This is a genomic window from Streptomyces sp. NPDC049879 (assembly GCF_044461265.1).
In the GTDB taxonomy this organism is placed as follows: Bacteria; Actinomycetota; Actinomycetes; order Streptomycetales; family Streptomycetaceae; genus Streptomyces.
Genome location: NZ_JBITKT010000005.1, coordinates 279808 through 332038, shown reverse-complemented (window position 1 = coordinate 332038; position 52231 = coordinate 279808). Strand labels below are relative to the sequence as shown.

At 73.1% G+C, this 52231-nt stretch carries 63 protein-coding genes and 2 pseudogenes (1 of these 65 cut by a window edge); 29 read left to right on the top strand and 36 right to left on the bottom strand.

The genetic code is table 11. The features are described from left to right. The first annotated feature begins 4 nt into the window (after positions 1-4). Complete coding sequence (locus ACIBPC_RS19520; RefSeq protein ID WP_398846281.1) at positions 5-931, top strand: MerR family transcriptional regulator; 927 nt, start codon at positions 5-7, stop codon at positions 929-931. A gap of 11 nt (positions 932-942) precedes the next feature. Here the strand turns inward: ACIBPC_RS19520 and ACIBPC_RS19515 are convergent, their stop codons facing one another. The 3 genes from ACIBPC_RS19515 to ACIBPC_RS19505 all read right to left on the bottom strand — a co-directional run bounded on the left by ACIBPC_RS19515 (position 943) and on the right by ACIBPC_RS19505 (position 2773). Further along, positions 943-1581 (bottom strand): NAD-dependent epimerase/dehydratase family protein, encoded by a 639-nt coding sequence (locus ACIBPC_RS19515; RefSeq protein WP_398846278.1) that lies wholly within the window; start codon positions 1579-1581, stop codon positions 943-945. A gap of 67 nt (positions 1582-1648) precedes the next feature. Continuing rightward, positions 1649-2278 carry a TetR/AcrR family transcriptional regulator gene (locus ACIBPC_RS19510; RefSeq protein WP_362963644.1) on the bottom strand — a complete coding sequence of 210 codons (630 nt, stop codon included), beginning with the start codon at positions 2276-2278 and terminating at the stop codon, positions 1649-1651. Positions 2279-2335: 57 nt separating this feature from the next. After that, positions 2336-2773, bottom strand: coding sequence for a hypothetical protein (locus tag ACIBPC_RS19505; protein WP_398846275.1), 438 nt, complete (start codon positions 2771-2773; stop codon positions 2336-2338). A 292-nt stretch (positions 2774-3065) separates the two neighbouring features. On the opposite strand from ACIBPC_RS19505, the gene ACIBPC_RS19500 reads away from it, so the two are divergent. The 5 genes from ACIBPC_RS19500 (at position 3066) to ACIBPC_RS19480 (ending at position 7905) form a co-directional block, all read left to right on the top strand. Then, the gene (locus tag ACIBPC_RS19500; protein WP_362963648.1) at positions 3066-3830 is read left to right on the top strand and encodes a hypothetical protein; all 765 of its coding nucleotides are present in this window, start codon (positions 3066-3068) and stop codon (positions 3828-3830) included. Between the two features lie 83 nt (positions 3831-3913). Continuing rightward, positions 3914-4501, top strand: a complete 588-nt coding sequence (locus tag ACIBPC_RS19495) for a TetR/AcrR family transcriptional regulator (RefSeq protein WP_398846272.1) — start codon at positions 3914-3916, stop codon at positions 4499-4501. 48 nt (positions 4502-4549) lie between these two features. Further along, a complete protein-coding gene (locus ACIBPC_RS19490) occupies positions 4550-5164 on the top strand; it encodes a dihydrofolate reductase family protein (RefSeq protein ID WP_362963652.1) in 615 nt (204 codons plus the stop codon). A 23-nt stretch (positions 5165-5187) separates the two neighbouring features. Further along, positions 5188-7095 (top strand): hypothetical protein, encoded by a 1908-nt coding sequence (locus tag ACIBPC_RS19485; protein ID WP_398846269.1) that lies wholly within the window; start codon positions 5188-5190, stop codon positions 7093-7095. Between the two features lie 72 nt (positions 7096-7167). After that, positions 7168-7905: a TioE family transcriptional regulator gene (locus ACIBPC_RS19480; RefSeq protein WP_398846266.1), complete on the top strand. Its 738-nt coding sequence runs from the start codon at positions 7168-7170 to the stop codon at positions 7903-7905. Positions 7906-8231: 326 nt separating this feature from the next. On the opposite strand, the gene ACIBPC_RS19475 is transcribed toward ACIBPC_RS19480, so the two are convergent. Next, positions 8232-8729 carry a DUF4265 domain-containing protein gene (locus ACIBPC_RS19475; protein ID WP_398846263.1) on the bottom strand — a complete coding sequence of 166 codons (498 nt, stop codon included), beginning with the start codon at positions 8727-8729 and terminating at the stop codon, positions 8232-8234. A gap of 192 nt (positions 8730-8921) precedes the next feature. On the opposite strand from ACIBPC_RS19475, the gene ACIBPC_RS19470 reads away from it, so the two are divergent. Further along, the gene (locus ACIBPC_RS19470) at positions 8922-9392 is read left to right on the top strand and encodes a GNAT family N-acetyltransferase (RefSeq protein ID WP_398846260.1); all 471 of its coding nucleotides are present in this window, start codon (positions 8922-8924) and stop codon (positions 9390-9392) included. Between the two features lie 40 nt (positions 9393-9432). On the opposite strand, the gene ACIBPC_RS19465 is transcribed toward ACIBPC_RS19470, so the two are convergent. Both ACIBPC_RS19465 and ACIBPC_RS19460 read right to left on the bottom strand, forming a co-directional pair. Next, entirely contained in the window at positions 9433-9753 is a 321-nt protein-coding gene (locus ACIBPC_RS19465; protein ID WP_362963664.1) for a multidrug efflux SMR transporter, read from the bottom strand. A 33-nt stretch (positions 9754-9786) separates the two neighbouring features. After that, positions 9787-10134, bottom strand: coding sequence for a multidrug efflux SMR transporter (locus ACIBPC_RS19460; protein ID WP_362963666.1), 348 nt, complete (start codon positions 10132-10134; stop codon positions 9787-9789). Between the two features lie 127 nt (positions 10135-10261). Here ACIBPC_RS19460 and ACIBPC_RS19455 point away from each other — a divergent pair, with 127 nt between their 5' ends. Further along, on the top strand, positions 10262-10711 hold the full coding sequence (locus tag ACIBPC_RS19455) for a MarR family transcriptional regulator (RefSeq protein WP_362963668.1): 450 nt from the start codon (positions 10262-10264) through the stop codon (positions 10709-10711). A 28-nt stretch (positions 10712-10739) separates the two neighbouring features. Here ACIBPC_RS19455 and ACIBPC_RS19450 read toward each other — a convergent pair whose 3' ends face one another. After that, a complete protein-coding gene (locus ACIBPC_RS19450; protein WP_398846255.1) occupies positions 10740-11657 on the bottom strand; it encodes a phosphotransferase family protein in 918 nt (305 codons plus the stop codon). A gap of 294 nt (positions 11658-11951) precedes the next feature. Then, positions 11952-12356 carry a hypothetical protein gene (locus ACIBPC_RS19445; RefSeq protein ID WP_398846252.1) on the bottom strand — a complete coding sequence of 135 codons (405 nt, stop codon included), beginning with the start codon at positions 12354-12356 and terminating at the stop codon, positions 11952-11954. Between the two features lie 97 nt (positions 12357-12453). On the opposite strand from ACIBPC_RS19445, the gene ACIBPC_RS19440 reads away from it, so the two are divergent. Both ACIBPC_RS19440 and ACIBPC_RS19435 read left to right on the top strand, forming a co-directional pair. Next, on the top strand, positions 12454-13188 hold the full coding sequence (locus ACIBPC_RS19440) for a nuclease-related domain-containing protein (RefSeq protein WP_398846249.1): 735 nt from the start codon (positions 12454-12456) through the stop codon (positions 13186-13188). A gap of 707 nt (positions 13189-13895) precedes the next feature. Further along, positions 13896-14990, top strand: a complete 1095-nt coding sequence (locus ACIBPC_RS19435) for a hypothetical protein (RefSeq protein ID WP_398846246.1) — start codon at positions 13896-13898, stop codon at positions 14988-14990. A 94-nt stretch (positions 14991-15084) separates the two neighbouring features. Here ACIBPC_RS19435 and ACIBPC_RS19430 read toward each other — a convergent pair whose 3' ends face one another. Next, positions 15085-15606 (bottom strand): hypothetical protein, encoded by a 522-nt coding sequence (locus ACIBPC_RS19430; protein WP_398846244.1) that lies wholly within the window; start codon positions 15604-15606, stop codon positions 15085-15087. Positions 15607-15702: 96 nt separating this feature from the next. Here ACIBPC_RS19430 and ACIBPC_RS19425 point away from each other — a divergent pair, with 96 nt between their 5' ends. Next, positions 15703-16383, top strand: a complete 681-nt coding sequence (locus tag ACIBPC_RS19425) for a TetR/AcrR family transcriptional regulator C-terminal domain-containing protein (RefSeq protein WP_398846241.1) — start codon at positions 15703-15705, stop codon at positions 16381-16383. Between the two features lie 139 nt (positions 16384-16522). Here ACIBPC_RS19425 and ACIBPC_RS19420 read toward each other — a convergent pair whose 3' ends face one another. After that, positions 16523-16855 carry a hypothetical protein gene (locus tag ACIBPC_RS19420; protein WP_398846239.1) on the bottom strand — a complete coding sequence of 111 codons (333 nt, stop codon included), beginning with the start codon at positions 16853-16855 and terminating at the stop codon, positions 16523-16525. A gap of 442 nt (positions 16856-17297) precedes the next feature. On the opposite strand from ACIBPC_RS19420, the gene ACIBPC_RS19415 reads away from it, so the two are divergent. Both ACIBPC_RS19415 and ACIBPC_RS19410 read left to right on the top strand, forming a co-directional pair. Next, positions 17298-17849, top strand: coding sequence for a hypothetical protein (locus ACIBPC_RS19415; RefSeq protein ID WP_398846237.1), 552 nt, complete (start codon positions 17298-17300; stop codon positions 17847-17849). 202 nt (positions 17850-18051) lie between these two features. Then, positions 18052-18630 (top strand): AAA family ATPase, encoded by a 579-nt coding sequence (locus ACIBPC_RS19410; protein ID WP_398846234.1) that lies wholly within the window; start codon positions 18052-18054, stop codon positions 18628-18630. Here ACIBPC_RS19410 and ACIBPC_RS19405 read toward each other — a convergent pair. Continuing rightward, positions 18563-18985 carry a MarR family winged helix-turn-helix transcriptional regulator gene (locus tag ACIBPC_RS19405; RefSeq protein WP_398846232.1) on the bottom strand — a complete coding sequence of 141 codons (423 nt, stop codon included), beginning with the start codon at positions 18983-18985 and terminating at the stop codon, positions 18563-18565. The genes ACIBPC_RS19410 and ACIBPC_RS19405 overlap by 68 nt on opposite strands. A 160-nt stretch (positions 18986-19145) precedes the next feature. Here ACIBPC_RS19405 and eno point away from each other — a divergent pair, with 160 nt between their 5' ends. Together eno and ACIBPC_RS19395 are read left to right on the top strand one after the other, a co-directional pair. Continuing rightward, positions 19146-20456: a phosphopyruvate hydratase gene (eno, locus tag ACIBPC_RS19400; RefSeq protein ID WP_398846229.1), complete on the top strand. Its 1311-nt coding sequence runs from the start codon at positions 19146-19148 to the stop codon at positions 20454-20456. 93 nt (positions 20457-20549) lie between these two features. Beyond that, positions 20550-20927 (top strand): hypothetical protein, encoded by a 378-nt coding sequence (locus ACIBPC_RS19395; protein WP_398846226.1) that lies wholly within the window; start codon positions 20550-20552, stop codon positions 20925-20927. On the opposite strand, the gene ACIBPC_RS19390 is transcribed toward ACIBPC_RS19395, so the two are convergent. The 3 genes from ACIBPC_RS19390 to ACIBPC_RS19380 all read right to left on the bottom strand — a co-directional run bounded on the left by ACIBPC_RS19390 (position 20924) and on the right by ACIBPC_RS19380 (position 22953). Further along, positions 20924-21430: a hypothetical protein gene (locus ACIBPC_RS19390; RefSeq protein ID WP_398846224.1), complete on the bottom strand. Its 507-nt coding sequence runs from the start codon at positions 21428-21430 to the stop codon at positions 20924-20926. The two genes, ACIBPC_RS19395 and ACIBPC_RS19390, sit on opposite strands and share 4 nt — an antisense overlap. 252 nt (positions 21431-21682) lie before the next feature. Then, positions 21683-22555 (bottom strand): hypothetical protein, encoded by an 873-nt coding sequence (locus tag ACIBPC_RS19385; protein WP_398846223.1) that lies wholly within the window; start codon positions 22553-22555, stop codon positions 21683-21685. 29 nt (positions 22556-22584) lie between these two features. Then, positions 22585-22953: a peptidase inhibitor family I36 protein gene (locus ACIBPC_RS19380; RefSeq protein WP_398846220.1), complete on the bottom strand. Its 369-nt coding sequence runs from the start codon at positions 22951-22953 to the stop codon at positions 22585-22587. A gap of 633 nt (positions 22954-23586) precedes the next feature. Between ACIBPC_RS19380 and ACIBPC_RS19375 the strand changes: the two genes are divergently transcribed. Beyond that, entirely contained in the window at positions 23587-23847 is a 261-nt protein-coding gene (locus ACIBPC_RS19375) for a hypothetical protein (RefSeq protein WP_362963693.1), read from the top strand. A 160-nt stretch (positions 23848-24007) separates the two neighbouring features. After that, positions 24008-24931: an APH(6)-I family aminoglycoside O-phosphotransferase gene (locus tag ACIBPC_RS19370; protein ID WP_398846218.1), complete on the top strand. Its 924-nt coding sequence runs from the start codon at positions 24008-24010 to the stop codon at positions 24929-24931. Between the two features lie 15 nt (positions 24932-24946). Here ACIBPC_RS19370 and ACIBPC_RS19365 read toward each other — a convergent pair whose 3' ends face one another. Genes ACIBPC_RS19365 through ACIBPC_RS19350 form a run of 4 tightly spaced genes read right to left on the bottom strand, consistent with a single transcriptional unit; the run spans position 24947 to position 28840 of the window. Then, positions 24947-25936: an ABC transporter substrate-binding protein gene (locus tag ACIBPC_RS19365; protein ID WP_398846216.1), complete on the bottom strand. Its 990-nt coding sequence runs from the start codon at positions 25934-25936 to the stop codon at positions 24947-24949. Further along, the gene (locus tag ACIBPC_RS19360) at positions 25933-26763 is read right to left on the bottom strand and encodes an ABC transporter ATP-binding protein (RefSeq protein ID WP_398846214.1); all 831 of its coding nucleotides are present in this window, start codon (positions 26761-26763) and stop codon (positions 25933-25935) included. Before ACIBPC_RS19360 ends, ACIBPC_RS19365 begins: the two co-directional genes overlap by 4 nt. Next, positions 26760-27815: an iron ABC transporter permease gene (locus ACIBPC_RS19355; RefSeq protein ID WP_362963701.1), complete on the bottom strand. Its 1056-nt coding sequence runs from the start codon at positions 27813-27815 to the stop codon at positions 26760-26762. The genes ACIBPC_RS19360 and ACIBPC_RS19355 overlap by 4 nt, the downstream gene beginning before the upstream one ends. Continuing rightward, on the bottom strand, positions 27812-28840 hold the full coding sequence (locus tag ACIBPC_RS19350) for a FecCD family ABC transporter permease (protein ID WP_398846211.1): 1029 nt from the start codon (positions 28838-28840) through the stop codon (positions 27812-27814). Before ACIBPC_RS19350 ends, ACIBPC_RS19355 begins: the two co-directional genes overlap by 4 nt. Before the next feature lie 94 nt (positions 28841-28934). On the opposite strand from ACIBPC_RS19350, the pseudogene ACIBPC_RS19345 reads away from it, so the two are divergent. Then, positions 28935-29465, top strand: a pseudogene (locus tag ACIBPC_RS19345) (HAD family hydrolase); the annotation flags it as partial. Here the strand turns inward: ACIBPC_RS19345 and ACIBPC_RS19340 are convergent. Beyond that, complete coding sequence (locus ACIBPC_RS19340; RefSeq protein ID WP_398846208.1) at positions 29405-30751, bottom strand: MFS transporter; 1347 nt, start codon at positions 30749-30751, stop codon at positions 29405-29407. The pseudogene ACIBPC_RS19345 and the gene ACIBPC_RS19340 sit on opposite strands and share 61 nt — an antisense overlap. A gap of 100 nt (positions 30752-30851) precedes the next feature. Between ACIBPC_RS19340 and ACIBPC_RS19335 the strand changes: the two genes are divergently transcribed. The 3 genes from ACIBPC_RS19335 to ACIBPC_RS19325 all read left to right on the top strand — a co-directional run bounded on the left by ACIBPC_RS19335 (position 30852) and on the right by ACIBPC_RS19325 (position 33613). Then, the gene (locus ACIBPC_RS19335) at positions 30852-31934 is read left to right on the top strand and encodes a DUF5937 family protein (RefSeq protein ID WP_398846205.1); all 1083 of its coding nucleotides are present in this window, start codon (positions 30852-30854) and stop codon (positions 31932-31934) included. A 181-nt stretch (positions 31935-32115) separates the two neighbouring features. Beyond that, positions 32116-32715 (top strand): hypothetical protein, encoded by a 600-nt coding sequence (locus ACIBPC_RS19330; protein WP_398846202.1) that lies wholly within the window; start codon positions 32116-32118, stop codon positions 32713-32715. Positions 32716-32935: 220 nt separating this feature from the next. Further along, a complete protein-coding gene (locus ACIBPC_RS19325; RefSeq protein WP_398846199.1) occupies positions 32936-33613 on the top strand; it encodes a nucleotidyl transferase AbiEii/AbiGii toxin family protein in 678 nt (225 codons plus the stop codon). An 83-nt stretch (positions 33614-33696) separates the two neighbouring features. Here the strand turns inward: ACIBPC_RS19325 and ACIBPC_RS19320 are convergent, their stop codons facing one another. Next, a complete protein-coding gene (locus tag ACIBPC_RS19320; protein ID WP_398846196.1) occupies positions 33697-34650 on the bottom strand; it encodes a YhfZ family protein in 954 nt (317 codons plus the stop codon). Between the two features lie 146 nt (positions 34651-34796). Between ACIBPC_RS19320 and ACIBPC_RS19315 the strand changes: the two genes are divergently transcribed. Genes ACIBPC_RS19315 through ACIBPC_RS19300 form a run of 4 tightly spaced genes read left to right on the top strand, consistent with a single transcriptional unit; the run spans position 34797 to position 40332 of the window. Beyond that, positions 34797-36194, top strand: a complete 1398-nt coding sequence (locus ACIBPC_RS19315) for an FAD-binding oxidoreductase (RefSeq protein WP_398846193.1) — start codon at positions 34797-34799, stop codon at positions 36192-36194. Positions 36195-36230: 36 nt separating this feature from the next. Continuing rightward, on the top strand, positions 36231-37160 hold the full coding sequence (locus ACIBPC_RS19310) for a hypothetical protein (protein WP_398846190.1): 930 nt from the start codon (positions 36231-36233) through the stop codon (positions 37158-37160). 53 nt (positions 37161-37213) lie between these two features. Beyond that, on the top strand, positions 37214-38716 hold the full coding sequence (locus tag ACIBPC_RS19305; RefSeq protein ID WP_398846187.1) for an FGGY family carbohydrate kinase: 1503 nt from the start codon (positions 37214-37216) through the stop codon (positions 38714-38716). Continuing rightward, positions 38713-40332 (top strand): glycerol-3-phosphate dehydrogenase/oxidase, encoded by a 1620-nt coding sequence (locus ACIBPC_RS19300; RefSeq protein ID WP_398846185.1) that lies wholly within the window; start codon positions 38713-38715, stop codon positions 40330-40332. Before ACIBPC_RS19305 ends, ACIBPC_RS19300 begins: the two co-directional genes overlap by 4 nt. Positions 40333-40336: 4 nt before the next feature. On the opposite strand, the gene ACIBPC_RS19295 is transcribed toward ACIBPC_RS19300, so the two are convergent. Beyond that, entirely contained in the window at positions 40337-41278 is a 942-nt protein-coding gene (locus ACIBPC_RS19295) for a hypothetical protein (RefSeq protein WP_398846184.1), read from the bottom strand. Between the two features lie 152 nt (positions 41279-41430). Here ACIBPC_RS19295 and ACIBPC_RS19290 point away from each other — a divergent pair, with 152 nt between their 5' ends. Next, positions 41431-41871: a hypothetical protein gene (locus ACIBPC_RS19290; RefSeq protein ID WP_398846182.1), complete on the top strand. Its 441-nt coding sequence runs from the start codon at positions 41431-41433 to the stop codon at positions 41869-41871. Here ACIBPC_RS19290 and ACIBPC_RS19285 read toward each other — a convergent pair. The 11 genes and pseudogenes from ACIBPC_RS19285 to ACIBPC_RS19235 all read right to left on the bottom strand — a co-directional run bounded on the left by ACIBPC_RS19285 (position 41868) and on the right by ACIBPC_RS19235 (position 47349). Then, the gene (locus ACIBPC_RS19285; protein ID WP_398846180.1) at positions 41868-42131 is read right to left on the bottom strand and encodes a hypothetical protein; all 264 of its coding nucleotides are present in this window, start codon (positions 42129-42131) and stop codon (positions 41868-41870) included. The two genes, ACIBPC_RS19290 and ACIBPC_RS19285, sit on opposite strands and share 4 nt — an antisense overlap. Before the next feature lie 264 nt (positions 42132-42395). Further along, positions 42396-42863 carry a hypothetical protein gene (locus ACIBPC_RS19280; protein WP_398846178.1) on the bottom strand — a complete coding sequence of 156 codons (468 nt, stop codon included), beginning with the start codon at positions 42861-42863 and terminating at the stop codon, positions 42396-42398. Positions 42864-42930: 67 nt separating this feature from the next. Continuing rightward, on the bottom strand, positions 42931-43155 hold the full coding sequence (locus tag ACIBPC_RS19275; protein WP_362963728.1) for a DUF397 domain-containing protein: 225 nt from the start codon (positions 43153-43155) through the stop codon (positions 42931-42933). Positions 43156-43245: 90 nt separating this feature from the next. Beyond that, complete coding sequence (locus ACIBPC_RS19270) at positions 43246-44094, bottom strand: helix-turn-helix domain-containing protein (RefSeq protein ID WP_398846175.1); 849 nt, start codon at positions 44092-44094, stop codon at positions 43246-43248. Between the two features lie 17 nt (positions 44095-44111). Beyond that, positions 44112-44636 carry a DUF6879 family protein gene (locus tag ACIBPC_RS19265; RefSeq protein WP_398846174.1) on the bottom strand — a complete coding sequence of 175 codons (525 nt, stop codon included), beginning with the start codon at positions 44634-44636 and terminating at the stop codon, positions 44112-44114. Further along, on the bottom strand, positions 44617-44850 hold the full coding sequence (locus tag ACIBPC_RS19260; RefSeq protein ID WP_398846171.1) for a hypothetical protein: 234 nt from the start codon (positions 44848-44850) through the stop codon (positions 44617-44619). The genes ACIBPC_RS19265 and ACIBPC_RS19260 overlap by 20 nt, the downstream gene beginning before the upstream one ends. A 103-nt stretch (positions 44851-44953) precedes the next feature. Continuing rightward, on the bottom strand, positions 44954-45481 hold the full coding sequence (locus ACIBPC_RS19255) for a DUF6879 family protein (protein WP_398846169.1): 528 nt from the start codon (positions 45479-45481) through the stop codon (positions 44954-44956). Further along, positions 45468-45654, bottom strand: a pseudogene (locus ACIBPC_RS19250) (hypothetical protein); the annotation flags it as partial. The pseudogene ACIBPC_RS19250 and the gene ACIBPC_RS19255, both read right to left, overlap by 14 nt. 258 nt (positions 45655-45912) lie before the next feature. Then, positions 45913-46131, bottom strand: coding sequence for a DUF397 domain-containing protein (locus ACIBPC_RS19245; protein WP_398846166.1), 219 nt, complete (start codon positions 46129-46131; stop codon positions 45913-45915). A gap of 76 nt (positions 46132-46207) precedes the next feature. Continuing rightward, positions 46208-46426: a DUF397 domain-containing protein gene (locus tag ACIBPC_RS19240; protein ID WP_398846163.1), complete on the bottom strand. Its 219-nt coding sequence runs from the start codon at positions 46424-46426 to the stop codon at positions 46208-46210. A gap of 71 nt (positions 46427-46497) precedes the next feature. Continuing rightward, on the bottom strand, positions 46498-47349 hold the full coding sequence (locus ACIBPC_RS19235; RefSeq protein ID WP_398846160.1) for a helix-turn-helix transcriptional regulator: 852 nt from the start codon (positions 47347-47349) through the stop codon (positions 46498-46500). A 384-nt stretch (positions 47350-47733) separates the two neighbouring features. On the opposite strand from ACIBPC_RS19235, the gene ACIBPC_RS19230 reads away from it, so the two are divergent. The 3 genes from ACIBPC_RS19230 (at position 47734) to ACIBPC_RS19220 (ending at position 49054) form a co-directional block, all read left to right on the top strand. Continuing rightward, entirely contained in the window at positions 47734-48144 is a 411-nt protein-coding gene (locus ACIBPC_RS19230) for a hypothetical protein (RefSeq protein WP_362963748.1), read from the top strand. Positions 48145-48200: 56 nt separating this feature from the next. Then, positions 48201-48485, top strand: coding sequence for a hypothetical protein (locus tag ACIBPC_RS19225; protein ID WP_362963750.1), 285 nt, complete (start codon positions 48201-48203; stop codon positions 48483-48485). Positions 48486-48670: 185 nt separating this feature from the next. Beyond that, positions 48671-49054 carry a cold-shock protein gene (locus ACIBPC_RS19220; RefSeq protein WP_398846157.1) on the top strand — a complete coding sequence of 128 codons (384 nt, stop codon included), beginning with the start codon at positions 48671-48673 and terminating at the stop codon, positions 49052-49054. Here the strand turns inward: ACIBPC_RS19220 and ACIBPC_RS19215 are convergent. The 4 genes in view from ACIBPC_RS19215 to ACIBPC_RS19200 are tightly spaced (at most 28 nt apart) and all read right to left on the bottom strand, a layout consistent with a single transcriptional unit that may run on beyond the window. After that, positions 49051-49902 carry a 1,4-dihydroxy-6-naphthoate synthase gene (locus ACIBPC_RS19215; RefSeq protein ID WP_398846154.1) on the bottom strand — a complete coding sequence of 284 codons (852 nt, stop codon included), beginning with the start codon at positions 49900-49902 and terminating at the stop codon, positions 49051-49053. The genes ACIBPC_RS19220 and ACIBPC_RS19215 overlap by 4 nt on opposite strands. Beyond that, positions 49899-50645 carry a futalosine hydrolase gene (locus ACIBPC_RS19210; RefSeq protein ID WP_398846151.1) on the bottom strand — a complete coding sequence of 249 codons (747 nt, stop codon included), beginning with the start codon at positions 50643-50645 and terminating at the stop codon, positions 49899-49901. Before ACIBPC_RS19210 ends, ACIBPC_RS19215 begins: the two co-directional genes overlap by 4 nt. A 22-nt stretch (positions 50646-50667) precedes the next feature. Next, the gene (locus ACIBPC_RS19205) at positions 50668-51255 is read right to left on the bottom strand and encodes a hypothetical protein (protein WP_362963758.1); all 588 of its coding nucleotides are present in this window, start codon (positions 51253-51255) and stop codon (positions 50668-50670) included. 28 nt (positions 51256-51283) lie between these two features. Then, positions 51284-52231, bottom strand: partial view of an MFS transporter gene (locus ACIBPC_RS19200; protein WP_398846149.1) — the 3' portion only. It continues 501 nt past the right edge of the window; 948 of the gene's 1449 nt are visible here — the last part of the coding sequence; its start codon lies beyond the right edge, outside the window; it ends in the stop codon at positions 51284-51286.

The following is a 52231-nucleotide window of genomic DNA, read 5'->3' as shown; positions in this document are numbered from 1 at the left end:
CCGCATGAACGGCGACCCGCTCCTCACCATCGGCGAACTGGCCCGCCGCACCGGCCTGTCCGTGCGCACCGTCCGGTTCTGGTCCGACGAGGGACTCGTGCCGCCGACCGGCCGCAGCCCCGCCGGCTACCGGCTCTACGACGCCGCCCTCGCCCGCCTCGCCCTCGTCCGCACCCTGCGCGACCTCGGCGTGGACCTCGCGACGACCCGGCGCGTCCTCGCCCGCGAGCTGACCGTGCCCGAGGTCGCCGCCGCGCACGCCGACGCCCTCGGCCTCCAGATCCGCACCCTGCGCCTGCGCCGCGCCGCCCTGCGGGCGATCGCCGCCCGGGGCACCACACAGGAGGACACCGACTTCATGCACCGCCTCGCCCAGCTCTCCGACGACCAGCGCCGCCGCCTCGTGCACGACTTCATCGACGAGACGTTCGGCGGCCTGGACGCCAACCCGGAGTTCGTCGCGATGATGCGCTCCGCCATGCCCGACCTCCCCGACGACCCCACCCCCCAGCAGGCCGACGCCTGGGTCGAACTGGCCGGCCTCACCCAGGACCCCGGCTTCCGCGCCGCCGTCCGCCGCATGGCCGAGCACCAGGCGGCCCAGCGCGCCGAGGGCGACTCCACCGGCCTGCACCACGAGCTGACCGAGGCCGTCCGCGAGACGGTCGGCGCCGCGCTGGAGCGGGGGGTGGCCCCCGGCTCGCCGGAGGCCGCGCCCTACCTGGACGCGCTCACCGCCCGGTACGCGGAGACGTTCGGCCGCCCCGACGACACCGGGCTGCGCCACTGGCTCCTCGACCGCCTGGAGGTCGGCAACGACCCGCGCGCCGAGCGGTACTGGCAGCTCCTCGCGGTCATCAACGGATGGCCGGTGCCGCCGTCGCTGACGCCGGTCCTCGCCTGGTTCGCGGCGGCGCTGCGCGGCAGGTGACAGGGAGTCCGTCAGCGCGCGAGGCGGCGGATGTCCGCGTTCCGCAGCACCAGCGGCGGCGGTGGGACGTCGCCGCACGCCACGCGCACCAGGGCCGTCGCCAGGTCCCCGACGCCCACCCCGAACGGCGCGAGCAGCAGCCGCCCGGCGGCCCCGGCCCGTTCGGACAGCACCCCGCCGGGACGGAAGGCGTACGGCACGAAGCCCTCGTGCCCGCGCGCGAGGGCGGTCAGGTCCTGCTCCGTCCTGTCCCTGGGCGCCCGTGTCGCGCGCCGCGCCGCCGCGCCGGGGCCGGGGCGCCTGGCGCTGACGTGGCAGAAGGTGAACTCCCCGGTCAGCCGGGGCACCAGCGCCCGCGCGAAGGCGAGGGTGAACGTGTGGGTGACCCGCTCGTACTCCACCGGGTCCTTCGCGGCGGACGCGCTGCCGCCGACCGTCCAGACGCACGCCCGGTGGCCGGCCAGCCGGTCGAGGAGCGCGTCCTCGTAGTGCGCGAAGTCGTCCATCCGCACGACGGTGAGCTTGTCGGACCGTACGTCGAGCGGGCGGCGCGTCAGGCAGGTGACCCCGGTGACCCCCGCCTCGGCGAGCAGCCGCCGCAGGACGCGCGAGCCGACGAATCCGGTGGCACCGGTCAGGACGACCCGCATGCGCGCTCCTCGGCGTCGGTGGCGGAGACGGGCGCCCACCGTACCAAGGGCACGGCGCGGCGGGCGGTCACGCGGCGCCGGGTCCCCAGGCGCGCAGGAACGTGTCGGTGGCGGCGTCCGCGACCGCGCGCAGCTCGTCGTCGGCGACCGGCCGCGTGCCCATCCGCGAGCGCGCCTCCATCGGGCCGAGGAGGAGCGCGAGGAACTGCTCGGCCGCCGATGCCGGGTCGCCCGCCCGCAGCCGCCCGGCCAGGGCGAGGCGGGCGAAGCGGTCGGCGAGGGACTCGGTGAGACGGTGGGCGCCGCTCTCGTTCGCGATGTCCAGGACCTCGGGGAAGTGCGTGACCTCCGCGTACAGCAGGCGCCGCAGGGCGCAGGAGCGCGCGTCGGCGTGGAGGACGAGGAGGTGGTGGCCGACGCGGCGGAGCGTCCCGTCCAGGTCGTCGCCGGGTGCGGCGAGCGGGTCGAGGGCGGCGGTCCGCTCGCGCAGGCAGGCCTCGGCGGCGGCGCCGATGGCGTGCCGGAAGAGGGTGGCCTTGTCCTGGAGGTGGCTGTAGACGGTCGGCTTGGCGACGCCCGCCTCGTTCGCGATCTCCTGGACGCAGGCCTGCGCGTAGCCGCGGCGCGCGAACACGGCGAACGCCCCTTCGAGGATCGCCTTGCGCTTGTCGATGCGTCCCCGTGCCGCGACTGCCATACGGGCGAGTCTACGCGTGGGCCGGGCGCGCGCCCGGGGCCGCGTGTGCTCCGGCGCTCAGGGCACGACGAGCATGAAACCGGCGCGCGCGGGGCGCCCGTCCGCGTCGTGCGTCGCCACTTCGACCTCCCGCGCCCCGTCGCAGGCGCGTGCCGGGTGGACGAGGACGGCGAGCGCGGGCGGGGCGGCGCCGTCGCCGTCGCCGGAGCGCACCGCCGTGACGAGCGGCACGACCGCGTCCGGCGCGATCCCGTCGGCGAGCCGCACGCAGACGACGCCGGTGGCCGGCGCGCGGACGGACTCGACGTTCCGGCCGCGCACGAGGCGGGCCGAGCCGTCCACGACGGCGGCGGCCGTCGCGCTCCCGGCGCGCGCCGCGCCCCCGGGCACGCCGTCACCAGGCGCCGCCGCCGCGACGGCACCCAGCACGGCGCACGCGACGAGGGCGGCCGTTCCGGCGGCGAGGCGGGCGGGTCGCGGGAGCGGTCCTGACATCGGCGGTGGTCCTTCCGGCGGGGGACGGAACGGGCGTCACGCATGTGGTTGTCCGAAAGGATGCAGATCGACGCGGCGCGGCCGTGCCGGATCGTTTCGCCCTCACCCCTCGGGGGGACGGCGCGCGGACGGGCGTTTCCCCGCGCCCCCCCCGTGAAATCCGTTGCCCCGCCGCGCCCCCGCCCTCTACGGTCCCAGGCGTGAGATGAGCCTCCCCGGCGGCCGCCCCAGGCCGCCGCGCACGCGAGCACACAGCCACCCGACGCCTCCACCGCCTGCGGGAGATCTCACCATGCCTCTTTCCTCGCCTTCCCCTGCCCCCGGCGCCATGCCCCGCGACCTCGCCGCCGCCCTCGCCCTGGCCGACGCCGACCCCGCCGTCGCCGGTGTCGTCCTCAGCGGCTCCCGCGTCCACGCCGGGATGCCCACCGTCCACTCCGACGACGACGTGCACGTCATCACGCTGGACGGCCGCCCGTCCGCCTTCGACGGGAAGGACGGCCACCGCTCCGCCCTCCTCGACCTCGTCGTCATGCCCCTGGCCGAGTTCCGGCGGCGCGGCCTGCCGGGCGACCCCATGGCCTGGTCGCGCTACGGCTACGTGCACGCCGCCGTGCTGCGCGACCGGCTGGACGGCGGGATCGCCGCGGTCCTCGACCGCAAGCGCACGCTGGACGCGGCGGAGGCGCGGGAGGCGGCGGACGGTTTCCTCGACGCGTTCGCCAACTCCACGTACCGCGCGCTGAAGAGCCACCGGGACGGCCGCCCCGAGGCGGCGCTGCTGGACGCGGCGGAGGCCGTGCCGTTCGCGCTCGAAGCGCTGTTCGCGCTGCACCGGCGGGTGCGCCCGTACAACAAGTACCTGCGCTGGGAGCTGGAGCACGCCCCGCTCGGCGACCCGCTGTGGGCCGCCGACCGGCTGCTGCCCCGGCTGACGGGGCTGCGCGGGGCGGGCCGACTGCGCGCGCTCTTCCGCGACGTGGAACGGACCGCCCGCGCGGCGGGCCACGGCGCGGTCCTCGACGGCTGGGGCGACGACCTCGCCTTCCTCCGCTGAAGTACTCCACTTGACGCACTTCAAGCGAAGTGCTTTGCTTGGCGTGTCCAGCCGCCCCCTCACACCGCGAGGAACGAACGCCGATGCGCCGCAACCCCGCCCGCCGCGCCGCCCTGCTCGACGCCTCCATCGAGGTCCTCGCCCGCGAGGGGTCGCGCGGCCTGACGCAGCGGGCGGTGGACAAGGAGGCGGCCGTCCCGGTCGGCACCACGTCCAACTACTTCGGCAACCGCGACGACCTGCTCGTCCAGACCGGCGCCCGGATCTACGAACGGCTCCGGCCGAGCGAGGACCAACTGGCCGCCGCCTTCGCCGGAGCGCACGACCAGGAGGGCTACGCCGCGATGCTGGGCGAGACGCTCGCGCGCATCGCGGCGTTCGGCTCCGGCTCCCTCGCCCTGCTGGAGCTGCGCCTCGAAGCCACCAGGCGGCCGCGCCTGCGCGAACTGCTCACCGAACGGGTCCGCGCCGACGTCGCCGAGAACGTCACCCAGCACGAGCGGGCCGGCCTGCCGGGCGACGCGACGTTCGTCCGCCTCATGTTCCTGACCATGAACTGGCTGATCACCGAACAGCTCACGCTCCCCGACGTGTTCCCCGCCGAGGAACGCGACCACCTGGTCCGCGAGGCCGTGGCCCGCCTCATCGGCGCGCCCGCCACCGACCGCTGACACCCCCGCCCGTACACGCACCGACGCACCGACCACGCAAGGACCCGCATGCGCAAGCTCGTCCACCTCGTCGCCGCCACCCTCGACGGCTTCATCGCCGCCCCCGACGCCTCCGACCCGTCCGCCCCCGGCGGCCTCCTCGTCCCGACGCCCGAATACGTGGAGCACCTCGTCGCCACCTACCCCGAGACCCTGCCGGGACCGGCCCGCGCCGCCCTCGGCGTGGAGGCGGAGGGCACCCACTTCGACACCGTCGTGGAGGGGCGCGGCAGTTACGACATCGGCCTCGCCGCGGGCTTCACCGACGCGTACCCGCACCTGCGGCACGTCGTCTTCTCCCGCACCCTCGGCGAGAGCCCCGACCCCGGCGTCCGGGTCGTCGCCGGTGATCCGGTCGCCACGGTCCGGGAGTTGAAGCGCGAGGAAGGGGACAAGGACATCTGGCTCGTCGGCGGCGCCACGCTCGCCGGGGTCCTGTACGACGAGATCGACCGCCTCGTCCTCAAGCTCAACCCGGTGACCGCCGGGACCGGCATACCGCTCTTCGGCGCCGGCGCCGCCTTCCGCCCCGCGGCCTGGCGGCTGACCGACCACACCGTCCTGGCGGGCGGCACCGCGTTCCTCACCTACGACCGCGTCCCGGGCGGCGAGCCGTCCGCCTGACGCGCCCGCGCTACGTTGGCGGCATGGGCGGCGGGAGCGGGACGACGTATCTCGTGCGCGGTACCGCGGCGTACGGCGCGCGGCTGGCCGAACGGGCCGGTGCGGCGGGCGAGTTGGCGCGGCTCGCCGACGCGCGGGCGGGCGCGGACGCGGACGCGCTCGGCTTGGCCGGGCCGGACGCGCCGACCGTCCCCTGGGCCGCCGACTGGCGCGCCGAGGGTGCGGGTGACGGCGACGGCCTCGCCGAACTGGCACGCGCCGTCGCCGCGTTGCCCGGCCCCCGCCTGGCCGTCACGGGCGCGGCGGGCACGGGGAAGACGTCCCTGGCCGTCCTTCTCACGCGCGAACTCCTGCGCCTCCCGGGGCCCGTGCCCGTCCACCTGTCCGCCGCGTCCTGGGATCCCGCGCTCGAAACGCTCGACACCTGGCTCGCCCGGCGCCTCGCCCAGGAGTACGGCGGCCGCGGCGACGGCCTGCGGCGCCCGGCGACGCGGCGGCTCGTACGCGACCGCCTGGTGCTCCCCGTTCTCGACGGGATCGACGAACTGCCGTCTTCCGCACGGGACATGGCGCTCACCGGCCTCCGGCAGGCGCTGGACGGGGGCGCCCCGCTGATCGTCCTCCTCAGGCCCGGCACGCTGGCCGACCTGGCGGCCCCCTGCGCGGTCCTGCGCGCACAGCCTGGGGGCGCCCGCGCGCCGCGCCCGGCCGGGCCGCCCGGCCGGGAGGCCGACGCGGCGCGGCTCGCGCGGCTGCTGAGACGGCTGCGGACGGACGAGTTCGCGTGGTGGCGGGTCCACCGCGCGCGGCGCGCGACGGTGGCGCGCGGTGTGCTGCTCGCGTTGTCCGCCGCGCTCCCGCTGCTCGTGCCGGGCGCGGCGTACGGGGTGGCGGGCGGGCTGCTGGCGCACCTCGCGTTCCTGTCGCGGGACGGGCAGCCCCGGCGGCCGACCGCCCTGTTCGGCCCGCGCCGCCCCGAACCGGCCGCCGCCGTCCGGGCGGCGGTGCTGCTGGCGGTCCTGCCGCTGCTGTTCCTGGGCGGGGGCGCGCCGGTCGCCGTGAGCGCCGCGGCGTGCGCCGCCCTCGCGCTGGCGCTCGGCATACCGGCGGAGGCGGGCCTGGCCGCCGGGCCCGTACGCCTGCTGCGGGACGAACGGGCGAGCGCGCTGCTCACGGCCCTGTTCGCCGCGCCCGTCGCCGCCGGTCTGGCGGCCGGGCACGCCCCGCCCGCCGGGGGCGCCCTCGCCGGGGCGGCCACGGCGCTGCTGCTCAGCCCGTGGTGCCGGTGGCTGACGGCGCGGACCGTCCTGGCGGCGACGGGCGCGCTGCCGTGGGCCGTCCTGGCGTTCCTCGAAGAGGCGGCGCGCGCGGGGCTCTTGAGGCGGACGGGGGGCGCGTACGTCTTCCGGAGCGCCGGGCCCCGGCCGTCGGCGGACGACGCCACCGGCCACCTGCGGTTCACCGGCCACACCGGCGCCCGCGTCCGGCGCGGGCAGGCCGCGCTGTACGTGCCGCTGTGGACCGCCGCCGCGCTCGGCGCGGCCGCGGCGGAGGGCACGTGGGCCTGGGCCGCCGTCGCGCTGTGCCTCCTGCTGCCGCCCGCGCTCGACCTGCTCGTGGTGCCGCTGGTCAGACGCCCGGCGGAGCTGCACCTGAACGGGGACTGGATCGCCGTCGTCTCCCGCGACCGGCGGCTCGCCCTCGCCTGGGCCGACATCGCCGAGGTGGCCGTGCGCGGCTGGGAGGGGGCGCGCGGCGGATACGAGCCGATGCTCCACGTACGGCTCGCCCCCGGTGTCGTCCCGGGGCCGGGCATGCGGGTCGCGGACGGCGGGTGGGTGGCGCTGTGGCCGCTCGGCCGCGGCGGCGGGCCGGGGGAGGAACTGGCCGGGGCGCTGGCACGGTTCGCCGGGACCCGCTGGACGGGGTGAACACCGGCACGGCACACCGTTGAGACTTGCCCCGCTCAACTCCCCTCCCCGCTGCGGTAAAGTCTCAAAGCGGTGAGCAGACTCAGACCGACCGACCTCGCGCGCGAGCACGGCATCTCGACCCAGGCGGTCCGCAACTACGAGCGGGACGGCTTCCTCCCGCCCGCCGAGCGCACGCCCAGCGGCTACCGGATCTACACCCGCACGCACGCGGCGGCCCTCCGCGCGTACCTCGCCCTCGTCACCGCCCACGGGCACGGCGCCGCAGGTCGCATCATGAACGCCCTGCACCGCGGCGCGGTGGACGACGCGCTGGCCGCCGTCGACCGCGGTCACGGCCAGGCGCTCCGCGACCGCGAGACGCTCGACGCCGTACGGGAGGCCGTGGACCACCTCACGGCGGCGGAACCACGCGCCGCCCCCGGCCTACCGGCACGGCGCGGCCCGCGCACCATCGGCGAACTGGCCCACCGGCTCGGCGTCACCCCGGCGACCCTGCGCGGCTGGGAGGACGCCGGAATCCTCGCCCCCGCCCGCGACCCGGCCACCGGCTACCGCGTCTACCGCGCGAACGACGTCCGCGACGCCGAACTGGCCCACCTGCTGCGCCGCGGCGGCTACCCGCTGGAGCATGTGGCGACCGTCGTGCGGCAGATCCGGTCGGCCGGTGACATCGACGCCCTGTCCGCCTCCCTGGAGGAGTGGCGGCGCAGGCTCACCGCACGGGGCCTGGCGATGCTGGCGGCGGCCACCGCTTTCCACGCCTATCTCTGCCTCGTCCTGCCGGACGGGGACTCAGGCGGCCTCTAGACATCGGGTGGCCCGGGCCCGGTCGACAGCGCCGGAAGACGCCCGTCCCGGCCGCGTGCCCGGCGTATTCGGCGTGTTCGGCGGCGGGGGAGTGCCCGGCGCCCGTCCTGGCACGCGGCTTCCCCTGCCGTGTCGTCGTGGCGGTCGGTGCGGAGGACGGGCCGGGTCAGGTCGCCGGGCCGGAGCGGTGTCATGCCGGTGATCCTGGCACCCGCCACTGACACTTCGGGGGGCGCGCGGCCCGGCCGCAAGGCGCCCTCGGCGAGGCGCGCGCCACCGGAGTGCGCGGGCGGCCGGTGATCACCTCGGGCCCGTGGCTCCGGTGGTCAACGGCGGGTGCCGGACTCGTAGTCGCTCCATTCGAGCAGCGTGTAGGCGTGCAGGAGCTTTTCGAGTTCCCCGTACTGCGGTGAGTCCCACGGGCAGCTGATCGCCACGTGACCCAGCAGACCGGTCTCGCTCAGGAGACCCAACTCACCGACCGACCGGATGAGTTCCGTCTGCCTGTCCTGCGTCTCCCACACCTCGGCCCCCTCCCGGAAGTAGACGCGCAGCACGGCGTTGCCGGCGGATCTCACGACGGAGTCGACCACGAGGTCGAATCCGTGCGCCGGGCGTGCCGTGACGTGATCCCCCAGCGCGATGCCATCGGCGAAGAGCGGGATGGCGCAGACGACGAACTCGTCCGTGCCCGTCCGCTTCGCCCAGAGCTGCTCCCAGCGGCCGGGCAAGCCCGAGCCGCCGAGGTCGCACATCAGGAAGGTGTCACCCTCGGCTTTCCAGGCAGGTTCGGCGTGGCCGCATATGTCATCGATGTCTACCAACGGGGCACAACTCCTCGGGGATGGCCGGCGGGGTGGGCCTGCGCGCGATGTGCTGCCGCAGGGCACGGCGGTCAACCGCCTTGCCCTGCGATGCACTTGCGAACTCGCAGGCCGGCCGGGGCCACGCAGCCTACACAGGGCGACTGTCCTGCCCGGGCCGGACTGTCAGTGGCCGGTGGCAGACTTCGCCGCATGAGCGAAATGGTGGGAATGCGGGATGTCGGCTCGGGGGATCTGGAGGTGTTCCTCGCCTATGAGCATGATCCGGAGGCCGCGCGGCGGGCGCGGTTCCCGCCTCGGGAGCGGGAGGCCTTCATGACGCACTGGACGACGAGGATTCTGGCGGACCCCGCCGTCTTCGTGCAGGCCGTCACCGTCGAGGGCGCGGTCGCGGGCAATGTGGTGGCGTGGTGGCACGGGGACCGGCGGTTCATCGGGTACTGGTTCGGCCGCGAGTACTGGGGGCGGGGCATAGGCACGCGGGCCCTGCGGCTCTTTCTGGAGCGGGAGGAGACGCGCCCCTTGTACGCCGATCCGTACGCGGTGAACGCCGGCTCGGTGCGGCTGCTGGAGAAGGTCGGCTTCCAGCGGACGGACACCGTGGGGGAGGGGGAGGACGAGCAGGTCGTGCTGGTGCTGGGCGCACCGGCCGGGGACGCGTAGCCGCGTCCCGGGACGGGTTTCCCGTCCCGGGAGGGCGCGGTCAGGCTCCGGCGGCCAGGCGCAGCACCACGGCTCCCGCGACGATGGCGGCGAAGGAGACGAGCTTGGGCGGGGTGATCTTCTCCTTGTAGATCAGCGCGCCCAGGACGACGGTGCCGACCGAGCCGATGCCGGTCCAGATGGTGTAGCCGACACCGACGTCGAGCGTGCGCAGCGCCAGGCTGAGGGTGAAGATGCCGCCCGCTGCGGCGAGCAGGGTGAACACCGAGGGCCACAGGCGGGTGAAGCCCTTGGTCGCGTTGGTGCCCAGTGCGAAGGCGATCTCGAAGACGATGGCGATCAGCAAGTAGATCCAGTGCATGGCGGTTCTCCTGGGGACGGGGCGGGGCGGGGGTCAGGCGGTGCGGGGCGACGCGTCGGCGCCGCTTCGGTCGGAGAGCTTCAGGCCGAGCACGCCGCCGATGATCAGGACGAACGCGATCGCCTTCGCCGCGGTCATCTCCTCGTGGAACACGACCGATCCGAAGATCACCGTCCCCACCGAGCCGATGCCGGTCCACACCGTGTAACCGACGCCCACGTCCAGCGTCTTGAGCGCCAGGCTGAGGAAGAAGATCCCGACCGCCGCCGCGCCCGCCGTCAGGAGTGAGGCGTCCAGCACGGTGAATCCGTGGCTGGCGTTGGTCGCCAGGGCGAAGACGACTTCGAACACGGCCGCGACGAGCAGGTAGATCCAGGCCATGGGACCCTCACTTCTTGTATGTATGTGCAAGTTCTGCGAGAAGGAGCATGCATGCACAAGTAAGCTTGTGTCAAGGCGGCGGCCCGCCGCCGGGTCGCCCGCCCTGGCACGGACAAGGAGCGAAGTGATGGCAGCGCAGGTCAGAAGTGGTGAGGTCGCGGACGACGCACAGGTGTGGGACCGGCTGCTCGGGCTGCACACCCTTGTCGAGAGCCGGTTGGCGACCGCCCTCCAGCGCCGTCACGGTCTCGGGTTGTCCGAGTACCGCGCACTGGCCCTCCTCGACCAGGCGCCCGACAGCGAACTGCGCATGCAGGAACTCGCCGACAAGCTGCGCCTCAACCAGAGTTCGGTCACCCGCCTGGTCGGCCGCCTCAACGCGGCCGAGTACACGTACCGCGACCTGTGCCCCGACGACAAGCGCGGCGCGTACACCGTCCTCACCGACCCCGGCCGCACCCGCTGCCGCGAGGCCCGCAGCACCTACGACGCCACCCTCACCGCCGCGCTCGAAGAGGCCGTCGCCGAGGACCCCGCCGTCGCCGCGCTGCTCACCACGGCCCGCGAGGTGATGTAGGAGGCCGCCGATGTGCGCGTCACGGGGCTCAGCGCGCCGGGCGCCACCAGTGGCGGTCGAGGACGACTGCCTCCAGGTCGCGGAGCAGGTCGGTGGCGCCCTCGCCGAAGTGGAGGGCGGCGCGCAGGTCGGAGACGAGGTGCGCTGCCTCGCGGACCTCGCACGCGGCCCGCAGCTCCTCCGGGTCCGCCGCCGTGGCCCGGGCGATGACGTCGAGCACGGCCCGCTGGTGGGGGCCGGCGAAGCGCGCGAGGAACAGCCAGTCGTCGGCCGGTTCGCCGAGGCGGGCCCACTCGAAGTCGAGCAGGGCGGTCACGCGGCCTTCGTGCACCAGCCAGTTGTCCCAGTGGCAGTCGGCGTGCACGGGCACGGCGGTCCGCGCGCGGGGCGGTGCCTGCTCCGCCAGCGCCGTCAGGCCGTCGAGCAGGCGGCGGGACAGCGCCCGTTCCCGGTCGTCGGCCGCGAGCTTCCCCACCTCGGCGAGCAGCGCGTCCCGGCCGGTGAACCCGCCGTGTTCCAGGGGCTCTTCGAGCATGTCCCGCGCTTCCGGGCCGGGTGTCCAGCTGTGCAGGTCGCCGAGGCGCCTGACCGCTTCCTCCGCCAGCCGGCGCGCGGTCACGGCGTCCACGCCCGGCAGTCCCATGCCGGGCGCGCTGCCCGGCATGCGGGCGTAGCAGGCGTAACGGACCTCCCGCCCGCCGAGGCGGTGCAGGCCGTCGGCGAGCAGCGGCGCCGTGATCCCGGCGGGCAGGTGGGAGGCGAGCGCGACCTCCCGCCCGAGCCGCGTGTGCCCGGCGGCGTCGATGATCTTCACGACGACGTCGCGGCCGACGAAGACATGGTGCGAAGCGCTCTCCACGGCACCCAGGGGCCCGGGATCACGCCCGAGCGCGGCGGCGGCCGCCGCACGGGCGACTTCACGGTCCTGCTGACGCGTTCCGGCCATCACTTCCCCTCCCCGGCGCGGACGGCAGCCGCCACCACCGGACGTGCGGCCTCCGTCGCGATCACAGCCGTTCAGCGGGATCGACTGAAGGACGCGCGCACACTGCCGCGGTCCGCCGTGCCAGACACAGCGCCGGAACCCCGACTGTCGCAAAGATCCAACGAGCCGCACCGAGGGGAAGTGCCCGCTTGGCACCGACTCCGTCCAGTCACCAGGCCGTGGCAGCCACTCTCCGGGACGGCTGAGGATCGCGGGTCCCTGCCCCGGGTCCGATCCGGTGACAGCGCCACCCCGTTACTCGGCTGCCTCGCCGGCGAGGGCGCGTTTCGCGGTGTCCACGGTGTCGCTCGGGTCGGAGTTGAAGCAGATGGCCGCACGGGGGGCGTGGCGGTGGATGATGTTGATCACGCGCTCGAACAGCAGCAGGTTCGACGGGATCGCCCGGACTCCGGCGCCGATCATCACGTGGTCGAAGTCGCCGTCCGCCAAGGCCGCCTTCAGCGTCGTCCCCGCCGTTTCGCCGAGGTCGATGACGCATCGCCGTACCGTGAATCCGAGTGCCCTCAGCTCCGCGTCGATCTCCGCCCGGGAGGCGCGCAGCCGGTCGGCGTCCAGGCCCGGCATGGCCCGGAAGTCGACCAGGCCGGGATCGACACCGACGAGCAGGAGGGAGGGCCCGGGTGCGTCGTTCGTCGCCATGATCACGACTCTAGAGCGTCCCGTGGACCGGAGGTCAGTGGGAGACTCTGTGGTCCACCTCACGGACCGGTGGTGAAGCGAACAGGAGTGACGGGACGTGGACTTGGTCAGTTTCCTGCTGGACCATCCGGGGCTCACTCTGGCGTTGCTGCTGATTCTCGTCGTGGCCGGGACGCTGGGGGACAAGCAGTCCCATCGGAGAGGGCGGCGTACGCGCCGGCGCCCTGCCGGGCCACGCCGGTACCGGTCGCCCGTCCGCCGGTACGCCTCGCCCACGGCGTCGCGGATCCCCGACACGGCCGAGGAGTTGCTGGCCCAGCAGGCACGGTTGGCCGCGGGAGCGACAGGGGAGAAGCGGACCGCGCGGGTGCTCGACGGGATGGGGCCGGGGTGGTCCGCCGTTCACCGGCGCGCGCTGCCTCACGGGCGGGCCGACCTCGACCATGTCGTGGTGACGCCCAGCGGCACCGTCATACACGTGGACTCCAAGATGTGGTCCTCGAAGCACGGCAACGTGTACGCCCGTGGCGCCCGCCTGTTACACGGGGACAAGGACGTCACCAGCCGGGTGGAGGCGACGCGCTACGAATCGGGGCAGGCGGCCGACGCGCTCGGCGTACCGGTGGGCACCGTGGTGGCCATGCACGGGGCCCGTGTCACGGGCGGGCAGGTGAGGCTTCCGGGTGTGTTGATCGTCCCCGGGGCGCAACTGAGGGCCCTGCTGCGGGAGATCGAGGCTTCCTGGGGCCCGCCCGACCCGGAGCGTGCGCGGTACATGGCTGAGCAGGTCGCCCGGCTCCTTCCCCCGTACGCGGACCGCCACGGCTTCTGAAATGTGGGGGCAGGACGGGGGGCGGCGGGGACGCCGTCTTCTCGACATATTCTCCCGGCTGTCGGGGCGACAGAGACCGGTCCCGGCCGCCGTGACGGACTCCGCGTCGGCGTCGGGCCGCCCGTGCGTCTGGATGCCCACCCGGCCGGGGAACGTGTTCTCGGTGGCCCGGAGGAAGGGCGCGGCGTCGGTTCCCGGGCGAGCGGCGCGTCCGGGCCTCCGCCGGTCGGCGCGCTGCCCGGCACACGGGCGTAGCAGGCGTAACGGACCTCCCGCCCGCCGAGCCGCGCGTGCCCGGCGCGGTGCCGATGACCTTCACGACGACGTCGCGGCCGACGAAGACATGCCCTGACTGCTTTCCACGGCACCCAGCGGCCCGGGATCGGCAGCCACCACCACCGAACGTGCGGCCTTCGCCATGATCCCCAGCCGTCCCGAAGGGCGGCCGCCGCGCACAGCCGTTCAGCGGCATCGGCTGAACGAAGCACGCCGCTGCGGTCCGCAGGGTGCGACACCGCGCCGGTAACCCCGACCGCCGCGAAGATCCAACGGGCCGCAGCGAAGGAAAGTGCCCGGTCAGCGCCCCCCTCCTGTCCCGCGGTCGCGGGCCGCGCGGGGGAAGCGCCGTCGGCGGGGAGGCTCCGCCACCCGCCGGATAGAGTCCCGGTGGTCCGCTGTCGTGGGGGAGCCAAGGGAAGGAGGCGCGTGTGTTCCGTCTGCCGTTCGGGACCGGGCCACGCCGGAGTGACGCCGAACTCGCCGCTGTCGACGCCGAGATCACCGCCTTCGGCATCGCGCTCGACGAGCACCCCTTCTCGCCGGGACAGCCCGGCGCGACCGACGAGATGCGTGCCGACCTCGGGCACGCGCTCGACGCCTACGACGAGGCCAAACGTGCTTTCGACGCGGACCCCGACAGCGGGGACGCGCAGCGCGCGGTCGACGCCGGTCGTCATGCCCTCGCCTGCCTCGACGCGCGCCTCGCGGGCCGCCCCCTCCCAAGCCGCCGCCCCCCGTGCTTCTTCGACGCGCGGCACGGCCCCTCCACCACCGACACCACGTGGGCGCCCGCACACGGCACCCCCCGCGACATCGCCGTGTGCACCGCCTGCGCCGTACGCCTCGGCGACGAGGCCGCGCGCGGACCGGCCGCACCGCCGCCGCCCCAGGTGCGCGCCCCCGCACCCGTACGCCGAACGCCGCGCCCCCTGCCTCCCGCACGGCGCAGCGCGCCCAAGCCGGGGTCGGGGCCGCCCGGGGAACCCCGCACCGGCCGTGGGAACGTGCGCGGATTCGTCCACTACCCGGCGCCCGACCGGCCCGCCGTGCTGCGCGTCCGTACGGAGTCGGCGGCGGTCCTCACCGTCGTCGTCCAGACGCGCGGCGCACCGGAACGGCGCTACCGCGTCGGCGGCCCCGACGAGTCCGCCGACGCGCGCCTGCCGCTGCCCCGGGCGGGCGAGGCCGCCGGGGCACGCTTCGAGCTGATCTTCGCGGGGACGGACGAGGTGGCGTGGACCGTCGAGTCGTGCCCGCTCGACACCCTCCCCGCCCTCCCCGCCCACCACGCGGGGCACGCCTCCCAACTGCTGTGCCACGAGGGGCAGTCGGGCGCGGCCGAACTCCGCAACGCGGGCGGTGGCGACTTCTCCCTGCTCGCGTTGGACGCGGACCTCCTGGGCGGCACGCAGCTCGTACGGGGCAGAGGCCCGGAGGCGGTGGCCTTCACGTGGCCGGGGCCCGGCTGCTACCTGGTGCGGGCGCGGGGTCCGTGGTCGCTGCGCACGGAGGCGCCGGGCTGACGGCCGGGCGGCTCGGACGGCTCGGACGGCCGGTCCGGTAGCGCGATCCGGCCGACGAGGTCCGACCGGGCGACGGCCCGCGTCCGGGCCGGCGTCAGCCCGCCAGCGACGCGGCGGCCAGGGCGACGGCGGAGCCGAGGAAGACGAGCGTGTGGCGCACGTGCGTCTGGAGGCGCACCCAGCCGGGGAACGCGTCCTCGGCGGCCCGGAGGAATGGCGCCACCTCGACGCGGGCCAGCTCCGGGTCGCCCTTGCGGCGGAAGGCCTTCTCGACGGACGCGACGGCGGTGCGGTTGCTGTGGACTATCGCCACGTTCATCAGGATCACCAGGGACGAGAAGACCCAGGTCAGCGGCGTGGCCAGGCCGACCGCCGCCAGGTGCAGGGCGGCGACGGCCGTCATCACCGCGGCGACGGCCACCGGGGCCGCCGTCTCGTGCCCTCCGGCGTCGAACCGCAGCCCGTTCTCCGCCAGCACCGCGGGGCGGACGTCCTGGCGCCGCAGCTCGGCCTCGGCGGCGGCCTTCGCGGCGGGGCCGAAGCGGTGGCGGACCAGCGGGATGCTGACGAAGGCGGCGGCGACGAGCAACTGCGCGGCGGCGGCGAGGAGATGCATGGCGGACTCCCTGACTTGAACATTGTTCAATCGCTGACGGGAGCGACCGTACTGCGCGACTTGAACAATGTGCAAGTCCCTTCGTAGGGTGGGCCCATGGCACGCGACACGCTCACCCGCGACCGGATCGTCCACGCCGCCGTCGAACTCCTCGACACGGAAGGGCTCGAAGGACTGAACATGCGCGCCCTCGGCAAGCGGCTCGACTCCGCCGCCACGGCCGTGTACTGGCACGTCAAGAACAAGGACGACCTGGTCGTGCTCGCCACCGACCACGTGTGGGGCCGGCTCACGCTCCCCGACCCCGGCGCGTCCGGCTGGCGCGCGGCGGCCGCCGCCATGGCGGCCGACCTGTACGGGATGTTCACCCGGCACCCCTGGCTGGTGCAGGTCCTCGCCGCGCACGTCGTCTTCGGGCAGGGCAAGGCGCGGCACGACGAGCACAGCCTCGCCGTCTACGAGGCCGCCGGGTTCGCCGGTCCTGAGGCCGACCGGGCCGCCGCCGCCGTCTTCACATACGTCCTCGGCAACGCGGCCGGTGCCGCCGCCACCGCCTCCCTCACCCGGCGGCTCGGCGGCGGGGCGGACGCCGACGAGCGGTTCGGCCGGGCCATGGCCGAGGCCCGGGAGATCGCGGCACGCCACCCCCGGCTGCGCGCCCGCCTGGAGACGGCGGCGGCCAACGGCTACGCGGCCGCGCCCGACGACACCTTCGCGTTCGGCCTGCGCGCGCTCCTCGACGGCCTGGAACGCCAGGCCGCCCACCGGACGCGCTGACGCGGCGACAAGCCCGCCCGCCGCGAGCGGTCCGCCTCACCGGCTGCGGCGCGGCATCAAAGACGAGCGGAACGAGGCGAGTTGCAGGGACCGGTCCGCCTGCGCCGACACGGGTCACCGCACCACCCGCCGACGCCGTTCAGCGCGCCCAGTCGAGCTGCCGCTCCGGAACGCCCACCGCGCGCCCGTGCTCCTGGACGCGGCGCCGTCCCTCCTCCTGGCCGCGCGGGTAGCGGAAGACCTTGCCCGCGAAGACGACGAACGTCTCGTCGGCCGTGTGGAAGTCGGCGTACCAGCCGCCGGTGGGGGAGAGCGCGGCGGCCAGCCCGTCGGCCAGGCGAGCGGCGTCGCGTTCGTCCGCCGCGAAGTCGAGCAGCGTCCACCCCACGGGCTGCCCGGCCGCCGCGTCCCCCGCCTCGACCCGCCTGACGCGCGACACCCGCAGCGGTACGCCGTTCAACTCGGCTCCCACAGGCAGACTTTCTGCGACCAGCACACCTTCCAGCGCCATCCCGCCTCCACCCACCACTCCGCCTCAGACGACCAGGCGCCACCCGGCCCGCCCCGCACGCGCCCGACGACCCGAACCGCCAGACTCTCACCCCGGCGCGCCCCCCGTCCCCGGCCGGACCGAGAGCGCGGCGGGGTGGTCCCGCCGAGGGCGCGCGGACCTCGTATCCTCCGCGCAAGGCGCTGAAGTGGCGCACGGCCTCCCGCAGATGGCCCGGTTGGAGCTGCTCCTGCCAAACGTCGGCATACTTCCGGCATGCCGAGCGGAGGCGCCGATCTACCCGCTCCTGATGCGGTGTCGACGGAAACCGACTGGGCCTCTCCGGAACACGCCTATGGGACGGCCGAGGACACGCCCGAAACGCCGCCCGACCTGCTGGACGACGATCAACAGGCGCGTTCCCGTGGGTTGGACCACCTTGCACCACGCGGTGCACCACCAGAACAGGCTCTACTCGGCAACGGCGCCCGCGGCCCTCTGCGTGGCGGCGATCCTCGCCGACCCGCGTACTGCCGCGCCTGTCGACAAGAGGCCCCATGCCTTTCCGGGGCCACTGAGAACGGAGCTGCTTGGCTGGGTGGGGTCTGTAGCCCACGAAGCCGACGGCGAGGCAGAGTTGATGAGTCGTCAACAAGGCTTTGCGCCCTTGAGGACCACTTTCCGACTCTCTGCGGTGTCGGCGTGCGTCGATGACCAGGACCCGCATGTGCGTGCCGCGGCCGTCGCCGCGTGCATCCCGCTGCTCGATGATCCGCGACCGCGTCATCATCGGGCCGGTCTGGTGCCTCCGGTACGGGAGGTGCTTGACGCGCTCACCGCGTGGGGCGAGGACAGCTCCGGGCCGGAAGGGCGACCGGAGGCCTTCGCCGTCCGCGACGGGCGGTCCGCGGCCGCGCCGTGGTCGGCCGAATCAGCTTGCCCCGAGCTCGGCGACACGTCTGATCCCCCCTTCTGATCAACGCGCCCCGACGGTGCTGCGATGTCGTCCGGCCAGTCCGATCGCCTCTCGACGGGGCGGAGGAGCCGCCCGGTCGCTGACGGCCGCTGCTCAGGCCGGCCGCCCGCCGCCACGACGACGCCGGCGGCGCGTCCGGCCTCGGCGTCGAGACGGTCCGCGTGCCGGGCGCGGTGACCGGGCCGTGGGGCAGGATGGGGCCGTGCTCGTCATCATCTGCGGACTCCCGGCGGCGGGGAAGACGACGCTGGCGCGGGCCCTCGCCCGCCGGACCGGCGGCGTCCACCTGCGCGTGGACACCATCGAGCAGGCCATCGTCCGCTCCGGGCTGGCCGCCCAGCCCCTCGGCCCGGCCGGGTACGCCGTCGCGTACGCCTTGGCCGAGGAGCATCTGCGGCAGGGGCTGACGGTGATCGCCGAGTCCGTCAACCCCCTGGCCGTCACCCGCGACGCGTGGCAGGACGTCGCCGGGCGCGCGGGTGTACCCGTGCTGGAGGCCGAGATCGTCTGCTCCGACCCCGTCGAGCACCGCCGCCGGGCCGAGCACCGCACCGTGGACATCCCCGATCTCGCGCTGCCGACGTGGGAGGCCATCGTGGGCCGCGCGTACGAGCTGTGGGACCGCGAGCACCTGGTGGTGGACACGGCGGGCCGCGACGTGGCCGCCTGTGTCGCCGACCTCATACGCGGACTCCCCTCGGCCCCCGCCCGCGCTAACGCGTGGCGAGGCGTTCCAGCAGGGCCGCGCTCCGGGCCAGCAACGCGCGTTCCTCGTCGGTGAGTTCGGACTCGATGGCCTGGGCGAGCCAGCTGGCCCTGCGGCCGCGTTCCGCCTCCAGGGCTGTCCGGCCCGCGTCGGACAGCTCGACGAGGGACTTGCGGCGGTCCGTGGGGTGGGCGCGGCGGGTGATCAGCCCCTGCTCCATGAGCAGCCCCACCGCCCTGGCCATCGACTGAGGGCGTACGCGCTGGTCGGCGGCGAGGTCGCTGGTGGTCATGGCGCCGTCGCGGTCGAGCGCGCCGAGGACGGCGACCTGGCCGAGCGGGATGCGGTCCTCGTGCTTGACGCGGCGGGTGAGCTTGCCCATCGCGGTGCGCAGGTCTGCGGCGATGGCGGCGGCTTCCGGGGTGGGCATACGGCACTTTATCCGTGGCCGCCGCCGCGGCGCACCTGAGTTGCACAGCATTGCTGTACAGCGAAACTGTGCAGTCTTGCTGTACAGTCTGCGGTGCCGGGCCCAGCGTCAGCGCTGCCGCAGCCGGGGCCGCGGCACACGAGAACGGGAGGAACGCCCCATGTCCACGAAGCCAGCAGGCCCCCTCGGCGCCCTCATCGAGACCGTCACCGCCCGCCGGATCATCGACAGCCGGGGCAACCCCACGGTCGAGGTGGACGTCGTCCTCGCGGACGGCTCCCTCGGGCGCGCGGCCGTCCCCTCCGGCGCCTCCACCGGCACCCGCGAGGCCGTCGAACTGCGCGACGGCGACCCGGCGCGCTGGCACGGCAAGGGCGTCGACCGCGCGGTGGCCCACGTCAACGGGGAGATCGCGGCGGCCGTACGCGGCCGGGACGCGGCCGACCAGGCGGGACTCGACGCGGCGCTGATCGCCCTCGACGGCACGCCGGCGAAGTCCCGGCTCGGCGCGAACGCGGTCCTCGGCGTCTCCCTCGCCGCCGCCAAGGCCGCGGCGGCCGCCCGCCGCCTGCCCCTCTACCGCCACCTCGGCGGCGAGGACGCCCACCTGCTGCCGCTGCCGATGATGAACATCGTCAACGGCGGCGCCCACGCCGACAACCCGCTGGACTTCCAGGAGTTCATGATCGCGCCCGTCGGCGCCGACACGTTCGCCGAAGCCGTCCGCATGGGCAGCGAGGTCTTCCACACCCTGCGCCGCGACCTGCACGCCGCCGGGCACTCCACGGCCGTCGGCGACGAGGGCGGCTTCGCCCCCGCGCTGCGCACGGCCGAGGAGGCGCTCGACTTCGTGACGGCCGCCATCGAACGCACCGGCTACCGCCCCGGCACGGACATCGCCCTCGTCATGGACCCGGCGTCGTCGGAGTTCTTCCGCGACGGGGTGTACGACTACGCGGGCGAGGGCGTACGCCGCACCCCGTCCGAACACGCCGACCACCTGGCCCGCCTCATCGACGCGTACGCGATCGTCGCGATCGAGGACCCGATGGCGGAGGACGACCTCGACGGCTGGCGCGAACTCACCACCCGCGTCGGCGACCGCTGCCAGCTCACCGGCGACGACGTGTTCTGCACGAACGAGACCCTGCTGCGCGAGGGCATCCGCACGGGCGTCGGCAACTCGGTCCTGGTCAAGGTCAACCAGATCGGCACACTGACCGAGGCCCTGACCGCCGTGACGACGGCCCACGAGGCGGGCTGGTCGGTCGTCATGTCACACCGCTCGGGCGAGACGGAGGACACGACGATCGCCGACCTGGCGGTGGCAACCAACTGCGGCCAGATCAAAACCGGCTCCCTCTCCCGCTCGGACCGCACGGCGAAGTACAACCAGCTGATCAGGATCGAGGAGGAGCTGGGCAACACGGCACACTACGCAGGCCGCTCGACACTGCGCGGAGCACCGTAAACAGTGGACGCTGGCGGGGGGCATGCTCCGGCCAATGCAGTTGCCTTAGCGTCCCGGCCTCATAGGGCGCGTGCAGCTCGAGAGAATGACGGCATGACCATCTTCCGCTGTGCCAACTGTCAGCAGCCCGTGACCAGCGAAGTGGTGTCGGGGGAACCAGTGAGGGGTCCCGAGCGGCCGCCGGGCTACGAAGTCGCTCCGCCGCGGATGGCTCTGGGGACCTTCAAGATCAACTTCGACGGCAGCCTTCTGATCTTCCACCCGGACGACGTTCCTGGGACGGTGCTTCACCCCGACCCGCAGCGTGTCAGTGGTTGCTGCGGGCTCGCGGGCCTAGACGGGCCCAACCTCGTCTGCGGCGGATGCGGCGTTGAGGTAGCGACGAAAGAGTCCGATTGCTGGACCGACAACCTTGTGGCACTGATTGCCGCCGCAGTGACTGATGGGCGTACGACAGAAGCTGACATCTAGGGCGATGTCCGGGCTCGCGTTCCCTTGAGCACCGGCCTCCCGGCCCGACGGTTGCTCTTCGGCTTCGAGAGGAGGCGCGCGCGTGCCTCCCGCCCGGCCTCGGTGAAGGAACGGGTGAGCTTGGTGAGGGTCGCTCCGAGCAGGGACGGGATGCTGCGGCGGATGATGCGGACGCACTTCAGGCAGGAGACACGGTCGGCGTCCACCGTCGGGCGGGCGAGCGCGGCCCTGTGGGCGAACTGGCGGATGGTGTGGTGGACCGCGAGGCAGGCCCACAGTTCCTGTCGGACACCTTCCGGTGTCCGCGACTCGACCGGCCCGCCTGGGCCGAGGTGGTTCTTGATCTCGTCGAAGGCGAGCTTGATCTCCCAGCGTTCCCGGCAGAGGGCGACCAGCTCGTCGGCCGGGTACCGCTCGGGGTCCAGCAGCGTCGTGCCCAGGTGGGCGACCATGTCGCCCTTGGCGAAGGTGATGACGCGGTAGATCACGTGCCGGGGCAGCATCCGGCCCTCTCGAACCGCCGGGAAGTTCTTCCTGAGCGGTACCGAGGTGGTTGGACTGGAGCCTGACCAGCAGATCCGCACCCGCTGGCCCGCGCCCCACCCCGTCACACGCGGGGCAACGATCCCCGCGGCTCAAAGGCAACTGCATCGGCATGCTCCGGCCCCTGATCAGCGCCGGGGCCGGAGCAGGGTCGGAAGCCCTCCTTGGCGGGCTGGGCTGTCCCGGAACAGTGCGGCGCGGCCGGTCCCTCGTCATCCGGTCTGCTGCGAGGAAGCCGCCCGGTCCAGAGCCGCCTGCTTCAACTCCTGATAACGACGTATGTCGGACCGCGCCGCGGCGTCGAGGACGGATCGCTCGGTGCGTTCCTGGACGTCGTGGACCGCCTCGTGGAGTCTGGCTTCGCGCTCACACTCGTAGTCCTGGGTGGCGATGCTCAGCTCCTCTCTGCCAAGATCCCGCAATGCCTGCCCGTCGCCGTCCGCAGCGTCGATTCCGGCCTCGAGCTCCGTCCGGGGAGCCTGCAGATCGGCGTAGGAGTAGCCCGAATCCCTCATGCAGGCGGACCAGTCGGACAGCGCTCCGGCGTACTGGTCGTCATTCTCGACACGGACCATGATCGTGGCCTGGAGACCTTCGAGTTCGTTCTGCAGCCTGTTCCAGTCCTGGCCGAACGCCGTTTCCCGCGCCTGATAAGCGCAGCCGTCTGGCCGATAGGCCAGGACCACGCCAGTGCTGAGGACGAACGACTCCTCCTGCGTGCCATCGAGAGCCCGGCTCCATTCGTCGGACTCGGAGGCCATGTTCATGGGGTCGCCATTCGCCCTGCTGAGAACCTCCCCCACCGCCCCGTAGCCATCCTGCTGTGCCCGCTCCTCGCGCAACAGACCGTAGGGATTCGTGGTGGCGGCACGGCCGCTGTCCGTTACCGTCCGCGGTGTATAGCCGAATCCGCGATTCGCCATGCATTCCGCGATAGCGGTTTCTTCCAGGGTCCGTAGGTACTGCGCCTCTGTCTCGGAGGTGGCCAGGGCTCCGGACAGCGGACGGGGATCGGAGTCGACCGGCTCGCGGCCACCGTTCCCGGAAGGGGAGCAGGCGACCGCGAGGACGGCGGCTACCACCATGACTTCGACACGAAGCCAGGAAGCCTGCCTCATACGCACCAGTTGTTCGAGTACACGTGGTGGTAGAGGGATGATCCCCATTCGGGGTTGTTGGCCACGTCGTTCAGCGAGTACATGCCGGTACCGCGAGGCAGCGTCCAGTAGTGCCCCGTGTAGTTCCGCTCGCTGTAGACACGCACGTTGCATGAGGTGCCGGCGTTCCACAATGACTCGGCGCCGCGGAACTGGCTGTAGGGCGTGAGGTCCCTGTTGTCCTCGTAGACCGCTCCGCGGTCCCCGGTTTCATAGGTGGAGGTGTAGGCGCACAGTGCACCGGACGGGCAATTGCGCGCGGCCTCCGCGGTGCCCACCGTGCCGAGACTTATCGTGAGCGCTGTGACTCCCAGGATGGCGGGCACGGCCAGTTTCCGTGCCACCCCTCTGCGGCTACGCGTTTCTTCCATCAGGGTCTCAGTCCTCTCTGGTTGGGGTGTATGAGGCCGTACCGGGACGGCTTCGCACCGGCAGAATGCCCGACTCCGGGACTCCGGCCCTTAGCAATGCGCGCCAGCCTCTTTTCGATGCGCGCCAAGCCGTTCACTGCCCTATAACGCCGCCCCCTTGCGGTGAGGGCTTGAGGGCGGCGGTGACACGCGGGTCAGGCCGTGGGGGCGTGGGTTTGCCGGAATTCAGAGAGAATCTGGTCGGCTGTCGCGTAGTCGACGAGGTGGCAGCCGCCTTCCGAGACGGCTGTGGATCGCAACTGCAAGGTTTGGGTGGGGCCGAGTGATTTGTGCCAGTGGTGGCAGCCCATCCCGCCGGAGGTGGTTGTGGTCGGCTGGTCGTGCGTAGGAAAGTGCGAGCTGTCCCCCGTTTGGGGTGGTGCGTGGGGTCGGGCTTTGCGTCCGTTGAGGCGCCGTCGAAGGATGGGCCCGACCGGCGTAGTGGGGAAGGTGTGGACGATGGCGGACCGTGTGTGGGAGCGGGCTGTACGGGAGGCGGAGGGGCAGTTTGGTCGAGTGCTGCCCGGTGTATCCCGCACTGTCGGGGGTGTGGATGATGCGCTGGGGCCTGAGCGGCGTGCTGCCTTTCGGCGGGAACTCGCGGGGGTGGGGGAGGGTGGGGCCTTCGAGGTCCTGCTCGACGCGTGGTGGACGCAGGCCGTGGTGGACAGTGCCTCGGATGCGGAGAGCCGTGAGGCGCTGCTCGAAGTGGCCGACCTGGCTGTCTCGTTGCGTATCGCGAGTCGACACGAGCCGGTTCCCCGTGCAGAAGTCGATGCCCTGATGGGTGCGTGGGGCGTTGGCCGGTGACGTCACGCCGATCCGACCGACTGGGTGAAGCGGTTCCGGCGGTAGAGCCGTTCGTTCAAGCGGTCGATGCGCCGGTGAGCGAGGCTGGGGCAGCAGGGCGTGGAGGTTGCTTCGGTAGTTTGGGGTGTCAGCGCGTGATCTTCGTGGGGGAAGGGCCGAGTTGAGTGTCTGGGGTGTAGTCGAGGTCCCGCAGTCCCTGGTGGTGTCGTATGCCAGGGAGTTCGGTGAAGAGGGGAGTGCCTGGATCGCCGGGCTGCCGGGGCTTGTTGGGGGACTCCTGGAGCGCTGGGAGTTGCGGCGGGATGGTGCGGTGCGGGCGGGGGAGGCGTCGTTGGTGTTGCCTGTGTTGCGTGTGGATGGCACGCGTGCGGTCCTCAAGCTTCAGATGCCCCGGGAGGAGACCGCTGCCGCGCTCGTCGGGTTGCGCACGTGGAACGGCGAAGGAGTCGTGCGGCTGCTCGATCATGATCCTCGCAGCAGCGCCATGCTCCTCGAACGGCTCGACACCGTCCGCACGTTGGCCTCGGTGGAGGACGACGATGTCGCGATGGGCGTCCTGGCCGAGTTGCAGGCCCGGCTCGTCAGCGTTCCCGCGCCGCCGGGGCTGCGTGGCCTCGGTGGCATCGCCGCCGCGATGCTGGAGCAGGTCCCCCGCGCGGTCGCGGCTCTGGCCGATCCCGCGGACCGGCGGCTCCTGCGCGGCTGGGCGTCGGCGGTGGCCGAGCTGGCCGGCGAGCCAGGGGACCGGCTGCTGCACTGGGACCTGCACTACGGCAACGTGCTCCCCGCGCAGCGTGAACCCTGGCTCGCCATCGACCCCGAACCGCTCGCCGGGGACCCCGGTTTCGACCTCTGGCCCGCCCTCGACAGCAGGTGGGACGACGTCGTGGTGAAGGGCGGCGCGTCGCGCGTGGTGCGCCGCCGCTTCGACCTGCTCACCGGCGTCCTCGGCCTGGACCGCGCACGCGCGACCGGCTGGACGCTCGGGCGGCTCCTCCAGAACGCGTTGTGGGACATCGAGGACGGCGAGACCGCGCTCGCGCCGTCCTCCGTCACGATCGCCGAGGCGCTGTCCGACCGCTGAGCCCCCGGGAGGGTGTCAGGCGGTCGGGGCCAGGGATTCCTGGAGTTCGGTGAGGATCTGGTCGGCCGCCTCGTAGCCGATGCCCAGGAACCACAGGTCGTCGTCCACCGGGAACGCGCGGTCGTTCTGGACCGCTGTCAGGTCGTCCCACAGCGGGCCGCCCACCGCGGCCTCCTCGCCCGACGCGTCGGCCGAGCCGTAGGACGTGTAGTAGATGACGTCCGCGTCCGCCTGGTCCACCTGTTCGGGGCTGATCTCGACCGCGAAGCCGTCGGGGGCCTCGTCGGTGATGGCCGGGCGGCCGAGGCCGACGTCCTCCAGGATCGAGCCGATGAAGTTCTCGCGGCCGTACAGGCGGGTGTTGGCGCCCTCGATGAAGCGGAGCATGCTGACCTCGGTCTCCGCCGCCGCCTCCGCGCCGCCGAGCGCCTCGGTGACCTGCGCGACGTGCTCGTCGTACGCGTCCACGACCGCCTGGGCCTCGTCCGCGCGGCCGAGGGCCTGGGCGTGCAGCGCGAAGTTCTCCTTCCACGGCGCGCCGACCGTCTCCGTCAGGACGGTCGGGGCGATCGCGGACAGCTCGTCGTAGAACTCCTCGACGCGGATCTTGCTGCCGATGATGACGTCCGGGTCCAGCTCGTTGATGGCCTCCAGGTTCGGCTGGCCGACGACGCCGATGTTCTCGATGTCCGCGAGCTGGTCCTGCGGCAGGTAGGAGAGGCCCATGGTGCCGGTGTCGGTCTCCGCCGCGCCGACGGGTGTGACGCCGAGGGCGAGGGCGGTGTCCAGTTCGCCCGTGTCGAGGACGACGACGCGCTCGGGGGCCGCCGGGACCTCGACCTCGCCCATCGCCGTGTCGACGGTGACCGCGCCGCCCGACGAGTCGCCTGAGCCGGAGTTGGAGTCGGAGCCGGAGTCCGAGTCCGAGTCGGAGCCGCAGGCGGTCAGGGCCAGCGTGGTGGACAGGGCCATGGCCGCCAGGACGGTCAGGCGGGTGCGCTTCATGCGGTGGGTGCCTCTCGTGCGGTGCGTGCGGTGGGCAGGGTGGGAGCCGCCGGTACGACGAGCGGGGAGCCCGTCACCGGGTCGGGGACGACGAGCGCTTCGAGGCCGAACACGTCGCGGACCAGCTCGGCGGTGACGATGTCGCCGGGGCGCCCGCGCGCCGCGATCCGGCCGTCCTTCATCGCGACGAGGTGGTCGGCGTACCGGGCGGCCTGGTTGAGGTCGTGCAGGACGGTGACGACGGTGCGTCCCGACAGGTGGCGCACGAGGTTCAGCACCTCGACCTGGTGCGCGATGTCGAGGTACGTCGTCGGCTCGTCGAGCAGCAGGAGTTCGGTCTCCTGGGCCAGGGCCATGGCGATCCAGACGCGCTGCCGCTGCCCGCCCGACAGTTCGTCCACGACGCGGCCGGCGAGCGCGGTGACGTCGGTGAGCGCCATCGCGTCCGTCACCGCCCGTTCGTCCGCCTCCGACCACTGCTGCCACCAGCGCTGGTGCGGCTGGCGGCCGCGCGAGACGAGGTCGGCGACGGTGATCGCCTCCGGCGCGACGGGCGACTGCGGCAGCAGCCCGATCGCCTGGGCGATGCGGCGCGTCGGCAGGGACGACAGCTCGGCGCCGTCGAGCAGGACCGCGCCGCCGCGCGGCTTCAGCAGCCGGCCGAGGGCGCGCAGCGTCGTGGACTTGCCGCACGCGTTGGGCCCGACGATGACGGTGACCTGCCCGTCCGGGATGTCGAGGTCAAGGGCGTCCACGACGGGCCGCGCCCCCTCGTCGTACGCGAGGGTGAGGTCCCGCGCGGCCAGCCGGGAGGAGGGGGGGTTCATGCGCGGCCTCCGGTGCGGTGCGTGACGATCAGCCAGAGCAGGTACGGGGCGCCCACCGCCGCCGTGACCACCCCGGCCGCCAGCTCGGTCGGCGCGAACAGCGTGCGCGCCAGCACGTCCGCCGCGACCGTGATGACGGCCCCGGCCAGCGCCGAGCACAGCAGCGGGAGTTGGGCGGTGCGGGTGAGGCGGCGGGCGATCTGCGGCGCGAGGAGGGCGACGAAGTCGACGGGTCCGGCCGCGCCCGTCGCCAGCGCCGCGAGGAGGACGCCGACGGTGGCGAGGCCGAGGCGGGTCGCGCCGAGCCGTACGCCGAGGGCGGTGGCCGTGTCGTCGTCGAGCGACACCGTGCGCTGCGCGCGGGCCGCCCACAGGACGGCGGGCAGCAGGAGCAGCAGCGCCAGGGCGAGGGGCTGGGCCTGGTCGTAGCCGCGCCCGTTGAACGAGCCGGTCATCCACACCGTCGCCTGCTGCGCGACCTGGACGTCGCCCTTGGTCAGGAACAGCTGGGTGACGGAGCGCAGCGCGATGGCGAAGCCGATGCCGATGAGGACGAAGCGGCCCGCGTGCAGGCCGCCGCGCCACGCGAAGACGTACACCAGGCAGGCGGCGAGCAGGCCGCCCGTCACCGACAGCCAGGGGAGGGCGGCGGCGGAGGTGACGCCGTACATCATCGCCGTCACGGTGAGGGCGGCCGCGCCGTGCGTGACGCCGATGACGTCGGGGCTGGCCAGCGGGTTGCGGGCGACGGCCTGGATCAGCGCGCCCGCGACGCCGAGCGCGGCGCCGACGAGCAGCGCGAGCGTGAGGCGGGGCAGGCGCAGGAAGTTCACGACGAAGTCGGCGTCCGACTCCTGGCCGAGCACGGCGCGCAGCGCCTCGCCCGGCGCCACCGCCGTCTCGCCGAGGCACAGCGCGGCGAGGCACGCGCCCGCCAGCAGGACGAGCAGCACCAGCGCGACGAGCGCCGCGCGCCGGTGGAGGAGGAACGAGGCGCGGCGGCGGCGTGCCACCGCGTACCCGGCGGGGCGGACCCGTTCGACCGTCGTCACGCCGACACCGCCGACCGCCGCACCAGCACCACCAGGAACGGGACGCCGACCAGCGCCGTCATCACCCCGGCCGGGACCTCCGACGGCGGGAACAGCAGCCGCCCCGCCACGTCCGACACCAGCAGCACCACGGGCCCCAGCAGCGCCGCCATCGGCAGCAGCCACCGGTGCGCGCCGCCGACCAGCGCCCGCGCGAGGTGCGGCACGGCCAGTCCGACGAACGCTATCGGCCCCGTCGCCGCGACCCCCGCGCCCGTCAGCACGGCCGCGCCGAGGCCGCCGGTGATGCGGACCAGCGCCACGTTCTGCCCGAGGCCGCGCGCCACGTCGTCGCCGAGGGCCAGCGCGTCCATGCCCCGCGCCGCGGCGGCGACCAGCAGCAGCCCGGCCAGCAGGAACGGCCATATGCGCGCCGCCACTTCGGCGTCCCTGCCGGTCAGCGAGCCGACCTGCCAGAAGCGGAACTCGTCCAGCGCCGCGCCCCGCGTCGTCAGCACCCCGGCGACGACCGACGCCAGCAGCGCGTTGATCGCGGCCCCCGCCAGCGCCAGCTTCACGGGCGTCGCGCCGCCCCGCCCCCGCGCCGCCACCGCGTACACCCCCACCGCCGCCGCGCCCGCCCCGGCGAACGCGAACCACACGTACTCCGTCAGCGCGTGCGCGTCCGCCAAGGCGATGCCGAGGACCACCGCGACCGCCGCGCCCTGGCTGACGCCGAGGATGCCGGGCTCGGCGATGGGGTTGCGCGTCAGCCCCTGCATCACGACCCCGGCGATGCCGAGCGCGGCGCCCACCATGAGGCCGATGACGGTACGGGGCAGGCGCAGTTCGCGGACGACCTCGGCCGCCGGGGTGTGCGCGTCGCCGCCGCTCGCGAAGAGGGCGCGCAGCACGTCGTCGGGGGCTATGGAACGGGCGCCGAGCGCGAGGCTGAGCAGGACCGCGACGCCGACGGCCGCACCGCCCGCCGCGAGCCGCCCCCAGGGCGCCCTGCGCGTGCGCGGCGCGGTGGCGGGCTGTGGCATGGCGTCCTCGGGCGGTGCGGGGTGCAACGGGTGCGCGGTCAGGTCAGGTTAGGCGAACCTAAGTGTACGGGCGGGCCAGGGGCAGAATAGCCCCATGGCACTTCCCTCCCTCCCGGCCCGCCCGTTCACCGTCGGCTTCGACCTGGACATGACGCTCGTCGACTCCCGGCCCGGCATCCGGGCGGCGTACGTGGCGCTGGCGGCGGAGACCGGCGCGGTGATCGACGCCGACCTCGTCGTCAGCAGGCTCGGGCCGCCGGTGGAGCAGGAGATGGCGCACTGGTTCCCGGCCGCGCTGGTCACCGAGATGAGCGCCCGCTACCGCGCCCTCTACCCGGCCCACGCCATCGAGGGCACCCTGCCGCTGCCCGGCGCCGAGGAGGCCATGGCCGCCGTCCGCGCGCACGGCGGGCGCACCATGATCGTCACCGCCAAGCACGGGCCCAACGCGCGGCTGCACATGGACCACCTCGGCCTGCGCCCCGACGTCCTGGTCGGCGACCTGTGGGCGGAGGGCAAGGCGGTGGCGCTGCGCGAGTACGGCGCGAGCGTGTACGTCGGCGATCACGTGGGCGACGTGCGGGCCGCCGACGCGGCGGGGGCGCTGTCGGTGTCGGTCGTCACCGGCCCCTGCGACGAGGCCGAACTGCGCGCCGCCGGCACGTCCGTGGTGCTGCCGGACCTGCTGGCCTTCCCCGCCTGGCTGGCGACGCACCTCGACGCGCGCGGCTGATCCCGCCCGGCGGCGACGGCGGCGGCGGACAGCAGCGTCGCCCCGGCCAGGCCGCCCCACAGCGCGCCGGGACCGCGCGGCGCCAGGGCGGTGATGACGGCCGGGGAGACGGCGAGCCCGAAGCCCGTGGACATCTCGAAACGGGCGAGGAGCCGCCCCATGGCGTGCGCGGGCGCCAGCGCGGTGACGAGCGCGGTGGCGCTGCCCGCGTACAGGATCTCGCCGAGCGTGCAGACGACGGAGACCGCCGCGACCGCCGGAGCGGCCCAGCCGGGCCCGAGCGACGCGGCGGCGAGGAAGCCGAGGTAGGACGCGGTGAGCACGGCGCCCGCGACGACCAGCACCGTCCGCCGGGGGAAGCGGGACATCAGGAGGGTGACGGGCACCTGGAGGGTGACGACGAGCACCGTGTTCGCCACGAAGATCGCCGCCGACCACATCGGGGACGCGTCCAGCTGCGTCACCAGGATCAGCGGCAGCGCGATCTCCGGGACCTGGAGGCAGAAGACGTAGACCACGTTGGCCGCCAGCAGCGCGCCGATCCGCGGCGCGGGCCCCTCCGGCGCGGCGTCCCCGCCGGTGTCGGCGGGACGTGCCCGCAGGCGGACCGAGAACGCGAGGGCCGCCGCCGTCAGGTACGCCAGCCCCGTCGCGACCGCCAGCACCCGCAGCGCCGTGCTCCCGCCCGCCAGGCAGACGGTGGCGATCAGCGCGCCCACGCCGAGGCCCGCGTTCCGCAGCGCACGGCCCGTCGCGAGCGCCGCGTCGCGCTCCCGGCCGTGCGCGACGGTGGCGACGAGCGCCGCGTGCGCGGCGGGCCACGCCTGGTTGCCGATGCCGAGGAAGAGCGCCGCCGTCGCGAACAGCCAGACGTGCCCCGCCGGCGCGGCCAGCAGCAGGACCACGCCCAGGACCCGTACCAGCATCGACGCCGCCACGACCGTGCTGCGCGCGCCCCTGTCGAGCCACTTGCCGACGGCGGGCATGCACAGCAGGCCGACGACGATGCCGCCCGTCATCGCCGCGCCGGTGACGGGCCCGGACAGGCCGAGCACCAGCACCCCGTACAGCAGGAGGAACGGGCGCAGCAGGCCGGTCCCGAGCGCGTCCACGACGAGGGCCGTGGCGTAGCGGGGTCCGCCGGAGGCGCGGAGGAGGGTCCTGGGCGTGGTCTTCATACCGCCGACGGTGCGCCCCGCCCGCCCGGACGGGCACGCCGGTTGACGCATCCCGTCAACCGGCGTCGCCCCCGCCCGCGCGGTCGGCGATGCTGGTGGGGTGACGCTCAGGATCGACCTCGGCGGCCCGCGGGCCGGACGGCTGCGGTTCGCCGCCTCCCCGCTGGCCGAACTGACCGCGATGCTGCACGTGCTCGCCGAGCCCGCGCACCACCCGCGCCTCGCCGCCTGGGCCGCGGGCGTCTGGGCCGGGATGCCGCCCGAACTGGCCGAACGGCTGCGGGAGGCCGAGTTCCTCTGGCGCTCATCGCGCGCCGACTTCCTGGTCCCCGCCAGGCCCCGGCCGACCCTCGCCGAGGAACTGGACGACGTGGACCGCATCGACGACGAGGCCTACGTCACCGCCGCGCTCATCACCACCTGCGGCAGCAACCGGGTCCGCTTCGGCACGCCCTCCCCGCTCACCGACGCGGCGGCGCGCGAACGCGCCCTGGACCTCGCCCAGGCCCGCGGCGCGCTCCAGCAGGCCTTCGCGGAACGGCTCCTCACGGACCCGGCCGCCGTACGGGCGCGCGTCCGCCGCACCCTCGAACAGTGCGCCGACGCCTTCTTCGACGCCGCCTGGACGGGCGCCGCCGCCCGGCTCGCCGCCGACCTGCGGCTGAAGAACGACCTGCTGCGCCGCCAGGGCCCGGCCGCGGCCCTCGCCTCCGTCTCCCGCGCGATCACCCTCGCGCCCGGCGGCGACCACCTCGTCATCGACAAGGTCCAGGACAAGACGGCCTTCGCGGACGGCACCGGGGTCACGTTCCTCCCGAGCGTCTTCGGCAGCCCGCACCTGGTCGTGGTCCACGCGCCGGGGTGGCGGCCCGTGGTGCAGTACCCCGTGCCGGACGAGGCGGCCGAGCCGGTGTCGCTCGACACGGTGACGCGGCGCCTTGAGGCGCTGGCGCACCCCGTACGGCTGCGGCTGCTGCGCACGCTGGCGCGCGGCCCGCACACCACGGGGGAGCTGGCCCACTCGTGGGAGCTGTCGGCGCCCGAGGTCTCCCGGCACCTCGCCGTCCTGCGCCGCGCCGGTCTCATCACGGCACGCCGCGACGGCCGCTACCTCCACCACACCCTCGACCTGCCCGCCGTGACGGCACTCGGCACGGACCTGCTGGCCGCACTCCTGCGCTGAACTCGGCGCACCTCTTCGACGTCCTCGCGCACCTGCGGCACGCGACACCGGCCCGCCACCGCGACGCGGTCCGTCCAGCCGACCAGGACGCTCCCTGTAAGTAAAAGAAAACTTCAGTTTGATGTTGATGAGTGGCGCGTTACTAAAACTAAGTTTTAGGTATCCCTGTTAGGGTGGGCAGGTGCGCGGGGATCGGACGGACACCAGGGCTGCCCTGTGGCGGATCGCCGCCGGGCAGCGTGGTTACTTCACGGCGGCTCAGGCCCTTGAAGCCGGGTACTCCTATCAAGCTCAGCGATACCACGCCCAGCGCGGCAACTGGACGGCCGTCGACCGTGGTGTCTACCGCTTCCGCGAGTTCGATGTCCTGCCCGGCGGTGAGGACGATCATCTGGTCCGCTGGTTCCTGTGGAGCAAGGGGCGCGCCACCGTCTCCCACATCACAGCCCTGTCCGTCCACGACCTGGGCACGGCCAATCCGGCACAGATCCATCTCACGGTCCCTCCCGGCTTCCAGCAGAAGGGCGACGCGGTGATCCTGCACCGGGCCGAACTCGCCCAGGACGAGACCGAGGAGCGTGGCGGCTACCGCGTGACGACACCGGTACGGGCGATCGTCGAGTGCGCGGCCGCGCAGGTGGACCAGGACGTGGTGGACTCGGCCGTCGCCGATGCCCTGGATCGGGGGCTGGCCACCCGGCGAGGTCTCCTGCACGCGGCTCAGCGGCTGGGCGCGCGAGCGGAACTCGGTGTCGGGTGGGCGCTCCAGGAGACGCGGTGACCGAGCGTTATCGTGACGCCACCGCGCTCCGGCGGGCCTTGGAAGCCCGGCTCAAGCAGCAGGCGGCGGACACCGGGACAGACCTGGCCAGGCGGCGCCGTCTCGTCGTCTTCGACCGGGTCGCGGCCCGCCTCTCCGCCGACCCGGCGGTGGGCTGGGTGCTCAAGGGCGGAGCGGTGATGGAGTTCCGGCTGCGTGGCAGAGCCCGCACGACCAGGACATGGACCTCGCCGCCCGTCGGGACGGTGCGGGGCTCGACGGCCCGGCGGTGCGTGAACTCCTCGTCGACGCGCTCGCGGTGGACGAGGACAAGGACGGCTTCCTGTTCCAGGTGTCGCCTCCGGTCGAGCTCAAGGCGGACACGGCGGGCCGGGGCGGCTGGCGTTTCTCCGTCGAGTCCCGACTCGCCGGAAGGGTATTCGCGACCGTACGCGTCGATGTCGTCGCACGGGGAGAGGAGATCGCCCTCACCGAGAGGCTCCCGCTGCCCAACACCCTGGGCTTCGCCGGCACTCCTTCCCGGGACATCGAGGTGGTGGACCGCCGCCAGCACTTCGCCGAGAAGCTGCACGCCCTCACCCGCGATTACGGTGACCGGCCCAACACCAGGGTCAAGGATCTGGTGGACCTGGTACTCCTCATCGAGAGCGGCCTGGCCGCGGACACGTCCGTAGGCGAAGCCGTACGGCATGTGTTCGCCGTGCGGGCGACGCACGAGGTGCCCGCCGTGCTTCCTGAACCGCCGCCGAGCTGGGCCGATACCTACCCAGGACTGGCCGAAGGCCTCACCGACACCCCTCCCCGGCTCGACGCCGCGCTCGGCGTGGTGCGCGGATTCTGGCGTGCGGTGTCCGGCGACGACGCGGTGGAGCCGGGGCGGGACAGCTCGCGCGGGTAGCTGCTCTCCGCTGTTCGCTCCAGCTCCTCGTGATCCGGCGGCGAGTCCGTCTCGCCCTCCGCCGTACGGCCCGCCGGTACCGGTTACGAGTCGCGTTCGCCCTCCGCCTCCTCGGCCGCCACCGCCGCGAGTTGGGCGGGTGCCACGTCGTCCAGGGGCAACGCGCCCAGGACGGCGGTCAGTTCGGGGCGGCCCGACCAGCCGACCAGGACGGCTGATGACAGGTGCTGCCACGCCGTCAGGCTCGCGGCGCTGCGCGGCTGTTGGGTGGCGAGTCCGGCCAGGTCCAGTGGGATGACGGACCGCTGGATGTGCCAGATCCCGGCGTCCACCTCGTCCCGCAGCACCGCCGCCGGGACGGCGGGGAACGGCGTCTCCCGGTACGTCACCCCGCTGTCCTCCGGGAACTCCGCCCGCGTCAGCGCCACATGGTCCGGCGACCCGCTGTCGATCGCGATGCGCACCGGCGTACGGTCCAGCGCCGCCGCCCGCCGGACGACGACGAGCCGCCCCGGCGCGTAGTACGTCCCCGGCCCGAGCACCCGCGCGGGCCCGACCACGCGTACGGGCAGCCCCACGCCCCCCGACACCAGCGCCACGTCGTGCTCCCCGCCCGTCACCGACCGCAGCCGCCCCGCGCCGCCGCCCCGGTGGTGCACGGTGTGCGGGATGCCGAGGTCCGTCAGCCCCTCGGCCATCGCCTGCTCCAGCACGTCGATCTCCGCCGGGCCGCTCGGCGGCAGCAGCAGCCTTACGGGCGCCAGCCCCGCCGCCTGCCACGCCTGCCCGACGTCGATGGCGCCGACGGAACGCCCCCGGTGCCCGTGCGAGGTGATGGTCAGCGCGCCGCGTTCCCGCAGCAGGTTCAGGGCGCGCTGGATGGTGCCCGCGCCGAAGCCGTGGGCGGCGAGGTACTCCGCGTTGGTCGGCAGCGTGGCCCCGGCGCCGCGCGCGAGGGCGTCGGTGACGATGCGGCGCACGGCGGGCTGGAGCGCCGTGCCGAGGGCCGGGCCGCCGCTGCCCCGCTCGTTCTCCATGGCCCCCAGTCTGCCGCGCGGACGGCGGGGGCGTTGACACGGGTCGGGCGCGGTGTAATAGTCCGGCAGTGGAGTACTCCACGAATGGAGTATTCGAGAGCAAGGCCAGAACCAGAGCAATCCGCCGTACGAAAACGAGGAATCGCGTGTCCGCCGAAGCTTCCGTCGTTGACCGCCTCACGTCGCTCCTCGGGGCAGGTGCCGTGCGCACCGGCGCCGGGGACCTGGCGGCGACCAGCCACGACACCTGGCCGCTGGCGACCAAGTGGGCCCGCGCCGGACGCCACCCGCACCAGGCCGACGTCCTGGTGCGCGTCACGTCCGCCGAGGAGATCGCCGGGGTCCTGGCGCTCGCCACCGAGGCGGGCGTCCCCGTCACCGTCCGCGCCCTCGCGTCGTCCGTCACCGGGCAGCCGCTGCCGGTGCGCGGCGGGATCGTGCTGGACGTCACCGGCCTGCCCGCGACCTGGGAGGTGGACGAACGGGACCTGACCGTCACCGCCTCCGCGTCCGTCAACGGCGGCGAGCTGGAGGACGCCCTCGCCGCGCGCGGCCTCACCCTGGGCCACTCGCCGCAGTCCCTGTACCGCTCGACGGTCGGCGGCTGGCTCGCCACCCTCGCGACCGGCCAGTTCTCGTCGTTCTACGGCGGCATCGAGGACCTGGTGACCGGCTTCACGGCGATCCTCGCGACCGGCGAGACCGTCGATCTCGGCGCCTCGCCCCGCGCCGCCATGGGCCCCGACCTGCGGCAGGTCTTCCTCGGCTCCGAGGGCACGCTCGGCGTGATCACCTCCGTGACGCTGAAGGTGTTCCCCGTCGCGCAGACGCAGCTGGTGCGCACGTACGCCATGCCGTCCGTCGCGGCCGGTCTGGCGTTCATGCGGGAGCAGGCGGCGCTCGGCCTGCGCCCGTTCCTCGTGCGCTTCTACGACACCGACGAGGCGCGGCACGCGATGGCCGACCCGTCGTTCGGCTCCCCGGTGCTGTTCACGGGCAGCCGCGGCGTGGACCGCATGGCGCGCGCCGAGGCCGAGACGCTGCACGAGCTGGCGCTGCGGCACGGCGGCACCGACCTGGGCCCGGCGGGCGCGGAGGGCTGGCTCGGGCGCCGCTTCGACTTCTCGGCCGTCGAGCGGCGGCTCGCGACCGAGGGCGGTTACGCGGAGACCATCGAGGTCGCCCACCTGTGGAGCGGCATCGAGGCGCTGCACACCGCGCTGAAGGAGGCCCTGGCCCCGTACGCGGACGAGGTGCTCGCGCACTTCTCGCACGTGTACACGCAGGGCACCTCCATGTACCTGATCCTCTTCGGCCAGGCCCCGACGGACGCCGAGGCCATCGCCCGCCTGGAGACCATCTGGGCCACGGCGATGGACGTCTGCCTGCGGCACGGCGCCGAACTGTCCCACCACCACGGCGGCGGCCTCGCCCGCTCGCCCTACACCCGCCGTTCCCTCGGCTCGGGCCACCTCGTGCTGCGCAAGCTCAAGGCCGCGCTCGACCCGGCGGACATCCTCAACCCCGGGAAGCTCGGCCTCTGACCGAAGCGCCCGCCCATCCCTGAAGGGCTACGGATCATGCACATCGACGTGCTCGACCTGCTCGGCGCCGCCGCGGGCGGCTTCCTCGGCGCGACGCTCGGAGCGCTCGTCGCCTTCGTCTTCACCGGTTTCGCGGTGCTCGTGGGAGTCGCCGTGCTGATCGGCGGCGGCGGCACCGCGTTCCTCGACAACGTGGCCTTCGGGCCGTTCTTCGGGCCGCACATAGCCTTCGCCGGCGGCGTCGCCGCGCTGGCGTACGCGAAGCGGCGCGGCAGGATCGCCGACGGGCGCGACATCGTGACGCCGCTGGTGAGCCTGTCGCGGCCCGACGTGCTGCTGGTCGGCGCGGTCTTCGGCGTCCTCGGCCTGCTCGGGCAGAAGGCGGCGCTGGAGATACCCGGCTTCGGCGACCACACCGACACGGTGGCCCTCACCGTCGTGGCGTCCGCGCTGGTGGCGCGGCTGGTGTTCGGCCGCAGCGGCATCATCGGGCCGCACTCGGAGGGGCTGACGGGCGCCCGCCGCTTCCTGCCCACCGACAAGCACGTCTGGCTGGCCTACCAGCAGCAGCCGCTCATGGCGGCGACGCTCGGCCTGTTCATCGGCGGCATGTCGGCCTGGTCGTCCGTGGTCCTGCTGAACGCCTACCCGGACGCGCCCGGCGTCACGTACCTGGGCTTCGGCGTCTCGGCGGTCTCGCTGCTGTTCCTCGCCTCCGGGCTGAACGTCCCGGCGACGCACCACATCACGCTCGTCAGCGGCGTGGCGGCCGGGGCGTTCACGGGCCAGGTCGGCGGCGACGCGGTGACGGTCCTGCTGGGCGCCCTGGCCGGCCTGCTCACGGCGCTGGTCGGCGAGGGCTTCTCCCGCCTGTGGCTGATACGCGGCGACACCCACATCGACCCGCCCGCGAGCGCCATCTGGCCCATGACGACGGTGGTCCTCCTCGTCGCCGAACTGCTCTGACCCGCCCCCCTCGACCCACAGAACCCGTTCCACCCGTTCGAAGGCGAACCACCATGACCGAATCCGCCGCCCGCATCGTGGTCATCGACGCAGGCACCACCGGCACGCGTGCCCTGGTGCTGGACGAGACCTCCACCGTCCTGGGCCAGTCGTACACCGAGTTCCCGCAGTACCACCCCCGGCCGGGCGAGGTGGAGCACGACGCCGAGGAGATCTGGGACGCCACGCGCCGCATGATCGTCACGGCCCTCGACCGCGCCGGTACCGAGCCCGCGCAGGTGACCGCCGTCGGCATCACCAACCAGCGCGCCACCACCGTCCTGTGGGACCGCCGCACCGGCGACCCCCTCACCCGCGCCATCGTCTGGCAGGACACCCGCACCGCCGACCGCGCCGCCGCACTGGCCGGCGAGTGGGGCGAACGGGTCTACTCCCGCACCGGCTGGTCCCTCGCGCCCGTCTACTCCTCCCTCAGCCTCGAATGGCTCCTGGCCAACGTGCCGGGCGCCCGCGAGCTGGCCGACGAAGGACACCTCGCGTTCGGCACCATCGACTCCTGGCTGATCCACCGCCTCACCGGCGGCGCGGCCCACGTCATCAGCGCCTCGAACGCGTCCGTCACCGGCGCGTACGACCTCCTCGCCGGCGACTGGTACGGCGAGTGGCTCGACTTCCTCGGCCTGCCCCTGTCCCTCTTCCCCGAGGTGAAGGACGACTCCGGGATCTTCGGCCACACGGACCCGGCCGTCTTCGGCGCCCGCGTCCCGATCGCCTCCGCCATCGCCGACCAGCACGCCGCGCTCTTCGCCCAGGGCTGCGTACGCCCCGGCATGGTGAAGTGCACGCACGGCACCGGCACGTTCCTCGACATGAACATCGGCACCACCCCCGTCATCGACACCAGCAGCGGCCTCACCTCGCAGATCGCCTGGCGCATGAACGGCGAGACCGTCTACTCCCTGGAGGGCTACGCCGGTTCGACCGGCGCCGCCGTGCAGTGGCTGCGCGACGGCGCGGGCATCATCGCCGAGGCCGCCGAGTCGGAGGCGCTGGCCCGCTCGGTGCCGGACAACGGGGGCGTCTACTTCGTGCCCTCGCTCACCGGCCTGTCCGCCCCGTACTGGGACGCGTACGCGCGCGGCCTGATCATCGGCATCAGCCCCGGCACGCGGCGCGGCCACCTCGCGCGCGCGACGCTGGAGGGCATCGTCTTCTCCGTGAAGGACTTCATCACGGCGATGGCCGAGGTCTCCGGCAACTCCATCGACCGCATCGCGGTGGACGGCGGCGCCTCGCGCAACGACCTGCTGATGCAGATCCAGGCCGACCAGCTCGGCGTCGAGGTGATGCGGCCGAGCAACACCGAGGCGACCAGCCTGGGCGCCGCCCTGCTGGCGGGCCTGGCGACCGGCGTGTGGCCCTCCGTCGAGGCCGCGCTCGCGACGCAGGGCGTGGACCGCTCCTTCGTCCCGCAGGCGGACGACGCGGAACGGGAGGCCCTGTACGCCGACTGGCGGCGGGCCGTGGACCGCGCGCGAGGGTGGGCCGACAAGTGAGGCGCGCGACCCGGGAGGAACTGACCGGCACGCTCTTCGACCTCGTGGTCGTCGGCGGCGGCGTCACCGGCGTCGCCACGGCGCGCGAGGCGGCCCTGCGCGGCCTGTCCGTCGCGCTGGTGGAGAAGGACGACTTCGCCGCCGGGACGTCCAGCCGCTCGTCGAAGCTGGTGCACGGCGGGCTGCGCTACCTCCAGACGTACCAGTTCCGGCTGGTGGCCGAGTCGGTGCGGGAGCGGGAACGCACCCTGCGCATCGCCCCGCACCTGACCGAGCTGCGCCCGTTCCTCTACCTCCTCTACGACGGCTACCCGGAGGGCAAGGCGCTGCTCAACCTCGGCCTGACCTTCTACGACGCCGTGTCCGGCCAGTGGCGCAGCCGCCGCCACCGGATGCTGAACGCCGAGCAGGTCCTGCGCCGCGAACCGCACCTGGCCCGCGCCGGGCTCAAGGGCGCCGGGCTCTACTACGACGCGCTGACCGACGACGCGCGCCTCACCCTGGCCACCGCCAAGGGCGCGGCCGACGCGGGCGCACTGCTCGTCAACCACGCGGCCGTCACGGCGCTCGTCCTGGAGAACGGCACGGCGCGCGGCGTCACCGTCACCGACACGCTCACCGGCGAGTCGTACGACATCCACGCGCGGCAGGTCCTCAACGCGACCGGCCCGTGGACCGACCGCACCCGCGCCCTCGAACACACCACGCCCACGCACCGGTTGCGCCCCACCAAGGGCGTCCACATCGTCCTGCGCAAGTCCGACTTCCCGCTGAACACGGCCGTCTTCCTGCGCTCGCCCGACGACAACCGCGTGGTGTGGCCGACGCCTTCGCTGGAGGACGACGTCGTGTACATCGGCACGACGGACACCGACTACGACGGCGACCCGGACGACGTGCGGCCCGACGAGCAGGACATCCGCTACCTGCTCAACGTCGCCAACCACACCATCCCCGAGGCCAGGTTGACCACGGACCACGTCGTCGGCTCCTGGGCCGGGCTGCGCCCGCTGGTCGCCCCGCCCGCCGGGGTCAGCGAGAGCAACACGTCGCGGGAGCACGAGATCACCGCCGGGCCCACCGGCATGCTCACCATCAGCGGCGGCAAGCTCACCAGCAACGTGCTCATGGCCAGGCAGTTCGTGGACGCGGCGCAGAAGGCGTCGGGCACACGCCCCGGGCGTTTCGCGGCGGGCAAGGTGCCCGTGGCGGGCGGCGACCGGGGCGCGGCCCGCACGGTGCGCGCGGAGGCCGAACGGGCGGGCGTGCCCGGCCCGTTGGCCGAGCAGTGGCTGCGGCGCTACGGCTCCGACGCCCGCGCGGTCCTCACGCTGTGGCGGGAGGACGAGGCGGCACGGGAGGTGATCGGCGCCCGGAACCTCACCCGCGCCGAACTGCGCCACCTCGTACGGCACGAGATGGCCCGCACTCTCGAAGACCTCCTGGTGCGGCGCACGTCGGTGTTCTTCTGGGACGCGACGGGCGGCCTGGACACCGTGGACGCGGTGGCGGCCGAGCTGGCACGCGAACTCGGCTGGACACCGGAGCGCACGGCCACCGAAATCACCACATACCGCCACCTCGTCACCACCCACCGTCCGCCCGGGGCGGCCTGACGCCTCAACCCCGCCGGTGCCTGGCGCCCATGGCGTGGAAGACCTTCTTCGGCTCCCAGCGGGTCCCGTCGAGCATGCGCACGACGCCGTAGGAGGCGAGGTCGCGGTCACCGGGCTTGTCGTAGTTGGCGAAGGAGAACCACAGGGCGGTGTCGACTCCTTCGTCCTCGAAGATGTCGAGGAGTTCGCCGAGGTAGCGCACCTGCTCGTCCTCGTCCGGGACGGCCCCCGGCGGCGGCTGCCAGGCCATGCCGCCGAGGTCGCCCGCGCCCCGGTAGGCGCACGTGCCGTACTCGGTGACGGCGACCGGCTTGCCGTGGGCCAGGGCCTCGCGCAGGTGGCCCCGGAAGTCGTCCGCGTTCTGCGCCGACCGGTAGGCGTCGACGCCCACGATGTCGAACGGGCTCCAGTCCACGGGCTCCCAGGGGCCGGAGGCGTAGGTGACCTTCCCGCCGAAGCCGGCGCGTACGGTCGTCGCGGCCTCGGCGAGGAAGGCGTTGAGGCGTTCGGGGACCGGCCCGAGGGAGGTCCACCACGCCAGGTCGGCGGTGGCCATGGCGTGGAGGCGGTCGCGGTGGGTGTCGCCGGGCAGGAAACCGTGGGCGAAGGCGCTGAGCTCGCAGCCGGTGACGAACACCACCTCGGCGCCGCCCGCGCGCAGCGCCTCCGCGCGCTGGGCACAGTCGGCGAGGAACGGCAGCATGCGCTCCGGGGGGAGATCGACGGGGAACGGGGAGAACCACACTTCGAGCCCGGCGTCGGCCGCGTGCCGGGCGGCGGTCTCCAGCCGTTCGGCGTCACGGCCGGAGACACGCACCGCGTCGCAGCACAGGTCACCGGCGATCACCGCCATCTCGTCCCTGACCTGCCCGGAGTCGAAGGCCTCACGGGTGAACAGCGGGCCGGGGAAGGTCCCCGTGTCGTAGTTGATGCCTCGCGCACGCACAACAAAGCCCTATCACGCGCATGACCGCGCGTGCCAGCGTCGGCGGGCGGTGGCCGTTGCGGACCCCACCTTCCACGAGCCGAGCGCACGGGTTCTACTACGTGAGGGAAATGTGTGACCCAACTCCCCGTACACGTACAGGAGAAGCGCCTGTGTCAGCAGATGAACCCTTCATCAGGCACGAAGGTGCCTACGTCTTATTGCTGTTCCTGACCGGCCTCGGTGTCCTGGCGTGGCTGACCGTCGCCGGGATCAGAAGGCTGTTCCGGGCTCTCAGAAGACGCGAGTCGCCTCTCCCGGCCGCCGCTCTGCTGGCGTGGGGCGCGACGGTTGCCGTCTACACCTGGGGACTCATCCTCCTGATCATGGAGGACGACTACGCCGAATCCATGGCGTGTCACGAGGCGGTCGGGCACAACCTCAGCGCCTACGAGCCGACGTATCTGCCGCTGCGCTTCGGCTGCGTGACCGACGACGGGGACGTGGTCCAGGTCATCATCCCGGGGTGGCTGAATCCTTCAGGCGCCCTGCTCACCCTCTGCGCGGCCGTCCTGACCGCTGTGCACATCGCTCAGCGGAGGCAGGACCGCTAGGCCGTTCCCTGGCTCTGGCGCTGCGCCGCCTTCGCCACCGCCCGCTGGCGGGAGATCGACAGGAACAGACCGGCGGCGGCGATCAGGAAGCCGACGCCCATCAGCATCGACACGGCGTAGGCGATCGACGGCAGCGGGTCGGCGCCGACGAACAGCGGGACGAGGGTGACCAGGGTGGCGACGGCACCGACGAGAAAGACGACACCGCCCACCCGCACCAGCCCGTCCCCGGGACGCCGGGAGGATTCGTGCGTACTCATACGCACCAGGGTCGCACGTCGCCGGGCGGCGAGAACTCGGGCACCGGCCGTTCCGGCACCACGGGGAGAAGCCCGGCCCTGCATGCCTCGGCACAGGGCTGCTCCGCTACCGAGCTGCACATCTCCGACCGTCCCTGTGTGCCGTCGTCCATCTCGCCGACCGGGACGCCTCGGGGCTGGACGCCCTGATCGCGCTCCTCGGCCTGCTGCTGACCAAGGTCTGCCCGGTGCTCATCGCCCTTGGCCCGGCGGGGGCGTGGTCGGTCACCGGGTGGGGCAACGGAGCGCGGGGGCTGCCCGGTTGGGGGTGCAGGTGACGAGGGCGGCGGAGTGGAAGAGCGCTCCCTTGAGGTAGTGGCCGAGTGATACGTCGCCGCCCCAGGCCAGTTGGTCGATGGCGGCCTTCACGAGGGTGACGAGCCGGGCCGCGTCCGCGTCCCCGGGGGAGGCGAACCGGGGCGCCTGCTCCACGAGCCGGGCCTCCAGCCAGGCCCCGGCGTCCTTCGGCTCGTCCCAGGTCCCCCGGATGAGCGCGGGCGGTTTCATGAGCCAGTGGGCCGTCTGGAGCGGCGGTACGTCGGAGGCCGGGAAGACGGCGACGGCCTCCCGGTAACGGTCCCGCACGTCCGTGTCGCCACTGGCCGCCGGGGGCTGTGCGGGCGGGGGGCGGCGGATGCTCTCCTTGTCGAACGTCTTCTTGTCGCCGAGCCAGGTGTAGCCGTGGTGGTGCACCGTTCTCCGTTCCGGAGGAGGGGAACGGCCCCGTCCGCGTCCACGGGCGCGGACGGGGCCGGGTGGCTCAGGCGGAGAGGCCGAAGCGGGCGGGGTCGATCCCCGCCGCGTCCAGCTCGGCGCCGGTGAAGCGCAGCGGCTCGGCGTGGGGACGCTTGCTGTCCCCCACGGCCCACGCGTCCACCCCGATCCGGGCGAGCGTCACGCACGCCTCACCATCCGGATGGGTGTTGCCCCCACACGCCTTGACGAACTCGGCTCCCTCGATGGACAGCCCATACAGATCGGTCATCGCCATTCCCTTTCCGTCGTCCGAATGCACAACTGACGCTAGAAAGAGGGCCGGGCGCGAATCCAGCTTGTTGCACGCGGTTGCACCGATTCACCCGAGCGCTGTCAGCGCGCCGGAAATGAGAGCGCGCGCTCGTCCGCCGTGGACCGCCATGCGCGAGAGCCCGGAGAATGCCCGCAGGTAGGTGTGGATCTCCCCGGGAGCGGTCAGATTGATCTCCGCTGTGAGCGTCTCGACCGCCACCTGCCTGTCGTCGAACGCGTAGAACGCCTCAAGGGGCCAGAGGGTCCGGCGGGCACTGGCGGGGATGACTCCGAGCGAGACGTTCGGCCGATTCATCACCACGAGCAGGTGTTCCAATTGTTCGGCCATGGACGCTTCATCGCTGACCCGGTAACGGAGGACTGTCTCCTCCAGCACCAGGGCGAAGCGATGATTGCCTTCTCTGATCACCCGTGAACGTTTCTGGCGGGCCGCTACCGCTTCGGCGACATCGTCGGGGGTTCCCTGGAAGGACGTGATGGAGCGCAGGAGCCCGGTGGTGTAACCGGGGGTCTGGAGCATGCCGGGGACCACGTTCGACGCGTAGACGCGGAAAGAGCGAGTCCGTTCGTACAGCGGAACCGTCAGTTCATGGACGCGGCGCATGCCGTCGCGATGGAGCTGTCTCCATTCGACGTACATCGACTCCGCGTTGCGGGACGCGGCGATGATGTCGGCTGCCTGTTCCGGGACTCCGCAAGCGGCACACCAGGCCCGGACGTCCGCGTCGGAGGGAGGGGTCCTGCCCCGGGCGATACGCGAGGATTTCGACTTGTGCCAGCCGCAGCGGACGGCCAGCTCATGCCCGGAGAGTCCGGCGTCTCTCATCAGCCCTTGAAGCCGGGACGCCACAGCCGCGCGTGCCGCGTTGGCGCTGGAGAGCGGGGAGTCGGGCATGAACTGACCGGCAGATGTCAGACGGTGTAGCGCTCGTGCGGGATGGCGCGTTCCCACACGGCTTCGAAGGCCGATGCGCAGAACTCCACCACTGCCCGGTCCTCGGTCTGGTCGGTGTGGACCCAGCGGCCATTGCCGTCGAAGATGTTGAACTGCACGACACGGCTGTCGAAGATCCAGCAGTCGTTTCCGGGCAGGGCGAGGTCCGACGCGCTGCGCCGGGGCAGCCAGCGGATGTCCTCACCCGCGGCGACGTTGGTGAACGTCCCGGAGTGCTCGAACGCGATGTAGTCGCTGACCGGCTCCGACACCACGCGCGCCCTGCGGATCAGCACGCCGTTCGCCGTGACTTCCCGGACAAGGTCCAGCCAGGGGCGCCACCAGGAGGAGCGGTCGTCCGGGTCGAGGCGATGTCCCCGCTTCCAGGCGGCGAAGCCGTCGATCTCGTTGTCCACCCCGTAGCCGTCGCGCATCTCCAGGTGGACGGCCGATGTCCGCGCCGATCGGAGGAGCGCGGCGAAGTCAGTCAGACTCTGCGACACGGATGGCCTCCCGTAGCTGCGGGATCAGTCGCCGGGGAACCCTGATCACCGACTCGTGCCCCGGCAGCCTAACGTCCTTCGCGCTTTCCTCCAGGGTCCGCCCGTCGGCCGTCCAGCCCTGGATGACGAGGTCCCTGTTCTCCCCGTCCACCCATACCGCGGGCGAGCCGTGATCACCGGACTTCGGATCTTTGCCGATGAATCGCAGGTCCATGACGTACCTCCCGGTGTCGAGCCGCTGCCTCGCCCGAGAGTCGTCGGCAGGGACAACGGCGGTCAAGGACTGCGATCCGGACAGTCTCCGCCGCCGCAGCGGTTCACTCGCCGTGCTCGGCCCACCATTCCGGGAACGGCACGGCGTGCGCCAGCGCCGTGTCGCGGTAGCCGAGGAACGTGGAGAGCTGATCCTCGCCGGGGAAATCGGTGCCGAGATACTTGCCGTCCCCGTCGTAGGACATGGCACCGATGGTCTGTTCATCGAAGAGCCAGAAGTCCGGGGCGCCGGGGATCGGGTTTTCCCGCTCGGTCGTGTCGAGGATGAAGAATTCCTCGCCCGCCGTCATGTTGCGCCGGTAGCCCCAGGAGAGTTCGTACCGCAGGTAGTCGGTGAGGGGGCGGGCGAGGATGTGGACGCGGTACATGCGCTTGCCCGCCCGTACGGCGTCCCCGACCGTTGTCACCCAGCTGTCGGTCCGGTAATCCTCGGGCTGCGGTTCGCCGGCGAGGAAAGCCTGGTACGCCGCCACCCCGCCCGACTTGCCGTAGTCGTCCAGCGTCTCCAGCCGGAACGCCTCCCGCTCGAAGTCGTGGAGCCAATCTCCCAGTGTCTTGGATGAGGTTGTCACGCACTGCCTTTCGGATGAGGTCGGCAGGGACCTCGACCAGAGTCTCGTGGGCCGGAACCGAGCCCGTGCTCGGCCAACTCAGTGCCCTGGATCGCCAGGGTGCCACGGTCCGTGGCGTAGATGGCCGGGCACTCGCCACTTTCGCACTCGCCCACCAGCCGTGTCAGCTTCATGGTCAGCCCCTCCCACCGGTTGTGTCGTGTCCGATCCTCGCGGTCGTCACCCAGGGGTGCAAGGAGCTGTCGTTTCCGTTACTGGAAACCGGCGTCAGCGCGGTCCGGCGGAGACGAGTGGCGGTCGATGACCGCTGGCTGAGTCGGCGAACCACAGGCGGGAGGGGCGGGCGCGGCTCAGGACGAGCCCTCTGGCGTTTCGCTGAACGACGGCCGGTGGTTCCACGGTGGGACGTGTGGACCACCGGCCGTGAGTCGTCAGTTGGCCAGTTCGCTGTCCCGGACGGCGCCGACGAAGGATCGCCACGCGCCGCCCGCCACGGTGAGGGTGGGACCCTCTGGAGTCTTGGAAACACGGACGGGTACGGTGCCCAGGGTGGCCGCTGAGGGGGACCACTCGACGCACGACCCGCCGGATGAGGTGCTGTACGAGGACCTTGTCCAGTCGCGGATTGCGTGGAGTGGGGTCTTGCTCATGGGGGCCTCCTGGCGCTTTGTCGGACGACGGCTGGTGGTTCCACTGTGGGACGCGCGGACCACCGGCCGTGAGTCGTCAGTCGGCCAGTTCGCTGTCCCGGACGGCACCGACGAAGGAACGCCACGCGCCGCCCGTCACGACCAGGGTGGGACCCTCGGGGGCCTTGGAGTCCCGAACGGGCACGGTGCCCTGAGCGGCGGTCGAGGGCGACCACTCGATGCACGTTCCGCCGGTTGAGGAGCAGTACGAGGAGCTGGTCCAGTCGTGGACTGTGCGGGTGGAAGGCTGGTTCATTTTGATCTCCTGGTGCTTCGCCGAACGACGGCAGTGTGGCGTGATCGACAGGCGAGAAAACAGCGCGCGACTTATGCTTCGTAGTCTTTGCGTGCGATGTCGATCAATTCTAGCGATCTGCTGATTGGCAGCGCGTTCGCGCGGAACCTATCAAAGGTTTCGATGCACACCTGGACGGTTTGCGGTCTGCGGTACACCCTTCCGCCTTGCGGATCGTCCATGTATGCGACAGTCGGTTCGTTGTCGAATTCGAGTACGGTGAAGGCGAGCCAATGCATCCCTTCTGCCCCGGCGGAATAAGGCACAACCTGCACGTCGATGCCCGGCCTCTTCGCCATTTGGAGGAGGTGCTCAAGCTGGCGGTGCATTGCTTCCCGCCCAGCCACGCGACAGTGCAACGCGGCCTCGTGCAGGATGCTCCATAGCTTGGGCGGCCGTTCCCGTGTGAGAAGTTCTCGACGTCCGGTGCGCGCTTTGATCTTGCTGGCGATGATCTCCTCTGACGCTGATGGGTGGCCAGCGCGGAAGATGGCATGCTGATATTCCTCGGTCTGGAACAGGCCTTCGATGAAGAGTCCCGAGTACCTGCGGATGCTGGCCGCTTTTCGTTCCAAGCTGACGTACGGGAGGAAGCTTTGTGGGTGGTCCTCCTCCTGGAGGCGCTCGCGCATCTTGGCGAACAGGCCGTTGGTGCCGAATACCTTGTCGCAGCCTTCTGCGAAGCGCTGGCTCGGCATGAACTTACCTGACTCGACCTGACTGACGTACGGGATCGTGTAGTTCGTGGCCGTTGCGAGGTGCTTTTGTGTCAATTTGCGGCCCAGGCGTACCGCACGTACGTCCGCTCCGAAGCGCTGTTGCGGACTCGGGGGCTCTTTGAAGTCCTCGTGGGTGTCAGGGACTTCCACCATGTTGACCTCCACTTATGCGCTTCCGGCGGCCAGGGTTACGGCGTGGCCGGTTAAGGGTCGGTGTCGCAACGTCGCCAAGAGAAGCACATACGCGTTGCTCTGGGTACCGGACAACTTGCGGTCGGTGGTTGGCCGCTGGAGTGAGGAGAGGTGCCATGTCACGCAGGGGAATGGTGCGGTGAGCGACCAGCCCCGAGCTGCCGGGGGGCGGCGGGGGCCGGAAAATGTGGGGGACCAGCGGAAATGTGATGAACCGGTGGTCGGGGACGGCCAGTCGGGTGAGTCGCCCGAGCTGGGGGACATCGCGGAATGTAAGCGGCGGGGCGCTGCCCTGCGTGCTGAATTCGAACGTTTGAATGCGGAGATCGTCGCCCACCTGGCCTTGTTGAGGCGGCGATGATCGAACCGCGCTATGAGGCTGAAGTCTGGGGCGGCGATGCCGCCAGGAATGTGCAACTCGGCGCACACAGCGCCGTTTCGCGGCGGCTCGTCCTGTGGTGGCTGCGCGGTCAGGCGCTGCGGGTGGCGGACGGGCTCGACCCCGATCCCGCGCGCGGCCGGTATCCCGGCGCGACCACCCCCGTCACCCCCGTGCCCGGCCGGGACGCGCCGACCGTGCTGCGGCGGTGGGCGGCGGACCTCGGGCGGCAGGAGCAGGCCGCGCGGTACCTCGCGGCCGGGGTGCCGTTCCGCCTGGCCGTGCAGGACGGCGACGGCTGCTGGTACGTGCTGCTCGCGCGGCAGATGGCGCGGCGGGAGCGGTTCATCGAGAGGAGAGGGAGGAAGGCCGAGTGGGCGGCGATATGACGACGACGCGTGTACGGATGTGTCGCGGGTGGGTGTATGTGCCGGGGAGGCTGGCCGTGTTGCTCGGTGAGCACGCGGAGGAGCTTCCGCCCGGCGTGGTGCGCTGTGAACTGGCCGCGCACGACGGCGGTTCCCACCACGTGTACGTGGCGGACCTCGACGGCCCCGACACCGGCGCGATCTGGGCGGCCTGGCAGTCCGGGCAGCCGCTCGGCCTGACCGTGCTGCCCGACTGCCCGGGCAGGAACGGCCCCCCGGGCGTCCGGCAGGAGGTGTGCTGCTTCTTCGCCGGGCACGGCGGCCCGTGCTCGTGGGACGTGCCCGACCCGCACGGCGGCTGACCGGTCGGCCCGCCGTCCCGGGCGCGGGAGAGGGGCGGCGGGCATACCGGCGGGCGGTTGGGGGCAGTCATCCTCCGAAACGGCCCGGCGGCATCTTGTCACCGGGCCAGGGCCGGTTAGCCTTGGCTGCGAGGCGGGTCCGGCGGCCCGCCGAACTGTTGTGACGAGCGCGAGGACGGGGACACGTGCCTACCGGCAAGGTGAAGTGGTTCAACAGCGAGAAGGGCTTCGGCTTCCTCTCCCGCGACGACGGCGGCGACGTCTTCGTCCACTCGTCCGCCCTGCCCAGCGGTCTCGACACCCTGAAGCCCGGTCAGCGCGTGGAGTTCGGCGTCGTCGCCGGTCAGCGCGGCGACCAGGCGCTGTCCGTCGTCCTGCTCGACCCGGTGCCGTCCGTCGCCGCCGCGCAGCGCCGCAAGCCCGACGAACTGGCGGGCATCGTGCAGGACCTCACGACGTTCCTCGAAGGCATCTCGCAGCAGCTCGAACGCGGCCGGTACCCCGACAAGGCCAGCGGCCGGAAGGTCGCCGGCATGCTGCGCGCCGTCGCCGACCAGCTCGACGTCTAGAACGCGCCCGGCGGCGTGGGCGGCACGAGGTCCTCGGCCGCCGCCCGCGCCAGCAGTTCCCGTACCGCCGCGTGGCCCGTGTCGCCCAGGTCGGCGGTGAACTCGTTGACATACAGCGCGATGTGCTGCTTCGCGACGTCCGGGTCCATCTCCTGCGCGTGCGCCAGCACGTAGTCCGCGCTCGCCGCCGGGTCGGCCCACGCGTGCCGCACCGAGGCGCGGATCGCGTCCGTCACGGCCCGCAGCCGCTCCTCGCCCAGCGACCGCTTCGCGATGATCGCGCCGAGCGGGATGGCGTGCCCCGTCGTGTCCTCCCAGAACTCGCCCATGTCCGCTACCCGGTGGAGCCCGTAGTTCTGGAACGTGAAGCGCGCCTCGTGGATCACCAGCCCGGCGTCCACCCGGCCGTCGCGCACGGCGGGCATGATCTCGTGGAACGGCATCACCCGCACCTCGCCCACCCCGCCCGGCACCCGCGCCGCCGCCCATAGCCGGAACAGCAGGTAGGCCGTCGACTTCACGCTCGGCACCGCGACCGTCCGGCCGCTCAGGTCCTCCGGCGCCGCCGCGCCGCGCGTCAGCACCAGCGGGCCGCAGCCCCGGCCCAGCGCGCCGCCGCACGGGAGCAGCGCGTACTCGTCCAGCACGTACGGCAGCACCGCGTACGACACCTTCAGGATGTCGCCCTCGCCGCGCTCGGCCAGCCCGTTCGTGATGTCGATGTCGGCAAACGAGACGTCCACCGGCGGCGCCCCCGGCACCAGGCCGTGCGCCCAGGCGTGGAAGACGAACGTGTCGTTGGGGCAGGGCGAGTAACTGATGTGCAGGGGCGAGGCGTTCACAGTCACGGCTGCTCCTCGTGCAGAGGGTGGTCGTCCACGCCGTCCCGCAGGACGGGGGCGACGGCGGTGAAAGTCCTGGTCAGGGCGGCGAGCGCCTCGGCGATGCGCCAGGCGGCGCGGTCACGCGGCCCCACCGCGTTCGACACCGCGCGGATCTCCAGGAACGGCAGCCCGTGCAGCACGGCGGCCGCCGCGACCCCGAAGCCCTCCATCGCCTCGGCGGCGGCGCCCGGATGCCGGGCGGCCAGCTCGGCGGCGCGGTCGGCCGTACCCGTGACGGTCGAGACGGTCAGCACCGGCGCGAGCACCGCGCCCGCCGTCTCCGCGACGACCCGCGCCAGGGCGGCCGGGGGGTGGTGGACGACGGTGCCGTAGCCGAGCGCCGCCGCGTCCGCGAAGCCCTCGTCCGTCTCCGAGCCGAGGTCGGCGGCCACCACGCGGGAGGCCACGACGCTGCCGCCCACCGGCACCACGTCCGCGAAGCCGCCCGCGATCCCGGCCGACACCACCAGGCCGTAGTCGCCCGGCGCGAGAGCGAGGGCCGTCGCGGTGGCGGCGGCAGCGGCGGCGGGACCGGCCCCTGAGGCCAGCACGTCGAGGGTGACGGGCCCGGTCGGCAGGGACACGTCCCTGATGTCCAGCGCGCCGACTCCGGGCGACGCCTGGCGCCGCACCGCCGCGTCCCCACCGGCGGCGGCCAGCACCGCGTCACGCTCGGCGTCGACCGCCGTCACGACAAGGACACGCATGCGGGGACCCTCTCTCGGTTTCTCAGTCCTCGTGGTCCTCGGGCGCGAGCCGGACGCTCCACGCGCCCTGGAGGGTCTCCAGCGCGTTGGCCTGCAGCTCCTCGACGGAGGCGGCCTGACCGAGGTCGCCGTCCGAGTCGTCGCGCAGCTGGCCCACGGTCAGGTCGAGCGAGCCGTCCTCGGGCAGCGGCACCCCGTAGTTGCTCTCCCACTGCCGCGCCTCGTTGAACAGCTGGTCCGTGTCGAACGTCTGGTACGTGGTGGTGAACGGTTCCTGCTGCGCGTGCGGCAGCCCGTTGATCAGCAGCACCCAGCCGTCCTCCGCGACCTCCGGGTCCACGCCGATGCGGAACGTGTCGCCCGACCTGGTGCCGAACTCCGGGCTGTCGGCCGGCGTCACGCAGTCGTCCGCGCGGTCGGCGTCGAGACCGTCGCCGTTGTAGCAGTCGTGATCCGCCTCGAACGAGTCCGTGTGCGTGTTCAGGGTGAAATGGGCGCTCGGCGTCGGCTTCTGGCACGCGGCGAGCACGACGAATCCCAGCGAAACAGCGCCGACGGCAACAGTGGTGCGGATGGCCCGGCGGCCCCGGCTCGTGGAGATCGCAGTCATGCGGGCAGGGTACCCGCGCGCCGGGAGGTCACCGGACGCGGGGGTGCGGCGTGCCGCGCCGCGCGGCGCTCAGCAGGCCGCGCGTCGCCAGCACCGTCCCCACCAGCACCAGGACGGCCGCCACCGCCATGCCCAGCGTCCCGTCCAGCGGCAGCGAGATGCCGATCGCGCCGCCCACCACCCACGACATCTGCACCGCCGTCTCCGACCGCGCGAACGCCGACGTCCGCACCACCTCCGGCACGTCCCGCTGGATCATCGCGTCCAGCGACAGCTTGCCCATCGCCTGGCAGATCCCCGCCACCGCGCAGACCGCCACCACCGTCACCGCGCTGTACGCGACCGCCGCCGCCGTCGTCACCGTCAGCGCCGTCAGCAGCATCGTCAGCAGGATCAGCTCGGGCGCCCGGTCGCGCAGCCAGCTGCCCAGCAGGTTGCCCGCCGCGTTGCCCGCGCCCGCCGCCAGGCCCACCAGGCCCAGCGAGAACGCCGCCGACAGCCCCGGCAGCGACTCGGTCCGCAGCAGGAACGCCATGAAGAACAGCAGGAAGCCCGACAGCGACCGCAGCGACGCGTTCGCCAGCAGCGCCTTCGCCACCGACGAGCCCGGCGCCCGCAGCAGCCCGCCCCGCGCCCCGTCGTCACGCTCCCGCGCCAGCGCGGCGCGCGTCTCGCGCAGCTCCGCCAGGTGGTACGTCCGCTCGCCGCGCGCCAGGTCCACCTGCCCCGGGAGGCGGAAGGAGAGGAACGCGCCCGTCACGGTGACGGCGCAGGCGGCGTACAGCGGCCACCGCGAGCCCAGCGCGCCCAGCGCCAGGCCCACGGGCGCGGCGGCACCGGCGGAGATCAGACCCGTCAGCGTTATCCGCGCGTTCGCCTTGACGAGGGAGACGCGCGACGGCAGCAGCCGTGGCACCACCGCGGCCCGCACGATGTTGTACGCCTTCGAGCACACCAGGACGCCGAGCGCCGCCGG

What these genes read in the sequence shown, in the direction of transcription:
- ACIBPC_RS19520 (WP_398846281.1), top strand. Translation starts at nt 5, where the DNA reads ATGAACGGCGACCCGCTCCTCACCATCGGCGAACTGGCCCGCCGCACC.
- ACIBPC_RS19515 (WP_398846278.1), bottom strand. Translation starts at nt 1,581, where the DNA reads ATGCGGGTCGTCCTGACCGGTGCCACCGGATTCGTCGGCTCGCGCGTC.
- ACIBPC_RS19510 (WP_362963644.1), bottom strand. Translation starts at nt 2,278, where the DNA reads ATGGCAGTCGCGGCACGGGGACGCATCGACAAGCGCAAGGCGATCCTC.
- ACIBPC_RS19505 (WP_398846275.1), bottom strand. Translation starts at nt 2,773, where the DNA reads ATGTCAGGACCGCTCCCGCGACCCGCCCGCCTCGCCGCCGGAACGGCC.
- ACIBPC_RS19500 (WP_362963648.1), top strand. Translation starts at nt 3,066, where the DNA reads ATGCCTCTTTCCTCGCCTTCCCCTGCCCCCGGCGCCATGCCCCGCGAC.
- ACIBPC_RS19495 (WP_398846272.1), top strand. Translation starts at nt 3,914, where the DNA reads ATGCGCCGCAACCCCGCCCGCCGCGCCGCCCTGCTCGACGCCTCCATC.
- ACIBPC_RS19490 (WP_362963652.1), top strand. Translation starts at nt 4,550, where the DNA reads ATGCGCAAGCTCGTCCACCTCGTCGCCGCCACCCTCGACGGCTTCATC.
- ACIBPC_RS19485 (WP_398846269.1), top strand. Translation starts at nt 5,188, where the DNA reads ATGGGCGGCGGGAGCGGGACGACGTATCTCGTGCGCGGTACCGCGGCG.
- ACIBPC_RS19470 (WP_398846260.1), top strand. Translation starts at nt 8,922, where the DNA reads ATGAGCGAAATGGTGGGAATGCGGGATGTCGGCTCGGGGGATCTGGAG.
- ACIBPC_RS19465 (WP_362963664.1), bottom strand. Translation starts at nt 9,753, where the DNA reads ATGCACTGGATCTACTTGCTGATCGCCATCGTCTTCGAGATCGCCTTC.
- ACIBPC_RS19460 (WP_362963666.1), bottom strand. Translation starts at nt 10,134, where the DNA reads ATGGCCTGGATCTACCTGCTCGTCGCGGCCGTGTTCGAAGTCGTCTTC.
- ACIBPC_RS19455 (WP_362963668.1), top strand. Translation starts at nt 10,262, where the DNA reads ATGGCAGCGCAGGTCAGAAGTGGTGAGGTCGCGGACGACGCACAGGTG.
- ACIBPC_RS19450 (WP_398846255.1), bottom strand. Translation starts at nt 11,657, where the DNA reads ATGGCCGGAACGCGTCAGCAGGACCGTGAAGTCGCCCGTGCGGCGGCC.
- ACIBPC_RS19445 (WP_398846252.1), bottom strand. Translation starts at nt 12,356, where the DNA reads ATGGCGACGAACGACGCACCCGGGCCCTCCCTCCTGCTCGTCGGTGTC.
- ACIBPC_RS19430 (WP_398846244.1), bottom strand. Translation starts at nt 15,606, where the DNA reads ATGCATCTCCTCGCCGCCGCCGCGCAGTTGCTCGTCGCCGCCGCCTTC.
- ACIBPC_RS19425 (WP_398846241.1), top strand. Translation starts at nt 15,703, where the DNA reads ATGGCACGCGACACGCTCACCCGCGACCGGATCGTCCACGCCGCCGTC.
- ACIBPC_RS19405 (WP_398846232.1), bottom strand. Translation starts at nt 18,985, where the DNA reads ATGCCCACCCCGGAAGCCGCCGCCATCGCCGCAGACCTGCGCACCGCG.
- eno (WP_398846229.1), top strand. Translation starts at nt 19,146, where the DNA reads ATGTCCACGAAGCCAGCAGGCCCCCTCGGCGCCCTCATCGAGACCGTC.
- ACIBPC_RS19395 (WP_398846226.1), top strand. Translation starts at nt 20,550, where the DNA reads ATGACCATCTTCCGCTGTGCCAACTGTCAGCAGCCCGTGACCAGCGAA.
- ACIBPC_RS19390 (WP_398846224.1), bottom strand. Translation starts at nt 21,430, where the DNA reads ATGCTGCCCCGGCACGTGATCTACCGCGTCATCACCTTCGCCAAGGGC.
- ACIBPC_RS19385 (WP_398846223.1), bottom strand. Translation starts at nt 22,555, where the DNA reads ATGGTGGTAGCCGCCGTCCTCGCGGTCGCCTGCTCCCCTTCCGGGAAC.
- ACIBPC_RS19365 (WP_398846216.1), bottom strand. Translation starts at nt 25,936, where the DNA reads ATGAAGCGCACCCGCCTGACCGTCCTGGCGGCCATGGCCCTGTCCACC.
- ACIBPC_RS19360 (WP_398846214.1), bottom strand. Translation starts at nt 26,763, where the DNA reads ATGAACCCCCCCTCCTCCCGGCTGGCCGCGCGGGACCTCACCCTCGCG.
- ACIBPC_RS19350 (WP_398846211.1), bottom strand. Translation starts at nt 28,840, where the DNA reads ATGCCACAGCCCGCCACCGCGCCGCGCACGCGCAGGGCGCCCTGGGGG.
- ACIBPC_RS19340 (WP_398846208.1), bottom strand. Translation starts at nt 30,751, where the DNA reads ATGAAGACCACGCCCAGGACCCTCCTCCGCGCCTCCGGCGGACCCCGC.
- ACIBPC_RS19325 (WP_398846199.1), top strand. Translation starts at nt 32,936, where the DNA reads ATGGACCTCGCCGCCCGTCGGGACGGTGCGGGGCTCGACGGCCCGGCG.
- ACIBPC_RS19320 (WP_398846196.1), bottom strand. Translation starts at nt 34,650, where the DNA reads ATGGAGAACGAGCGGGGCAGCGGCGGCCCGGCCCTCGGCACGGCGCTC.
- ACIBPC_RS19310 (WP_398846190.1), top strand. Translation starts at nt 36,231, where the DNA reads ATGCACATCGACGTGCTCGACCTGCTCGGCGCCGCCGCGGGCGGCTTC.
- ACIBPC_RS19305 (WP_398846187.1), top strand. Translation starts at nt 37,214, where the DNA reads ATGACCGAATCCGCCGCCCGCATCGTGGTCATCGACGCAGGCACCACC.
- ACIBPC_RS19285 (WP_398846180.1), bottom strand. Translation starts at nt 42,131, where the DNA reads ATGAGTACGCACGAATCCTCCCGGCGTCCCGGGGACGGGCTGGTGCGG.
- ACIBPC_RS19275 (WP_362963728.1), bottom strand. Translation starts at nt 43,155, where the DNA reads ATGACCGATCTGTATGGGCTGTCCATCGAGGGAGCCGAGTTCGTCAAG.
- ACIBPC_RS19270 (WP_398846175.1), bottom strand. Translation starts at nt 44,094, where the DNA reads ATGCCCGACTCCCCGCTCTCCAGCGCCAACGCGGCACGCGCGGCTGTG.
- ACIBPC_RS19260 (WP_398846171.1), bottom strand. Translation starts at nt 44,850, where the DNA reads ATGGACCTGCGATTCATCGGCAAAGATCCGAAGTCCGGTGATCACGGC.
- ACIBPC_RS19245 (WP_398846166.1), bottom strand. Translation starts at nt 46,131, where the DNA reads ATGAGCAAGACCCCACTCCACGCAATCCGCGACTGGACAAGGTCCTCG.
- ACIBPC_RS19240 (WP_398846163.1), bottom strand. Translation starts at nt 46,426, where the DNA reads ATGAACCAGCCTTCCACCCGCACAGTCCACGACTGGACCAGCTCCTCG.
- ACIBPC_RS19230 (WP_362963748.1), top strand. Translation starts at nt 47,734, where the DNA reads ATGATCGAACCGCGCTATGAGGCTGAAGTCTGGGGCGGCGATGCCGCC.
- ACIBPC_RS19210 (WP_398846151.1), bottom strand. Translation starts at nt 50,645, where the DNA reads ATGCGTGTCCTTGTCGTGACGGCGGTCGACGCCGAGCGTGACGCGGTG.
- ACIBPC_RS19205 (WP_362963758.1), bottom strand. Translation starts at nt 51,255, where the DNA reads ATGACTGCGATCTCCACGAGCCGGGGCCGCCGGGCCATCCGCACCACT.